The sequence below is a fragment of the Micromonospora sp. DT15 genome (assembly GCF_049841475.1).
GTDB lineage: Bacteria > Actinomycetota > Actinomycetes > Mycobacteriales > Micromonosporaceae > Micromonospora.
In genome coordinates, this window is record NZ_JBNCKJ010000002.1 from 111,409 (window position 1) to 167,016 (window position 55,608).

Below are 55,608 nucleotides of genomic sequence, written 5' to 3' on the forward strand. Positions count from 1 at the left end.
ACCGGGTGCAGCCCGCGCTGACCACCGCCATCGTCGACGAAGCCGACTCGATCATGATCGACGAGGCCCGGGTGCCGATGGTCCTGGCCGGCGCGGTGCCGGGCGAGCAGGACCCGGTGCACGCCGCCGCCGCGCTCGTTCGTGGCCTGCGCAAGGGCAAGCACTACACGGTCGCCGAGGACGGGCGCAGCGTGGCGTTCACCTCCGCCGGCCTGGCCGCCATGGAGGCCAAGCTCGGCATCGACCTGTACGACGAGGAGCACGTCGAGCAGCTCTCCGCTGTCAACGTGGCGCTGCACGCGCACGCCCTGCTGCACCGTGACGTGGACTACATCGTCCGGGACGGCTCCGTCGAGCTGGTCGACGAGATGCGCGGCCGGGTGGCCCAGCGCCGCCGCTGGCCGGACGGTCTCCAGGCCGCTGTCGAGGCCAAGGAGGGGCTGGACGCCACCGCCGAGGGCGAGGTGCTCGGCACCATCGCCATGCAGGCGTACATCGCGCTCTACCCGAAGGTGTGCGGGATGACCGCCACCGCGGTGCTCGTCGGCGACCAACTGCGGGAGTTCTTCAACCTCGAGGTCGCGGTGATCCCGCCGAACACCCCGTGCATCCGCGAGGACGAGCCGGACCGCATCTACGCCACCCGGGCGGAGAAGGACGAGGCGCTCGTCGACGAGATCCAGCGCGCGCACGCCAAGGGGCGGCCGGTGCTGATCGGCACCCTGGACGTCAAGGAGTCCGAGGGGCTCGCCGCCGGGCTGAACGCCGCCGGGGTGCCGTGCGTCGTGCTGAACGCCAAGAACGACGACGAAGAGGCCACGATCATCGCCGAGGCCGGCGCGTACGGCGCGGTCACCGTCTCCACCCAGATGGCCGGCCGTGGCGTCGACATCCGCCTCGGCGGCAGCGACCAGACCGACCAGGAGCGGGTCGCCGAGCTGGGCGGGCTCTACGTGATCGGCAGCGGCCGGCACGACAGCCGCCGGGTGGACGACCAGTTGCGTGGTCGGGCCGGCCGGCAGGGCGACCCGGGCGGCTCGGTCTTCTTCGTCAGCCTGGAGGACGACCTCGTCGTCCGGCACGCCGCCGACTCGGTGCCGGCGTCGCCGCGGATGAACGCCGACGGTCTGGTGACCGACGAGCAGGTCGACTACGCGGTGGAGCACGCCCAGCGGGTCGCCGAGGGCGTCAACCACGAGATCCACCGCAACACCTGGCGCTACAGCGTGGTCATCGAGCAGCAGCGCAAGGCCCTTGCCGCGCGCCGGGAGCGACTGCTGACCAGCGACGTGGCCGCGGTGATGCTGCTGGAGAAGGAGCCCGAGAAGGCCGGCGAGATGGACGAGGACCTGCTCGCCCGTGCCGCCCGGTCGATCGCGCTCTTCCACCTGGACCGGCTCTGGGCCGAGCACCTGGCCGAGCTGTCCGAGGTCCGCGAGGGCGTGCACCTGCGCGCGCTGGGCCGGCTCGACCCGCTGGACGAGTTCCACCGGGCCGCGGTGCCGGCGTTCAACGACCTGATCCCGGAGATCGAGGCCCGCACCATCGCCACCTTCACCGAGACCGAATTCGATGAGGACTGGCAGCCCGACGACGGCACCCTGGTCCGGCCCACCGCCACCTGGACGTACCTGGTGCACGACAACCCGTTCGGGTCCGAGCTCGACCGTCTGATCGCGTCGATCGGGCGGCGGCTCGGCGGCGGCTCGCGCTGACGTATCGACCGCGTCGGGGCCCCGACCGCGCCTCCGCGCGCGACCGGGGCCCCGATTTACGCCGTTTCGACCCAGGTTTCCCAGGGTAGTAGGGCTGGTCGGTCGAGTCGGGAGAGAGCAGACGATGACACAGGTGACGAAGCGTACCGGGCAAGCGCGAGACGGCACGGAGGCTGCGAACCGGTGAACCTCGACACGCGGGAACCGGTGGTGCACATCCTTGGTGTGCTGGAAGCAGCCGCACTGTTGCGGGAGCTGACTGCCGGGCTGATCGCCCTGACCGACTTTGATGAGGCGCTGCTGGCCCTGGTCCGCGTCACGCGGGACGCCGTCGCCGGAGTGCGCTGGTGCGGGTTCACCGCCCTGCGGGCCGGCGAGCCGGCCGGGGTGGCCGCCTCCGACGAAGGGCTGGCCGGGCTGGACGACCTGCGACACGGGCCGGACACGCCGGCGATGAGCGCGATCCATCTCCGCGAGATGATCCTCGCCGCTGACCTGACCGGTGAGCCCCGCTGGCCGGCCTGGACGGCGCACGCCCGCGACCTCGGCGTACGCGGGGTGATCTCCGCACCGGTCGACATCGACGACCAGGTCATCGGGGCGATCAACCTGTACGCCGCCGCGCCGGACCTGCTGACCCCGCAACACCAGTTGACCGCCATGCTGCTCGCCGAACACGCCGGTCTGCTGCTCGCCGCCGTCCGTGACCGCAACCGACAGCTCACCCTTGCCGGTGAACGGGACGCCTCACTCCTGCACGACGGGGTGGTGGGCCAGGCCGTCGGCGTCATCATGACGCAGCGTGGGTGCCCTCCGGCCGAGGCCCTCGACGTGCTGCGGACCGCCGCCTCGTCGCTGGACATCCCGCTGCGCGAGGTGGCCGAGCGCCTGGTCCGGACGGTCTCCCGCCAACGCGACAACTGACCCCGGCCGGCATCTCCACCGTGGCGCCGCCCGTGAGTCCTTGAACCCGGGTGTCGCAGTCGCGCGGACGCCCCGACTTCCGGGAGCCCGAGTTGATCAGCGCTGGTCCGGCGGCGGCTCCGGTGCCCGTTCTTTCTGCTGCCGGCGAGTCGGGCGGCATCGTTTCGTCGCGACCGCCCTCGGGTAGCACTCTGGTCAGGTGAGCTGCGCCGACCCGGGGGAGGACCGATGCAGAGCCGGCTGCGGGTGCAGGGGCACCCGATCCAACCAATGCTCGTGACGTTCCCGCTCGGGCTCTTCGTCAGCGCCACCGTCTTCGACCTCACCGACGTCGTCGGCGGGCCCGCGTTCCTCGGCGAGGTCGGCTACTGGACGGGCGTCGCCGCGCTCGTCGCCGCCGCACTGACCGCCGTGGCCGGCATGGTCGACCTGTGGGACGTGCCGGGCGACCGTACCCGCCGCACCGCTGTCGCCTTCAACCTGGTGAACGCGCTGATGGCAGCCATGTTCCTGCTCACCTGCCTGGTCCGGTCACAATCCCCGCAGCACGGCGCGTCGGTCCCGATCCTGGCCACCGAGCTGGTCGCGTTGGCCGTCGGCGCGGTCGGCGTGCACCTGGGCGCACGGCTGATGCGTCAGTTTGACAGCGGCCGTACCGAGACCGGCGGCCTGGACGCGCTCGCCGGCATCCGTACGGCTGGTCGGCCCACGATCCGCTGACACCTTCGCTCCCGAAGATCTCGCGCCTGCCACCTGGGCCCTGCATGGCACCGCTTACATGGCGCTTCGCCAGCTCGCGGGCTTTCCCCCGGGCAGACCTGGCCGAGCCGCACGACATGGGCCCCGAAGGCGCTCGGATCCTCCAGATCCGCGCTTGAGGAGCAGAGGCTCACGGGCACCCTCGCCCGGGCGGCGGCAATTGGGTTGCCGGCCGGGTGACCGGCCGCGAGGCTGACCGCCATGACCGCTGAGCGTGACGCCGAGGACTTGATCGCAGAGGCAGCCGCCGCGCCCGTCGATGGTTGGGGCTTCGACTGGCTGGCTGGCCGGGCCACCGAGGAGCGTCCACCCTGGGGGTACGCCAGGCTGGTCGCCGACCGGATGGCGCGGGCCGACGCGGCGCTGGACGTGGACACCGGCGGCGGGGAGGTGCTCGCCGAAGTGCCCCGTCCCCCACAATTGCTGACGGCGACCGAGGCGTGGCCGCCGAACGTGGAGGTCGCCCGCCGGACCCTGCGTCGGGTCGGCGCGTCGGTGGTCGCGGTCGCCCCAGACGGGCCGCTGCCGTTTCGCAACGCCTCGTTCGACCTGGTGGTCAGCCGGCATCCGGTGCGTACCGACTGGGTTCAGACGGCGCGGGTGCTGCGACCCGGCGGGACGTTCCTGTCCCAGCAGATCGGCGCCGGCACCATGCGGGAGCTGAGTGAGGCGATCCTCGGGCCGTTGCCACCGCCGACCCAGCGGCACCCCGAACACGCGGTCGCCGCCGCCGAGGCCGCTGGCCTGCGAGTTGTCGATCTGCGGCGGGCCACGCTGCGGGCGACGTTCGCCGACATCGGCGCGGTGGTCTGGTTCCTGCGCAAGGTGATCTGGACCGTGCCCGGGTTCACCGTCGACGGCTACCGCGCACCTCTGCGCGACCTCCACCACCGCATCGCCGAAGAGGGCCCTTTCGTCGCCCACGCCCAACGCTTCCTCATCGAAGCCACCCACCCCTGAACCACCCGTCCCCGCCCCGCCCCCGCCAGACCCCGCCCCCGCACGAGCCCCCGATACGCGTCGATCTTGCACTTTCTGCCCCGGCAAAAGCTGTCCAGAAGGGCAATCCGACCACCGAAACTGCAAGATCGACGGGGCGGGGCGGGGCGGGGTGAGGGCGGGTGGGGTGGGGTTAGTGGGGGTGGGTTTGGTGGTGGGCTGCCAGGACGTCGGCGCCGAAGTCGCTGGCGGGGCGGCGCAGCACGGTGTGCGCGTGGTTGCCGTCCGCTGTGGTGTTGTCGTACTCGATCAGCAGGTCGTCGCCCTGCACCCGGTAGTAGTGCCGCCGCCCGGGGTGGGTCGGGCCGGCCCAGGCGAAGTGCAACGGGCCGGAGTCCAGTCGGGTCGCTTCCCGGATGGCCAGCTCGGGCGGCAACCGGTCGAGGTAGAGGGCGACCACCTGGTCGAGCAGGGCGCGGCCGGTCGGTCCCAGCCGCTGCGCCGGTACGCCGAGGGGCTCCAGCGGCCCGTCGACCCGCCCACGGGTGGCGCTGATGATGTCCGCCGGCGCCTCGTCGGCGATGATCGCGGCGGCCCGCTCGGCGGGACCCAGCGCGTCGAGCAGGGCGCGGGCCAGGTCCTCTTCGACACCGAGTGGGCGGGAGACCGGCCGGCCGGCGTAGCGGACCGCGGCCGGGTTGGCGCCGAAAAAGATCGGCGCGGGGGAGACCTGACCGTCCACCACTGTCATGTTCACCGACAGGTGGTGCCCTTCGAGTCGCCACGCCCAACGGTCGTCGCGCGCGGGGTCACCGAACACGGCCACCCAGTAGTCGGCGCTGTGCCGCCCGCGCTGCCAGCCCTCGGCCCGGTCCAGCACCTCCTCCAGCGAGATGATCGCCATCGCCTGTGCGTACGCCGAGGGGCTGAGCGCGGTGGCCAGCAACCGGTGCGCGGCCTTGCGGGCGGTGACGTCGAGTTCGGCGAGGCAGACGCCCGGTCGGGGTCGGGGCCGGTATTCCAGCCAGCGTCGGGCCGCCTCGTCGTCGAACGAGTGCACGGCGCTCTCGCGGGCGGCGGGGTCGAGCGCGGTCAGCAGCGCGGTCGCGGACGCCCGCATCTGCTCCGGCAGGGGATCTTCCACCGACCCTGTATACCGGCCGGCCGTGCCGGTGTCAGCCGACGCGCAGCAGCTCTGTCATCTCCGGCAGGTCGAAGAAGCGCGCCGTCTCGATGGCCGACGGGTTGCCGTGTGCCGGATCCGCGCCGGCGGCGAGGAGTGCGCGGACCGCTTCGGCGCTGCTGCGGAAGACCGCCGCTGCCAACGCGGTCTGACCTCGGTCGTTGGCTCGGGTGTGGTCGGCACCGCGGCTGAGCAGGGCGGCCACCGTGTCCGGGTGGGAGTGGTACGCGGCCAGGATGAGCAGCGTGTCGCCCTTGTCGTTGGTGAGGTTGACCGGCAGGCCGGCGTCGATCTGCGCCGCCAGGTCGTCGGTGGCGCCGGCACGGGCCAGGTCGAACATCCGGTGCGCGAACGCCAGCGTCTCGGCGTCGAGGTTCTCGGTCACCGTTCCAGGTTAGTCACTTCGGTCCTGATAGGTTGCTCGGCCGGTGTGCAGGGTGAGGGGTCCGATGGGTGAGACGGTGTACGTGGGCAACGCGGGCGTCGACGGGGCCACCAACGCTGGTTGGTTGCTCGGGCACTTCGCGCCGCCGGGGGAGATCCGGCACAGCACCGACGTCGAGGTGAAGTGGGGCGTGCATCCGCCCGGGCAGGCCCGGGCGCGGTGGGCGACCGGCGAGGTGCGCACCACTCTGCTCGTACTCGTCGAGGGGTGTTTCCGGGTGGAGTTGCCGGACCGGACGGTACGGCTGGCCGCTCCGGGCGACTACGTGGTGTGGGCCCGTGGGGTGGACCATTCCTGGTTCGCCGAGCGCGCGTCGGTGGTGTTGACAGTGCGCTGGCCCTCGTTGCCGGGCTATCGCACGGACCCGCCGGTGCTGCGCTGATTCACCCGAGCGGATGACCTGCGTCCCATCAGACGGAATTACCTACTAAACCTATAGGCTTTGCCGTCTAGAGTACGAGAGCACCCCGCCGAACGACCCGCGAGGAACCGCCATGACGCACCACCGTCCGGAGCCCGACCTGCTCACCGTTGCCGCCGGGTGGGCCGACCCGGCCGACTGGCCGGTCGCGCTGCGCTTCGATCCCGCCGAGCGCTGGTACGCCCGCCTCGCCGTCGGCGACGATCACGAGGTGTGGGCGCTGAGCTGGCTGCCCGGGCAGGGCACCGACCTGCACGACCACGGCGGCTCCTCCGGGGCGTTCCGAGTGGTCAGCGGCGTGCTCACCGAGGAGACGGTCAGCGCCGGCCGACTGCGCCCCCGACTGTTGCCGGCCGGTGCAAGCCGCCGCTTCGGCCCCCGGCACGTGCACCAGGTGACCAACCGAGGCGTCGATCCGGCGGTCAGCGTGCACGTCTACCGGCCGGCGCTGCTGCGGATGACCCGCTACCACCTCCTCGACGGGCGGCTGCGGGTCGCCGAGGTCGCCGAGGCCGGCCGGTCCTGGTAGTCGCGCGCCCCGAGAACCCCCTGTCACCGGAAGGAATCCGAGAATGCAGACAACCGCCGAGCACTGTCCCGCCCCCGTGCCGCCACCGGGCTCCCGGGGCATCGACGAGATCCTGGCCGCCGCGCGGGCCCGGCTGCGCCGGCTGGACCCGGAGCGGGCGCACCTCGCGTACCGGAGCGGAGCGCTGCTCGTCGACATCCGCCCGGCGGCACAGCGGGCCGCGCACGGCGTGGTGCCGGGCTCTCTCATCGTCGAACGCAACGTGCTGGAGTGGCGCTTCGACCCACGCTGCGCGGCCCGGCTGCCGGAGGCCGTCGACTACGACGTGCCGGTGGTGATCCTCTGCCAGGAGGGCTACACCTCGTCGCTGGCCGCCGCCGCGTTGCAGGACGTCGGCCTGCACCGGGCCACCGATGTGGTCGGTGGGTTCGCGGCCTGGCGCATCGCCGGCCTACCGGCCCTCGGCCCGACCCCACTGCACCACCCTTCACCCCTCGCGTCCCCGGTCAACGCCGGGTGGGCGCGCCGCTGACCGTCACGCCACACCCGGCGTGGCGCGCGTACCGCCACTCAGGAGGCACCATGTCCGTCGTCGCCATCCCCACGCGCCGTCACCCCGGCGTGCGCCCGTCGGCCCGTCCGCGCACCAGCCCGACCCTGACCATCACCCTCGACCTCGTCCCCGGGCCGCTGAGCCCTCGACTGGCCCGGCTCGTGCAGCTGCTGGGTGAGCTGGCCGAATCGGGGGAGGGTCAACTGCGGGCCGTGGAGGAGCCCGCGTCGGGGCCGCGACCGGCCCCGCGCCCTGCCGCACCGGACCACGTCCGCATCCTGGCCGGCTCGCGGATGGTCCGCCAGGGTGACCGGGTCATCGCGCTGACCCGCATCGAGTACGAGCTGCTGCTGTTCCTGGCCGAGCGGCCCCGCCGGGTGTTCACCCGACTGCAACTGCTCTCCAGCGTCTGGGGCTACGAGCACGCGGTGGCCCGGACGGTGGACGTGCACGTCCGTCGGCTGCGCGCCAAGCTGGCCGGCTCGGAGGTGGTCACCACCGTCTACGGCGTCGGCTACCGGCTGGCCGACGAGGCCCTGATCAGCGTGGATCACAGCAGCTGAGCCCTGGTGCGGAGGCGACGTGACCGCCTGGTGAACCGGTCGGGGACCCCCGTAACGGGGCATGTCGACGACTCTGCTGTAATCATCAGGACTCGTACGCAGAGCGAGCATCCGGCTCCGATGCGTTCGTCAATTGTCACATTCATGCAACGTAGCCGCCTCTTGACCCTCGCCCAGGCGCCGGGAAGCATCGATGAAGCGGCGTCCCGGGCCGTGGGGAGATACCCGGACCAGCCCAAGGAGGACCATGTCGGTCAGCCCCGCCTCGTCGCGTGCCGGATGGCATACGTCCCAACCCGCGGTGCCCGGTCGACCTCCCGGCGGCCAGCGTCGCCCGGCGAACACCGCCGCGCCCGTGCTCACTGTGACGCTGTCCATCCCGCTGGCCTGTGAGGAGTCGCTGACCCCGGCGGCACGCCGGCTGTTGGAGGCCGCTCGCGAGATGCTGGAGCGGGGCGAAGGCGTGATCATCGGCTCGGTCCCGACCGAACGCCGCCCCGACCAGGCGCCCGCCAACCGGTCGCCGGCCCGCCCGATCAGCCCGACCATTCCCGCCCTGCACATCCTCGCCTCGTCGCGCTCGGTGCTGCGTGACGAGGAGCCGCTGCCGCTGACCCGGCTGGAGTTCGACCTGCTGCTGCACCTGGTCGCCCACCCGCGCCGGGTGTTCACCCGCCTGCAACTGCTCAACGCCGTCTGGGGCTACGAGCACGCCGGCGTGCGCACCGTCGACGTGCACGTGCGTCGGCTTCGCGGCAAGGTCGGCGTCGACGTCCCACTGGTCACCACCGTCTACGGCGTGGGTTACCGGCTGGCCGACGACGCCCGGGTCACCATCGACCGCAGCGGCTGACCGGCGACACCCACGTACCCGGCGCGGGGCAGGATGGTCCGGTGCGCATCCGCCCCATCTCGCCCGACCTGCTCGTCACCGAGCTGACCGGCCGGCTGGCCGACGCGGCGACCCGCGCCGCGAGCGCCGCCGCCGGGCCCGCGCGGCTGCGGGTGGCAGTGGACGGCGCCCCCGCCGCCGGCGCCGACGAACTGGCCGCGGCGCTGGTCGACCCGCTGCGCGCGCAGGGCCACCCGGTGCTGCACGTCCGCGCCACCGACTTCCTGCGCCCCGCGTCGCTGCGCTTCGAGCTGGGGCGCACCAACCCGGACTCCTTCTACGAGGCCTGGGTCGACGAGGCCGGGCTGCGCCGGGAGGTGCTCGACCCGGCCGCTGCGGGCGGCAGCGGCCGGCTGCTCCCGTCGCTCTGGGACGCCGACGCCGACCGGGCCAGCCGTGCCCGCTACGTCGACCTGGCACCCGGCGGTGTCGTCCTGGTCAGCGGCTCGCTGCTGCTCGGCGGCGGCCTGCCCTTCGACGTGACCGTCCACCTGGAGTTGTCCCCGGCGGCGCTTCGCCGACGCACCGAAGCGGCCCAGCAGTGGGCGCTGCCGGCCTTCGACCGGTACGCCGAGGAGGTCGTCCCGGCAAGCTTCGCCGACGTCGTGGTACGCGCCGACGACCCCCGCCGACCGGCGCTCGTGGAGCCCGGCGACGACGACTGACAACAACCGAGAATTTGTCGGTTTGCCCGGCTGGTCCGGCGGGTACTCGCCCGGCTCACAGAGCACGGGTGATCGCCCGCGCACCGAACGCGACCGTGACCGGGGCCCCGCGCCGCGGCACCCGGTTCACCTTGTGCCACAGGCCCAGGAAAGGCAGGCAGCGATGCTCGTCCACGACACGGTCGGTACCGCCCGGTCCCAGACGGAGATCGATCAGATCCGACAGTCGCTCCAGGCGCGCTACGACGAGCTGACCGCGGAGTACGACCAGGCGGTGCTCCAGAGCCAGGTGCTGCGGCTGGTGGAGGTCGGCGACACCGCCGGCGACGACCAGGCCGACAGCGGCACCAAGACGGCCGAGCGGGACACCGCCCAGTCCCTGTTGCGCACCATCCTCGACCGCCGCGCCCAGTACGAGCACGCCCTCGGCCGGCTCGAGGAGGGCACCTACGGCTGGTGCGAGGGCTGCTCGGCGGCGATCCCGGTGGAGCGGCTGGAGATCTTCCCGTCCGCCACCACCTGCGTGACGTGCAAGCAGACTCGCGAGCGGCGGGCGGCCTGAGCCACCCCAGCGGTTGCCGGTCGGTCCCGGACGCGGTGGACTTCAGCCATGGGTGACATCCTCGTGGGCACCGCTTCCTGGACCGACCGCACACTGCTGGACTCGGGGTGGTATCCGCAGACCGCCGACACCCCGGAGAAGCGGCTGGCCTACTACGCCAAGCAGTTCCCGCTGGTCGAAGTGGACGCCACCTACTACTCGCCGCCCGCCGAGGCGACCGCGCGGCTGTGGGCCGAACGCACCCCGGCCGGCTTCACCTTCAACGTCAAGGCGTTCAGCCTGCTGACCGGGCACCCCACCCGGGTCAGCGCGCTCTACAAGGACCTGCGCCCGGAGACCGACAAGAAGAACGTCTACCCCGACGACCTGCCCGCGCAGTCGTACGAGGAGGTGTGGACGCGTTTCCTGTCCGCGCTGGACCCGCTGGTCGAGGCCGACAAGCTGGGCGCGCTGCTGTTCCAGTTCCCACCCTGGTTCACCATCAAGCGGGCCAACAAGCAGTACCTGCTGGAGGTGGCGAAGCGCTGCGCGCCGCTGCGTCCGGTGTACGAGTTCCGGCACGCGTCCTGGTTCGACGGCGACAACGCCGACGAGACCCTGGCCTTTCTGCGCGAGCACAAACTGCCGTACGTCTGTGTGGACATGCCGCAGGGCCACCGTTCGTCGCTGCCCCCGGTGCTGGCCGCCACCGCGGACCTCGCGGTCATGCGCTTCCACGGGCACAGCGACAAGTGGACCAGCAAGGACATCCACGAGAAGTTCGGCTACCACTACTCCCAGCGCGAGTTGGCCGACTGGGCGCCGAAGCTGCGCGAGCTGGCCGACGAGGCAGGCCAGACCCACGTGCTCATGAACAACTGCTACCGCGACTACGCGCAGACCAACGCCGCGACCCTCGCGGCTCTCCTCGACGTCGACTGACCTCACCCGATCAGGGTGGGGACGACTCACCCCACCAGCCGGCAGGGTGGACGCGGTGGGTTCGGCCGTCCACGGGCGGCCGACGCCGGAGACGACACGGAGGTGACGGGGATGACGGTTCGAGTGGTGACGGATCGACGGCGTGGTGCCGTCCTGCACGTGGTCGGCACGGCCGACAACGCCCGGCGCGCACCACAGGGCAGCCCGGTGCGGGCCCGCCGTGGCCCGGTTGGGCCGCCGCGCCGCGCCGACGACCGACGGTGGGACACCACGGAACGGGGGTCGACCGATGGCTGACTCGATGATCTCGGCGTTCGAGTCCTCGCTGGACAAGACGAACCTCATTCTCAAGGACATCGAGAATGCGTACGGCTGGCCGAAGGAACGGCGCAACCAGTCGTACGCGGCCCTGCGCACGGTGCTGCACCTGCTGCGCGACCGGCTGCCGGTGGACGAGAGCGTGGAGTTCGCCCAACAGTTGCCGGTGTTGGTACGGGGCATCTACTTCGATGGCTGGGTGCCGTCCGACGTGCCGATCAAGCTCAACCGTGACGACTTCCTCTACGAGGTTCGGCAGGGCTTCCCGTACGACGCGGAGGGTGGCCCGGAGCGGGTGACGCAGGTGGTGCTGGACACGCTGCGCCGCCACGTCACCCAGGGTGAGTGGCAGGACGTGAAGGACACCATGCCCAAGGACCTCGCCACGATGATGCCGTGACGGTCTGACACACCGCGAGCCCGCCCGACTGTTGTCGGGCGGGCTCAGTCGTCCTCGGCGGGCACCCGCGACACCGGGTGCCCGGCCCGGCGGGCGAGCGCGGCGAACGCCATGGCGTCCACGATCGCGGCCCCGCCCGGATCGTTGTTGAAGTAGACGTACGCCGGCTCGTCGGCGCCGAAGGCGTCGGTCAGCCGACTCACCCAGGACCGCAGCGCGGCCCGACCGTAACGCGGCCACGGCCGTGCCCGCCCCTCGTGCAGCCGCAGGTAGCCGAAGTCGGTGGTGCGCCAGCGGGGGGCGACCGGGCGGCCCAGCCGATCCGCCCAGACCAGCGCTGCCCGACGCCGTTCGAGGACCGCACGGGTGGCGTCGGTCCACCAGGAGGGGTGCCGGGGCTCGACCGCGACGCGCACCTGCGTCGGGAACAGTCGCAACGTCGCGTCCAGCGCCTCCACGTCCGCCCGCAGGTTCGGTGGCAGTTGCAGCAGCACCGGGCCGAGCCGGTCACCGAGCGCGGTGGCGCGGCCGAGGAACCGGGCCACCGGCTCCTCCGGGTCACGCAGTCGCTTGATGTGGGTGAGGTAGCGGCTCATCTTCACCGCGACGCAGAAATCAGCCGGGGTGCGCGCCCGCCAGGCGGCGAAGGTGTCCCGCTCGGGCAACCGGTAGAAGGCGTTGTTGACCTCGACCGTGGCGAACCCGGCTGCGAAGTGCTCCAACCAGAGCCGCTGCGGCAGCCCCTGCGGATAGAAGCGCCCGCGCCAGTCCCGGTACTGCCAGCCGGACGTGCCCACCAGGATCACCCACCCATCCTGGCACTCTCCGCCGCCGCTCGCGAACTGCCCGTGTCGCCCCGGTTCGGCGTCTACGGTGAGGGTTAGAGAAGATCGCGCGTGGGGTACCACCCGCAACACGACGGACCCCGGCGTACGGCGGGGCGGCACACCCGAGGGAGTACCGATGGCACTCAACGATGACGACATGCAGACCACCGGCGGCGGCGGCGCGGAGGGTCCGGCCGACGGCGGCGCGACCCCCGGTCAGCACGACGGTGGCGCCGACGGCGGCGCGGAGGGTCCCGCCGATGGTGGTGCCACTCCGGGTCAGCACGACGGTGGCGCCGATGGCAGCGCGGAGGGTCCCGCCGATGGTGGTGCCACCCCGGGCCAGCAGGACGGTGGCGCTGACGGCAGCGCCCGGTAGCGGCTCGCAATGACCTACCTCGACCCGCCGGGCGGCCACCACGGTCGCCCGGCGGTTGCGTCCGCCGAGGCCACCGCGGCGCTGGCCCGATGCGTCTCGGTCGAACCGGCCAAGTTCGCCGCCGCGCACTGGGGGCACACCCCGCTGCTGTCCCGAGCCGCCGAACTGCCCGACACGGCCGGCTTCACCGACCTGCTCAGCCCCGCCGACGCCGACGAGTTGCTGAGCCGGCGCGGTCTGCGTACCCCGTTCCTGCGCGTCGCCAAGGACGGCCAGCTGGTCGCGGCTTCGCGCTGGACCGGCGGTGGCGGCGCGGGCGCCGAGATCGGCGACCAGGTGCTCGACGAGCGGGTCCTGGAGCAGTACGCGTCCGGGGCCACCCTCGTGTTGCAGGGGTTGCACCGGATCTGGCCGCCGCTCGTCGACTTCGCCCGCGACCTGGGCCTCGCGCTCAACCAGCCGTTGCAGATCAACGCCTACCTGACCCCGGCCGGCAGCCAGGGCTTCGCCACCCACTACGACACCCACGACGTGTTCGTGCTCCAGGTCGACGGCCGCAAGCACTGGCGGATCCACCGGCCGGTCCTGCCCGACCCGTTGGAGAAGCAGCCGTGGGGTGGACGCGCCGACGAGGTCGGCGCCACCGCGCAGGGTCCGGCCGCGCTGGACGTGGTGCTCGCCCCCGGTGACTCCCTCTACCTGCCCCGGGGGTGGCTGCACAGCGCGCAGGCACAGGACGCCAGCTCGCTGCACCTGACCGTGGGCATTCGCGCGCTCACCCGCTACGCCCTGGTCGAGGAGCTGCTGGCGCTGTCCGCCGAGGACCAGCGACTGCGGGCCAGCCTGCCGTTCGGCACCGACGTCGCGGACCCGGACGCCATCGAGCCGGAGCTGACCGAGACCGTGGAGGCGCTGCGGGACTGGCTGCTGCGCGCCGACCCGAGCGCCGTCGCCGCGCGGTTGCGCCAGCGCGCCTGGCCGGCCGCCCGCCCGGCGCCGATCCGACCGCTCGCCCAGGCCGACGCGCTGGCCACACTGGACGCCGACTCCCGGCTCACCCTGCGGCCGGGCCTGCGTTGGCAGCTTGTGCCGCACGGGTCGGACAGCGTGGCGCTGCGGCTCTTCGACCGCACCATCACCCTCCCGGCGACCTGCGAGCCGGCCGCCCGCGCCCTGCTCAGCGGAGTGGTCGCCCGGGTCGGCGACCTGCCCGGCCTGCCCGACGACGCCGACCGGGTCACCCTGGCCCGCCGCCTGCTCCGCGAGGCCGTCCTGATCCCGGCCTGACCGGTCGCATCGAGGGCCGGCGCAGCGCCCTGGGTACACCCTGTCCAGGGCGCTTCACGTCCCGAGGACCTGGTGCACGGCCAGTGACACCAGACGCGACGTCCTGTTGGATGTGGGGGACGGTGCCGCGGAGGGATTCGTCCATGGGTTCTGATGGTCGTCGCTCGGCCGGATGGGTCGTGGCCGGTGTGCCGATGTTGGCTGCGCTGGGAGGTCTTGCCGCTAACGCAGCTTCCGACCAGCAGCGTTGGCCCAGGGTCCTTGAGCTGGTGCGACAGAATCCGTGGTTGACCTTGGGCGTCATAACTCTGATGTGTGTGGGGTCCGAGGTGGTGTTGCTGTGGCCGCGCCGGAGATCCAAGAGCGTTGTCCCCGCCGAGACTGAGCAGCCGGGCCCGCGTCGTATGCCGAATCGGAATCCGCTGTTCACCGGTCGGGAACAGATACTGGACGACCTTCACCTGCGACTCGAATCATCTGTCGTCTGTCTGCACGGCATAGGTGGTTCCGGTAAGACAAGTCTGGCAGTCGAATATTCGCACAGATTCAAAGAGCGTTTTTCCGTGATTTGGTGGATAGCTGCCGAACAGCCTCCGCTCGTAACCGAACAGTTGGCGGCGTTGGCTGTCGAAGTGGGTGAAGCAACCGAAGGAACACCGGTCAAGGATGCTGCCGAGAAGGCTCGGGTCTGGCTGCGCGGCCACCGGGGCTGGTTGGTGGTGTTGGACAACATGCCGGGAACCGAGCTCGTTTCGCCGGTAATTCCCGATGGTGCCGGTCAAGTGCTGATCACCTCGCGAGCCAACTACTGGAATCAGCTAGGAGCGTTGATTCAAGTGGATGTATTTTCCCGGACAGAGTCGGTGTCCTTATTGACAGCGCAGCTGAGCGGGATCAGCCCGTCGGACGCGGACAGGGTCGCGAACGCGGTGGGCGATCTGCCCCTGGCGGTAGCGCAGGCGGCGGGTTTCATGGTGGCAACGGGCATGCGGCCCAGTGAGTACGTCGATGCGATCGAAGTGCATGCGATCGAGATTCTGGACCGCGGCAGGCCGGTCGGATATCAACTGTCGTTGGCCGCGGTGGTCGCGCTCTCCGTCGAACGGCTCAGTGTTGAGGACCCCGTAGGGGTCAGCATCCTGAATCTGTGTTCGTTCCTGGGGCCAGAGCCGATTCCCTTCACCTGGCTCACTCGTATGCCGCAGGAGGGAAGTCGAAGCGCCCTCGCCAAGGCCTCACCCGTCAAACTGAGGTCATCGGTGGGGCGGCTGGTGGAATTCGGCCTTGCGCGGCTCGACTCGGACGGGGGGTCGCTCGTGGTGCACCGCACGACGGCGGCAGTCGTGCGCGATCTGCTCACCGTACGGACGCGAAGCAGGCAGTGGCAGTTGGCCGGTGAATTGCTCGCCGCGAACCGATCCGACGACCCCTCTGAGTTGGCCCTCTGGCCCCTGTGGTCCATCCTGACGGCTCACGTTGGCCCGCATCTACGGCTGGCCCCCGCATCCGCCGACGCGGGCAGCCAGGATTATCGAAGAGTCGTTCTCGATGCCGCCCGGTATCTGGAGCTGTCCGGACAGGCCGCATCAGCGAATGAGCTCGCCCGCGCAGCTCGCGAGAGATGGACCCAATCGCTGGGCAGCGACGATCTGGATGTCCTGCGGGCAGCTCGGCGGCAGTCGGCGACGCTGCCCCCGGCGCATCCCGACGCGTTGGGCATCGAGACGGACACACTTGCCCGTTTGCAGCGCCTGCTCGGTCCGGACGATCCGGAGACCCTGTCTTCGGCTGGCAACTGCGCCAGGGCCATGGCCGACCTCGGGAGATACGAGGACGCACGGCAGTTGAACCGCGACACTCTCACTCGCCTGCGGCGGATCTTCGGTGACGATGATCCCAGGACTCTGCTGTCCGCCAACAATCTGGCTAATCGAATGTCTGAGCTTGGTGAACACGAAGCTGCGAGGGCTCTGCACCGCCAGATTCTGGACCGCCGGGAAGTGGTGCTTGGTCACGATCATCCGGACACCCTGATTACCACGACCCAACTCGCTCTCGACCTAGCGAATCTCGGAGAACTGGACGAGGCGAGGACGTCGTGCCGCCTGTCCCTTGCCGAGCTCAGCCGCAGGCTTGGTCCCGACCACCGCAGCACTCTGCAGGCGGCGGCCATCCTCGCTGAAATTCTGCGCCGGGAGGGGAGTCTCCACGAGGCGCGCGCTCTTGACGAGGAGACTCTCGAACGTCGCAGGCGGGTGTTGGGCACAGACCATCCCGAAACCTTGGCCCTGGCTCAGAGCCTTTTTCCGAACTCGTCCCACCAGGGCTGAGCCCGGAATGCCGGTGTCTAGCTGGTGCTGTCTCGCGCCCCGAGCGCCCTGTCCGGTCGTTGACTGCGGCCACCCGCGGGCTGTTCGTCGGATCAGCGGCCGAGGGCCAGCAGCAGCCCGGTGGCGACCACCCCCGCACCGAGGACCACTGTGATCGGCCGGGGGCCGAGCACCGCGTGCCGGCGGTCGGCCAGCACCCGCGCCGGCACCAGACCGACCAGCGGCCCGAGCAGGGTCACCACCAGCGCCAGCACCGGCAACCCGACCGCCAGGTCTCCGCCGTACCCGATGCCGAGCGCGCGGGCGCCGGCCCCCAGCGCGTACGCCAGCACGGCGCCGGCCACCCCGCAGAGCGCCAGCAGCGGGTTGACCGAGCCCGGCAGCTCGCCCGGCTGACCGGCCCGGTCGAGCAGGTCACGGGCCTTGGCGAGCAGCACCACCGGGTCGGTGGCCCCGACGCCGTTCGCCGGGGCGGGCGGGCCACCGAGACGGCGGGCACCGAGGCGCGAACGGACCTGCTGCCACAGGTGGGTCACCTCGGCGTCGACCCGTTCCTGCTGCTCACGGGCAGCGACCAGCTCCTCCTCGGCGCTCTGGAGCTGGTCGGCGGCCTCGGCGACGGCCCGCTCGGCGGCAACGCACTGCCGCTCGTGCCAGGTGTGCGCCTCGGCGCGCTGCTCGCGTACCCGCGCGCTGAGCTCGGCCAGCCGCCGTAGCTGCGCCGCGTACGTCTCGCTGGTCACCGGTTCGTTCATCGCGTCGGTCCATACGGGATGATCACCTGTCCGGTGCGGTGCACCGCCCGGTCGAAGAAGAGCCCCCGCCAGGGGCGGGGATACCAGTCCGGGCCGCCGGTGCCCGGATAGAGCGACGAGCCCAGCTCGCCGCCGTGCGCGTCCAGGGCCACCCAGGCGCCGATCTGGTCGGTACGGGCGGCCGGCCCACCGAGATCGGCGCGCATTCGGGCCACACCCCGCCACCAGGCCAGCACGTGCGTGCGTCGTTCCGGCCCGTCGTGCATGATCCGGCGCAGCTGCTCCAGGCCGGTCCGCCGGCCCGCGCGGGCGGCCAACGCGCCCGCTGCCGCGTCGACGGCGAACAGCAGCAGGTAGTGCGGAGTTCCCGGGCCGCCGAGCCCGTCGGCCGTCTCGGCCATCAGCTCCCCGACGGTCTCCTCGTCGTACCAGGCGGCGTCGTCGGCCAGGTCGTCGTAGAGGGCGCGGGCGATCGGGTCGGCGTCCGGGTCGAGGCAGGCGATGGAGAACCGGGCGGTGCCCGGCGGGTGCTGACGGGCCAGCGACCGGGCCGCCGCGTCGAGCACCGCGCACGCCTCGTCGACGCGGGTGCCGAGCACCGCGAGGTTGCGGCCCGGGGCGCGCGGCAGCCGCAGCGACGCCGAGCGGGACTGCACGTCGATGATCTCGCCGAGCAGGGCCACCGGGTTGCGCGGCGCGGTTCCGTCCGGCGGTACGGCGAGCGCCCGGAAGTCCGGGGCGTCCGCCAGCCGGGGGATCGCGTCGCCGTCGAAGAGCCGGGCCGGCGCCGCGTCGGGGGCGCGCATCCGCCACAGCCGGTGCTGCAACCCGCTCCAGGTCTCCCAGTCGCTGGCCGCCGGGACGCGGGCCACCTCGTTGCCCTCCACCATGCCCGACTCGGCGTTGATCACCGCGTGCCAGCGCGGCAGCGACTGCGCCGCGTCGTTGCGCTCGGCGAGGATGCGCAGCGCCTTGGGCAACGCGATGCGCAGGGCGAACTGGGCGACCAGCGCGGGCCGGCCCCACAGCGCCTCGATGCCCCGCACGTCCTGCGAGGCCAGGACCAGGTGGATGCCCTGGGACCGGCCGCGGCGGGCCAGGTCCTCCAACAGGTCGGCCGCCTCCCGGGCGACCACGTCCCGGCCGGCCAGCAACATCTGGAACTCGTCCACCACGGCGACGATGCGGGGCCAGTGCCCTGTCGGGTCGACCGCCCGCAGCTCCGCCAGCTTGGTCACCTCGTGTTTCTTGGCCGCGTCGGCGCGTCGGCGCAACTCCTCGGCGAGGAAGCGCAGCAGCGCCAGTCCGAACTCCCGGTCGGTGTTGACGTTGATGCCGACCAGCCGCATGTGCGGCAGCCAACTCGGGTCGCGCCGGCCCTGCGCGAACCGCGCGAAGGAGACCCCCTCCTTGAAGTCCAGCAGGTAGAACTCCAGCTCGGCGGGGGAGTAGCGGGCGGCGAGGGCGCCGATCCACGCGAAGATCAGGTTGGTCTTGCCGGTGCCGGACGGCCCGCCGATCAGCGCGTGCGGTGGGTAGTCGCCGAGCGTCAACCGTACCGGCCGGCCCTGTGGGCCCTCACCGATCGGCGCGGTCAGCCCGTCGGCGGAGTCCTCCCGCCACATCAGCTCGGGCGGGGGCAGCAGGTCGGTGAAGGGAGTCGGCGGCGGGCCCGCGTTCACCCGGGCGGCGACGTCCCGGCAGGTCTCGGTGACCAGCGCCGCCGGTGGCGGTGGGTCCAGCCGGACCGGCAGCCCGGCCGAGCCGCCGATCCGCGCGCCGGACACGCCGGCCACCACCCGGGTCACCGTCGGATCCTCCGGCAACGGCACACCGTGTACCACCAGGTGTACGCCGCAGGCGGCGCCGGCCCGCACCACCCGGTCCAGTTGCCCGCGCTCGTGCCGGTTCAGTTCCTCCCCGCCGAGCAGCACCGCCACCCGCCACGGTTCGGGTCGTCGGCCGGTCGCCGCAGCCAGTTCGCGCAGCGACGCGTACTCGCCGGCGAGGACCGTCTCGTTGATCCGTCGGATCTGCTCCACCAGGTCGTCGAGCAGCGGGCCCAGCCCGCCCGGGCCGACGAAGGTGAGCAGCCCTGCCGTGCCCAGCGGGGCGAACCCGGCCAGGCCGCCGCCGAGCTGGTCCGGGTCGTACCCGACCAGTCGTACCACCCCGGGGTCGGCACGGCCGACGGCCCGCAGCAGCAACGCGGACACCACCGCGTCGCAGCCGGCGCGGTCGTCCCCGGAGAGGTGCACGTGCCCGGCGTCGAGCAACGGCACCAGCGCGGGAACCGGGTCGACGCCGTCGATCCGGACCGTGCCGACCCGAAGCGCGCCGGGCGGCTCGGCCCGGCGGGCGGGCGTCGGCGTCCACCCGGCCCAGTCGGCCCCCGCGCAGCCGGGCGCCTCCTGCCGGGCCGCGTCGGCGGCCCGCCGGGCCAGCTCCGCGATCCGGGTGGAGTAGCGGGCGTCGATCTCGGCGATGCGGCGGTCCCGTTGGGCGCCCACCCGCTCCGGCACGGCCGCCGCGGCCCGCTGGACCCGGGCCAGTCGTTCCCGCCCGGCGGTCAGGTCGGCCTGGGCGGCGGACAGTCGGGTGCGGGTGGCGCCCAACGCCTCGGCGAGGGTGTCCCGGACCCGGCTGGCCAGCTGACCGCGCCGGTCAGCCATCGGAGCCCCGACGCGTCGGCGCGTCCCGCCAGGGGCTGCCCGAGCGTGGGGGCTGCCCAGCGGGGCGTGGCGGCGGCCCGTCCGAGCGCTGCGGCAGACCACCGGAGCGCTGCACCGCACCGCCGACGCGGGGAACTCCGCCCGTCGACCGCACGGTCCCGCCCGGCTGCTGCGTGCCCGCCGGTTGCCCCGCCCGCGCCGGTTGCCCGACGACGCCTCGCTGCCCCGAACCCGCCGGTTCTTTCGCGCCGCCGGCCGGCAGGTCCCGGCCCAGGCGGGCGAGCAGCAGCCCGGTCGCCACCCCGGCGGTCACCGCGGAGTCGGCGGCGTGCGGGGGTTCCCCCGAGGCGCGCGGCGGCGGCATCCGGCACACCCGGGTCAGCAACGTCTCCAGCACCGGCGGCGGCAACCCGGGCAGCAGGTCGCGGACACGTCCGTCCAACTCGCCGCGCAGCCGCCCGAGATCGGTGGCGCGAGGCGGGTGCCCGAGCAACTCGCCGGCCAGCTCACGCAGCAGCGGCGGCGCCAGCGCCGCCATGCCCAGCCCCACGTCGGCCGGGGCTCGGCGCAGCTCCTTGCGGAGCCGGTCCCGGTCGCCGGAGCGGACACCACCCACCACTCGGCGCAGCAACTCCTGGGAGTCGTCCACCTGCTCGTCGGGCTCGTCGTCGGTGCCCTCGCGCCCGCCGGTCAGCTCGGCCACCCGCACCGACCACCAGCGGCGCATTCGCACCTGCTCGGCCGGCTCCGGCGCTACCGCGGCGGGCCCGGACACCGGTGGCGTGTCGTGTCGGGGAGCGCGTTGCTGCTCAGGGCGGGGCGCCGGGGCGCCGTCCGCGCCGAGCCCGATCGCCGTCAGGTACGCCGACAGCTGTTCCTGGGCCACCCGCAGCGCGTAGCCGGCGCTCTCGGCGTGCTCGGTGGCGGCGGAGAGCTCGGGCACCCCCATCGGGTTGGCCGACTCCTGTCGTACCCAGCGCAGCCGCTCCGCGGCCAGGCCGAACTTCTCCAGCGCCTGCCCGAGCAGCGCCACCGGGAACTCCTCGGTGGCGGCACGGACCTGCCCGCCGACATCCTCGATGATGGACATGACGGCCTACAGAGTGGAGACGTAGAGCTGCGCCTGCTCCACCGCGACAAGTGTCGCGGCGAGACACTCCTCCAGCTCCTGGCTGGCCTGGGTCAGTGACGCCTGGGCCGCCTCCACAGTCTCGTGCCCGCTGCCCTCCAGCGCCCCGGCAAGGGTCTGCTGTGCCTCGGAGAGTTTCTCGCCGGCTGCCTGCACGGCTGTCTGCCCGTCTCCGATCTGTTGGAGGGCGACATCGATGGCAGCCTTCAGCTCGGCGACGCTCGCCACGGCGGAACCTCCTGGGGGCGGGGAGATCTCCATTAGAGCCTATCGCCGGTTCCGAAAGAACATCCGCCCTGTCGGTGTTCCTGCCCGCCTGTCCGGAAGGCCCTCGGAAGTGCCGGGAGTCCGATCTGTGGGAGTCCCAGTGCGAGAATTTCTCAGTTGCTGGTCGGGTTCTCGCGGAGCCAGCGCGGGCCGTACACCTCGGCGCCCAGCGCCGTCACCCGGCCGCGCAACTCCCGGTCTGCGGTGACCACCAGTCGCCGACGCCGCGGCGCGCCCTCCACCAGCTCGACCACCGTGTCGTCGCCGGAGCCGGCGGCGGAGACCACCCGCACACCCTCGGTGCCCGGTACGCCCCGCGCGGCCCCCTCGACCACCAGGACCACCTCCACCGGGGCGGTCAGCCGGGCCGGCAACCCGATGGTCGCCACCGGGGCGAGCGAGTCGCGCAACCGGGCAGCGGCCCCGGCGCGGTCACGCCACCACCCGTTCGGGCGCGAGCCCACCACGTTGGCGCCATCCACGATCAGCAGCGGGGTCTCATCCATCCGGTCAGCCTGCCACCACCGCCCGTCCCTGGCCCGACGCCACTCCCGGAATGCCGGTCCTTCGCCACCTGCGGCGTTTGTCGGGCCGCGCGCCGGGTAGCCCCTGCCGACCGTGCCGAGCCCTACTGCGGAGGACAGACATGATGGGACCCGGTGACATCGGCTCCGACCCGTGGGACGAATTCCTGGCCAGGTACTTCGGCCGGGGCGAGGGAGGGCGCCGACCGCCGCACCGGGTCGACATCACCCGACTGATGACGGCGGACGCCCGGGAGATGCTGGCCGACGCGGCCCGACGGGCCGCGCAACGGCAGAGCAGCGACCTGGACACCGACCACCTGCTCTGGGCGGCGCTGCAACGCGAACCGCTGCGTGACCTGGTACGCCGGGCCGGGGCCGACCCGGACACCCTGCTCAACGCCCTCGGCGGAAAGGGCGACGGCGCGCCACGCGGGGAGGTGCCGCCCAACCTCTCGTTGACCCCCGCCGCCAAGCGGGCGCTGCTCGACGCCCATCAGCTGTCCCGCGCGATGGGTGCCAACTACATCGGCCCCGAGCACATCCTGATGGCGCTGCCGCTCAACCCGGAGTCGCCGGCCGGGCGGATGCTGGCCGCCGGCCGGATCCAACCCGAGTCGTTGCAGGCCGCCAACGCCGAGCGCGGGCCGATGACCGGGCCGAAGCCGGACCGTGGCACCCCCACCCTGGACCAGTACGGGCAGGACCTCACCGACCTGGCCCGCAACGACCAGATCGACCCGGTGATCGGGCGGGCCGACGAGATCGAGCAGGCCGTGGAGATCCTGTCCCGGCGGACCAAGAACAACCCGGTGCTGATCGGCGAGGCGGGCGTCGGCAAGACCGCCATCGTCGAAGGGCTGGCCGAACGGATCTGCGACGGCGACGTACCGCAGACCCTGCTCGGCAAGCGGGTCGTCCAGCTCGACCTGGCCGGTCTGGTCGCCGGCACCCGTTACCGGGGCGACTTCGAGGAACGGCTGAAGAAGGTGATCGACGAGATCCGGGCGCACCGGGACGAGCTGATCATCTTCATGGACGAGATCCACACCCTGGTCGGGGCCGGTGGCGCCGGCAGCGAGGGCGGAATGGACGCGTCGAACATGCTCAAACCCGCCCTCGCCCGCGGCGAGCTGCGGGTGATCGGCGCGACGACGCTGGACGAGTACCGCAAGAGCATCGAGAAGGACGCCGCCCTGGCCCGGCGCTTCCAGCCGGTGCTGGTGCCCGAGCCCAGCGTCGACGACACCATCGCCATCCTGCGCGGGCTACGCGACCGGTACGAGGCCCACCACCAGGTGCGCTTCACCGACGAGGCGTTGGTCTCGGCCGCCGAGCTGTCCGACCGGTACGTCACCGACCGGTTCCTGCCGGACAAGGCGATCGACCTCATCGACCAGGCCGGCGCCCGGGTGCGGCTGCGGACCCGCACCCCCGCGTCCGACGTGCGCGAGCTGGAGCAGGAACTCGACGAGGTACGCCGGGACAAGGAACAGGCCGTCACCGACGAGCAGTACGAGCGGGCCTCCGCGCTGCGCGACCGGATCTCCGAGCTGGAGGAGGACATCCGACGCGCCAACGGCGAGGACGGCTCGTCCGGATCCCAGGTGCCTGAGGTGGGCCCCAAGGAGATCGCCGAGGTGGTCTCCCGGGCCACCGGCATCCCGGTCAGCCAGCTCACCGAGGAGGAACGCGACCGGCTGCTGCGCCTGGAGGGTCACCTGCACCAGAAGGTGGTCGGTCAGGACGACGCGGTCACCGCGGTCGCCGAGGCGGTGCGCCGCTCCCGGGCCGGGCTGGCCGACCCGGAGCGACCGATGGGCAGCTTCCTGTTCCTCGGCCCGACCGGTGTCGGCAAGACCGAGTTGGCGCGGGCCCTGGCCGAGGCGTTGTTCGGCGAGGCGGACCGGATGGTCCGGGTGGACATGAGCGAGTTCCAGGAGCGGCACACGGTCAGTCGGCTGGTCGGCGCGCCGCCCGGATACGTCGGCTACGAGGAGGCCGGCCAGCTCACCGAGGCGGTGCGTCGCCGCCCGTACGCGGTGGTGCTGCTCGACGAGATCGAGAAGGCCCACCCGGACGTCTTCAACATCCTGCTCCAGGTGCTCGACGACGGGCGGCTCACCGACAGTCAGGGTCGCACTGTGAACTTCAAGAACACCGTCCTGATCATGACGAGCAACCTCGGCTCCGAACTGATCACCGGCGCCCAGCGCTCGGTCGGCTTCGGCACCGGGGACGTGGGCAGCGAGCAGGAGAGCAACGAGCTGCGCGAGCGCCTCATGCGCCGCCTTCAGGAGAACTTCCGCCCGGAGTTCCTCAACCGCATCGACGAGGTCATCATCTTCCGCCGGCTCGAGGCCGAGCAGCTGCGCGACATCACCGCGCTGCTGTTGGAGGAGACCCGCCGCCGGATGCACGCCCAGGACCTCCAGGTGGAGTTCACCACCGCCGGCATCGACTGGCTCGCCGAGCACGGCTACCAGCCGGAGTTCGGCGCCCGCCCGCTGCGCCGGGTGATCCAGCGGGAGGTGGACAACCACCTGTCCCGGATGCTGCTGGAGTCGGCGATCTCGCCGGGGCAGAAGGTCACTGTGGACGTCCGCGACGGGGCGCTCACCTTCGACGTGACAGCGGGCGAGCGGGGGTACACCGCCGCCACGACCACACACCCGCGATGAGCGGGCCGGCGCGAAGGGACGAACAGGAGGACCCGCACCAGCCCGCGGAGTCCGCGAAACCCCGGGACGAGGACGACCATCCCGACCCGATCCTGGCGTCGCCCACCGCGAACCCCCGCCGGACGCGGGTGCCCGCGGAGGGCCTGCATCCGAAGACCGACCAGGACGACCCGGAGACGTCCGGGCCGCCGCCCGGAGAGGAGACCTGATGGTACGCGAAGCGCGGCTCGACCCCGAGGTGGAAGTGCTCTGGGAGGACTTCCACGCCGAGGTCAACGTCCCGTCGGAGCAGCTGCGGACCTGGCTGCTGACCCGGGGTTCGGGGGAGGAGTCGTTCAGCCCGAACCCGAACCTCGACCTGCCCCAGCCCGGCCGGGAGATCCTCAAGGTGCTCAACAAGCGCAAGGTGGACCTCACCCCGGAGGACATCGAGGTGATGCGGGAGGCGGTCGAGCGGATCCGCGAGCTGATGGACGCCAAACCGTCGCGCGGCAACGCCGACGACAACTGGCGGCACTCCCTGCTGGACCTGGGTCACGACCCGCTCGTCGAACGCTGAGCGAGGTTCACCCGCGACGGTGCCGTCCCGAACCCGGGACGGCACCGTCGCGGCGCGCTACTGGCCCTGGTCGGGCTCCAGGCTGGCGATCGTCAGACCCGCCGCGTCGGCGGCGGCGTCCCGGTCGCCCCGGGTCTGGTCCTCCCGGGTGAGCAGATTCGCGTACTCGGTCACGTCGGCCGGGTCGGGCACCGTCGGCAGGCGGCGCAGGAACGCCTCCACCGCACGGGTGGCGGCGGTGTGCGCGGCAGCCGCCTGGCGCAGCAGTTCGCGGTCGTCGGCGGGCGGGTAGAGGTCGGTCATGTCCGCCAGATACCCGGCCCACGGCGGTTCGCACCGCCAGCGGCCCGGAATACCGGCAGCTCAGCCCGGCCGTACCCCGGTGGGGTGCCGGACGCCGAACCCCGGGTTGCGGGGCAGCCAGGCCAGGTACGCCGGGTGCGGCGCCAACGAGTCGACGTACGCCGCCTTCGCCGTTTCCAGCACCAGCTCCGCGCCCTGGGCGGCGGGGGAGTCCGGATGCCAGCCGAGCAGCAGCCGCCAGCGCAGCGGCGTCCCGGCGAGTTGACGGGTGACCAGACCACTCACCGGACGGAACGTCGCCTGGCACAGGGCCACCGCCACGCCGGCCTCCACCAGGTCGACGCAGCCGCGGATGTCGGTCTCGTACACCTTGCGGGGGGTGAAGCCGGCGCGGGCGCAGGCGGCGGCGAAGCAGTCGGCGAAGCAGCCGTCACCCGGCGCGGCGACCCACTGTTCGTGGCGCAGGTCGGCCAGGCGGACCTCCTCCTGCGCCGCGAGGGGATGGGTCTCCGGCAGCAGCACCAGCACCGGGTCGACGGCCACCTCCTGCCAGCTCAACCCGAACCCGGCCGACGGACTGGCGTCGCCGCACACGCCGGCCAGTGCGAAGTCCAGCCGACCGCCGGCCACCAACTGCGCCAACTCGTCCACCGACCAGGACGCGTACGTGGTGATCTGGGCGGGCGGCTGCTCGGCCGCCAAGCGGTGCACCAGCCGACCCAGGATCGGGCTGTTGACCCCGCCGAACCGGTAGCACGGCGGCGTGTCGCCTGCCCCGGCCAGCCGAGCGGCCTCGTCCTGCAACCCCTTCATCGCCGGCAGCAGCACCCGGGCGCGGGCCAGCACCAGCTCACCGAGCGCGGTGGGTCGAGCCCCGCGCCGATCCCGGTCGAACAGCGGGCCGCCCAGCGTCCGTTCGATGCGTTGAAGCTGGGCGGTGAGCGCCGGCTGGGCCAGGCCGAGCGCCGAGGCCGCCTTCGTCACACTTCCCGTCTCCGCGATCGCGCAGACCACCCGCAGGTGACGCAGCTCCAGGTTCATAGGGTGACGGTAGGACCAGGCGTCTGCTGGCGGAATAGCCTGAGCGGATCGGTGATAATGAATGCACTGTCGGTGGTCGTCGGTCAGCGGTCGCGCGGCGGCTCCGGCAGGTCCGCCAGGTACGTCGGCCGCCGGGTCACCGCGTCGAGGACCTTGTCCACGACCCCGACCGCCGGCTCCACGATCCGGTTCCACGGAGGGGTGGCCGGCGTGCCCGGGTGCGGTCGGGTCGGCGCGGCCTCTTCGGCAATCTCCAACCGGTTGCCCAGCCGGATCAGCTCCTCCTCGGTCGCGACGGCGCGCAGCTCGGTGACCAGCGCGCCCACGCCCTCGACATGCCGGCGGACCCGCTCGGCGACCTCGGTCAGCGCCTCCTCCGTCAGCCCTTTCAGGGCGCTCAGCAGGGCCGCGTCGGCGCCGATCTCCGCATCGACCCGCTCGGTGGCCGCCGGCAGCGCCGCGCGGACCGCCGGCAGCAGGTACTGCTCCTCGGCGGACAGGTGCCGCGACAGCGCGGCGGTGAGCACCGCCAACCCCTCCTGCGGTGTGGTGTCCGGGCCGGAGAGCTGGTCCAGCAGCGCCAGCAGTTGCCGGTGCTCCCCGTCGACGATGTCGGCGATGCTACGACCGGCGGGTCGGTAGCCCTCCTCGGGTGCGGGCGCGGGCGGCAGCGGCGGCAGGGGAACAGCGGACATGGTGCCCTCCTCGACTGGCGGGCGGAAGCTCCGGCAGGACGTTCGGTCGTGGGCGGCGGTACCCGAACGCGGCCGACGCGAAACCGACCCGTCGATGCGTCCACCCGCGCCGGCCTGTCGAGCGGCCCGGGCTGGTATGAAGAGGCGATGACGAGCGACGCCGCCTCCGCCCTGCCCGACCCCACCGCAGAGGTCGTGGACCTCTGCCGCGACCTGCTGCGCATCGACACCACGAACACCGGTGACAACGACACCAGCGCCGGCGAGCGCCGCGCGGCCGAGTACGTGGCGGAGAAGCTCGCCGAGGTGGGCGTGGAGTCCGTCCTGCACGAGTCCACGCCGGGCCGGGCGAATGTGGTGGCCCGCATTCCGGGCACCGACCCGAGCCGGGGCGCGCTGCTGGTGCACGGCCACCTGGACGTGGTGCCCGCCGACGCCGACGAATGGTCGGTGGGCCCGTTCTCCGGCGAGCTGCGCGACGGCTATCTCTGGGGCCGGGGCGCCATCGACATGAAGGACTTCGACGCGATGGTGCTCGCCGTGGTGCGGCACTGGCAGCGCACCGGCGTACGCCCGCCGCGCGACATCGTGCTGGCCTACACCGCCGACGAGGAGGCCGGCGGCGAGTACGGCGCGCACTTCCTGGTGGACAACCACCGGGGCCTCTTCGACGGCTGCACCGAGGCGATCGGCGAGGTCGGCGGCTTCTCCTACTCGGTCAACGACAGCCAGCGGCTCTACCTCATCGAGACCGCCGAGAAGGGCATCGACTGGCTGCGGCTGCACGCCAAGGGCCGCCCCGGGCACGGCTCGATGATGCACGACGACAACGCCGTCACCGCGCTCGCCGAGGCGGTCGCCCGGATCGGCCGGCACCGCTTCCCGGTGGTCGTCACCGACACCGTGCGAGCCTTCCTCACCGAGGTCTCCGACCTGCTCGGCATCGAACTGGACCCGGACGACCCGGAGACGGCCATCGCGAAGCTCGGCCCCATCGCCAACATCATCGGCGCGACCATCCGCAACACGGCCAACCCGACCCGGTTGAGCGCCGGATACAAGGACAACGTCATCCCCGGCCGGGCCACCGCCACCATCGACTGCCGCAGCCTTCCCGGCCAGTCCGAGCTGCTGGAGCGGCAACTGCGCGAGCTGGTCGGCCCGGACATCGCGATCGAGTACATCCAGCGGCAGCCGGCGCTGGAGACCACCTTCGACGGTGACCTGGTCGAGGCCATGTCGGCGGCCCTGCGCGCGGAGGACCCGGGGGCGCGGCCCGTCCCGTACATGCTCTCCGGGGGCACCGACGCCAAGGCGTTCTCGCAGCTCGGCATCCGCTGCTTCGGGTTCGCGCCGCTCCAACTGCCCGCCGACCTGAACTTCTCCGCGTTGTTCCACGGCATCGACGAGCGCGTTCCGGTCGACGGACTACAGTTCGGCGTGCGGGTTCTCGACCGGTTCCTCCGCACCTGCTAGTCGTGTCCGGCGGTGTCTGCCGGCGCGCAACCTCCCCATCGTGAAGGGACTGCCCCACATGACCGACCAGCATGGTGAGCTGGACGCCGCTCTCGAGCGGGTGATCGAAGCGGCCCGCCACCACCTGGCCGCCGTACGCGCCGCCCAGGGCCGCGTCGACGACGACGACGTCTGGCAGGCGTACGTGGCTTTGAACAACGCCTCCTTCGCGTACGACGAGCGGCTGCTCGACGCCTTCGGCGAGGTGACGCCGTGGGATGTCGACTCGATCGACCCGGACGAGGCGGACGAGCGTTTCGGCGGCGGCGAGGGTGCCGAGGCCAGCGACCCGCACCCTCGGGTGATCTCGGTGCGTCAGCGTCGCGACTACCGGGTGCCGAGCGTCGCCGCGCTGCTGCGGGTGGCCGAGGCGGCCCGCCGCGAGGGCACCCCGGAGGACGACGAGCCGGCGCCGGTGGAGGGCGTCGGCGAGGCCGTGCTGGAGCTGCTGCAGAGTGGTGACGGCTCGCTCGGCGCGTTGGACGTCCCCGAGTTGGAGCCACTCGACGGGGTGGTCATGGTCAGCGAGGTGGGCACCCCGGTCGACCTGGAGTCGTTCGACGACGACGACGCGGTCGGCCCGTTCCAGCCGGCTGCCGACGACCGGCTGGTCGGTCGGCTCGACGAGCACCCGTTCCTGGAGCTCGACGACGACCACGACCACGCCGGGCACCAGCACTAGGCCGGGTGCCGCCCGGGGCCGGACTCCGGCCTCGGGCGGCACCGCCCGGTCGTCAGTACGACAGACCCGGCTGCGGCTGGTTGACCCGCCGCCGACGTAGCACCACCTGCCGCGTGCCGTCCCGGTACAGCCGCACCCGGGCCAACTCCCATCCGGAGAACTCCGCCTGGATCGCCAACTGCGCCGCTGCGGTCAACCGGTCGACGTTCGGCGGCAGCCGCAGTGGCGCGTATTCGTAGTCCATGCCCTCCATGCTGCCCAGCCCAGCGACCGTTTGCCACCCCCTCCAGGGTGACCAACAACGCCGCCCCACCGCCCTGCGCCCGCCCCGCGCCCGCCCAACCCCCTCGCCACGCCGATCGGTTACCCCCGCCTTCACGCCACCCCGTGCCGCCCAACACCCTCGCCACGCCGATCTTGCACTTCCTGTCGCGACAAAACAGTCACGTCGCACCATAACGGCAACAGAAACTGCAAGATCGACGCGCTGGACCCCCAAATCCGACCCGCCGCGCGCGTCTTCCCGCAGACTCCCGTCGATCATGGAGTTGTGGTGGGTAACAAAAGGCCCGTTATTAAGCTCAATCGGGCACCACAACTCCATGATCGACGGGCTGGCCAGGCCCGTCCTGGGGGTCGACCTGGGCAGCGCCCGGACGCTCACCCTGGCCGCGATCGCAATGTGCCGGACTCCAGATCGACCAGACGGGGCGGGGCGGGCTGGATCGACCAGAATGTCTTCGGGCAGCCGCCGGCGGGTCAGCCGGCGGGCCGCTAGGAGGAACGCGTGACGTCAGGGGAGCGTGGCCGGCTCGGTCGGTTCACCGATGCGGTGCTCGGCGGCGCGCGGGCCGCCCGGGACAAGGCCCGTGTGCTGCGCGACGAGTTCCGCACCAGCGACGAACCCGAACGCGCTCTCGTCGCGCCACTGCTGCCCGGGCAGGAGTTGCGCTATGTGGGGCTCGGCCCGGTTCGCGCCCCGCAGACCCACAAGGCCGGTCGGCAGCTCGCCGATGTGATGGCCGATGAGTTCGTCGACTCGCTCGATCCGAAGGTGCTGTTCGGGCTACTCAACATCGTCAACCCGGTGGTCTGGGTGGACGCGGTGCTGACGCCGGTCCGGCTGGCCGCGGGCGTGCTGCTGCTGCCGGGCAAGGCCGGCGCCATCGCCGCCGGTGTGCCGGAGGCAGCCGAACCGGAGCCGGCCCCACCACACCAGCGGGTGCAGCGGGATCCCATCCCGCTCACCGAGGAGCAGGAGGCGTTCCGGGCGTTGTTCCGACTGAGCCAGTACCGGCCGCTGGCCGAGCAGCTCGCCGAGATCGCCCATCGCCGCCGGTACGTCTTCAGCGGCGACCTCGCCACCCTCGCCGGCAGCCTGCTGCTCTTCCTGGAGCGCTACAGCGGCACCCCGCTGGCGGTGACCGACACCCACCTGCACCTGCTGCGAATGGGCCCCCGCCCGGACGCCGACCGGCCCGACCGACGGCAGCCGCGGGTGCTGTGGAGTATGCGACGCGACCGGGTGGCCCGGGTCGACTCGGAGCGCGGCGCGACCGGGCTCGTGCAGCTGACGTCCACGATCGTCTTCGACGACGGCTCGTGGATCCGGCTCACCCAGCCCGCGCTCCGCGACGAACAGGCGCGCTTCCTGACCGCGATCCAGGACCTCCCCGGGCAGCGCCCTCAGCCGTGACCCCGCCGGCGTGACCAGCAGTACGCTGGGTCGCAGGAATAGATCAAAGCGCAGCTTCGGCAGGCAAGGGGTAGGCGACTCCTGTCGCCACTTCGGACATCGCCCACAATCGGCGTCGTGTGGCCGGGTCGCAGGCACGGTCCGGGGCCCGGTGCGGTTTCGGGTTGCCCTTGAACTGCCCCGGACCGCCCGGTCCGTAGTATTCGCCGCCGACGGCTCGCGGATCGGTGGCCGCCCGGAGTACGGACAGTGCACCGGCCCGAGCAGGCTGGGTAAACAGCCACCCAAGCGTCGCGTTGTCCACGCGGAAGCCTGAGGATGCGTCACGAAAGAGGCTGGTGCGCGCTCCGCCCGGATGAGCCGCGAGGCTGATCGTCGATGAGTCGGCCGCGGCGAGTCGATGCTGCAGTTCGAACGCGAACAGTAAGTTCGCGAGTTTCGAGGCGTTGTAGGCAGTGGTTGGCCGGTACCCGTCGAGGCTTTTGGGGTCGAGGGCCGTGACGGAGCCTGCGGCGGCCGCCTTGCTGCTGACCGTGACGATCCGTCCGGCCGGTGATCGTTCAAGCATGTCGAGGAGCAGGCCGGTCAGCGCGAAGTGGCCGAGGTGGTTGACTCCCATCTGAGACTCGAAGCCGTCCTTCGTACGCTGTGCCGGCTGCCACCACACACCGGCGTTGTTGATCAGGATGTCGAGCCGCTCGAAGCGCTTGTGGAGGTCGCTTGCCGCTTGCCGCACGGCGTGGAGGCTGGCGAGTTCGAGTGCGAGGACGCTGCCTCTGCCGGGCAACGCACGCACGGCCTCCGCACCGCGTGCCGCGTCGCGAGCGCCGATCACCACGTGAGCTCCTTGTGCGCTCAGAGCTCTTGCCATTTCCAGGCCGATGCCGGCGGTGGCTCCGGTCACCAGCGCGGTGGTGCCGTCGAGCCGGGGTATGTCACGCGCACTCCACATGGCGTCTCCTACAATCGGAACGGTCGCCCCGTTTAACTATACGGAACGATCGCCCCGCTTGTCGACAGGCCGGAGAACCCCATGCGTGCCGATGCTCGCCGCAATCGCCAGAGCGTTTTGAATGCCGCCTACGAGATCCTGGCCACCGAGGGCCTGGGCGTGCCGATCGACGAGATCGCCCGCCGCGCAGGCGTCGGCGCCGGCACCGTGTATCGGCACTTCCCGACCAAGGAATCGCTCATCCAGGCCGTGGTGCTCGACCGCCTCCACGCCCTGACCGAGAAGGCCCGTTCTGGCATCGACTTCGCCGAGTTCTTCACCGTCATGGTGGACGCCGGCCTCACCAATCGCGCCATCGCGGATGCTCTGGCCGGCGGCGGCTACCACATACCCGCCGACGCTGACGCCGCCCTCACCGCAGCCTTCGCCGAACTCCTGCACGAGGCGCAGCAACGCGGAACCATCCGTCCGGACGTCACGGCCGACGACATCAACGCTCTCGTGACCGGCTGCGTCGCGACCGCGCGTCACCGCGGCTCCGCAATTCTCGTTCAGATCGTCATCGCCGGCCTGCGCGCCTGATGCACGAAGTCTCAGTCCCAGAGCGCCAAGATCGAGAGCGCACCTGATGATGTGGCCGGGGCAGGTCGCGCGACGACCGCTCAGACCTGACCCGGCGCGGGGCCAGCCCTGGCGCGGCCGGCCGGTCAGCCGTCGCGTTCGGGGTAGCCGACCGGCACCGCGGAGACGTCGTCCAGCGCGGTGGTGATCTCCTCGGGCAGGGTGATCCGCTCCACCGCGAGCGCGCCGAGCAACTGCCCGACCGTGCGCGCGCCGAGGATCGGCGCGGTCACGCCCGGCCGGTCCCGGATCCAGGCCAACGCCACCTCCAGCGGCGACACCCCCAGCCCACCGGCCGCCGTCGCCACCGCCTCCACGATGCTGGAGCAGCGCGGCTCCAGGTAGGTCGAGACGAACCGCTCGAAGTGCGGCGACGCGGCCCGGGAGTCGGCCGGACGGCCGTGCCGGTACTTGCCGGTGAGCACGCCCCGGCCCAGCGGCGACCAGGGCAGCACGCCGAGGCCGAGCGCGTCGCACGCGGGCAGCACCTCCCGCTCCACGCCCCGTTCCAGCAGCGAATACTCCACCTGGGACGCGACCACCGGCGCCCGCCCCGGCCAGGCGGTCTGCCAGGCGGCGGCCCGCGCGGTCTGCCAGCCGGAGAAGTTCGACACCCCGACGTAGCGGACCTTGCCGCTGGCCACCGCGTGATCCAGGGCGGCCAGGGTCTCTTCGAGGGGGGTGTCCGGGTCGTAGCCGTGCACCTGGAACAGGTCGACGTGGTCGGTGCCGAGCCGGCGCAGCGACGCGTCCAAGGTGCGCAGCAGGTGTCCCCGGGAGCCGTCCCGGCGTCGGCCACTGCCGGGGCGCAACCCCGCCTTGGTGGCGATCAGCAGATCCTCGCGGGGGACGAGGGAGCCCAGCAGTGAGCCGATCACCGACTCGGCGTCGCCGTCGCCGTACACGTCGGCGGTGTCGATCAGGTTGCCGCCCGCGTCGAGGTAACTCTTCAGCTGAGCGGCCGCATCGTCGGCGTCGGTGTCCCGGCCCCAGGTCATGGTGCCGAGCGCGAGCCGCGAAACCGCCAGCCCGCTTCGGCCGAGCGGTCGCTGTTGCATGGGTGAACCTTATTTCGAACCTGCCGCCACCGATATCCTCGCTCCCGTATCTCTGCCGGTTCTGCCGGTTCCGCCGCCCCGGGCTGCCCCGATGGAGGGGGGATCATAAGGTGTCGAGCCGGTGATCGAGTCCGTTATCGGCATTGCGTAACCTGGGGCGACCTGTGCCACGGATGGGGGAGGACCAGTGCGACTCGGGCTCAGTCTCGGATACCAGACGGCGTGGAGCACACCGGCCGACCACCTGGCGCTGGCCCAGGAGGCGGACCGGCTGGGCTATTCGGTGGTGTGGGCGGCGGAGGCGTACGGCTCCGACTCGCCCAGCATGCTCGCCTGGATGGCCGGCCAGACCGAACGGATCGACGTCGGCGCAGCGGTGATGCAGATCCCCGCCCGTACGCCGGCGGCCACCGCCATGACCGCCGCCACTATCGACGCGCTCTCCGGCGGCCGGTTCCGCCTCGGCCTGGGCGTCTCCGGCCCGCAGGTCTCCGAGGGGTGGCACGGTGTGCGCTTCGCCAAGCCGCTGGCCCGGACCCGCGAGTTCGTCGACATCGTCAAGCTGGCCATCGCCCGCAAGGAGGTGGAGTACGACGGCGAGCACTACACGCTGCCGCTGCCGGACGGCCCGGGCAAGGCCCTGCGACTGGGCTTCCACCCACCGCGCGAGCACATACCGATCTACCTGGCCGCGGTCGGCCCGAAGAACCTGGAGCTGGCCGGCGAGATCGCCGACGGCTGGCTGGCGGTGTTCTACGCTCCGGAGTTCGCCGAGGAGCAGCTCGCCTCGGTGCGCGCCGGGCGGGCCAAGGTCGGCAAGGAGATGGCCGGGTTCGACGTGGTGCCGTCGGTGCCCGTGGTGATCGGCGACGACGTGGCCTCCTGCGCCGAACTCGTCCGCTGGTACGCCGCGCTCTACGTGGGCGGTATGGGCAGCCGCCAGCAGAACTTCTACAACCAGCTCGCCACCCGGATGGGCTACGGCGACGCCGCCCGCGAGGTGCAGGACCTGTACCTGGCCAAGCGGCAGCGTGACGCTGCCGCCGCCGTGCCCATGGAGTTCATCGACCGCACCTCGCTGCTCGGTCCGAAGGAGCGCGTCGCCGAACGGATGCGGGAGTACGCGGCAGCCGGGGTCACCACGCTGTCGGTGACCCTTTTCGTGGCCGACCGGGACAGCGGTGTGCAGACTCTGCGTACCGTCGCCGAGGCTCTCGACCTCTCGGGAGTCGGCGAGTGACCTGGGTCGAGGCCATCGTCCTGGGCATCGTCCAGGGACTGACCGAGTTCCTTCCGGTCAGCTCGTCGGGGCATCTGCGGATCACCTCGGCGATCTTCTTCGACCGTGACGCCGGCGCGTCGTTCACCGCGGTCACCCAGCTCGGCACCGAAGCGGCAGTGCTGATCTACTTCGCCAAGGACATCTGGCGGATCACCCGGACCTGGCTGGTGGGCATCCGGGACAAGTCGGTCCGCTCCAGCCTCGACTACCGGATGGGCTGGTACGTCATCGTCGGCTCGATCCCGATCGGGCTGTTCGGTTTCCTGTTCAAGGACCAGATCAAGACCGCCGGGCGCAACCTGTGGGTGGTGGCGACCACGCTGATCGTGTTCGCGTTCGTGCTGGCGTTCGCCGAGTACTGGGGGCGGCAGACCCGCACCCTGGAGAACTTCCGGATGAAGGACGGCATCGTGATGGGCTTCGCCCAGGCGATGGCGCTGGTCCCCGGTGTGTCCCGCTCCGGCGGCACGCTGACCGCCGGCCTGCTGCTCAACCTGACCCGGGAGGCGGCGGCACGGTATTCGTTCCTGCTGGCCATCCCGGCGGTGGTGATGTCCGGGGTGTTCAGCCTCGGGGACGTCTTCGAACCGTCCGCCCCGGGCACGTCAGTGCCGACCGTGGCCCAGACGATCGTGGCCACCCTGATCGCGTTCGGCATCGGCTACGCGGCCATCGCCTGGCTGCTGCGCTACGTCGCCCACCACACCCTGTACGTCTTCGTGCTGTACCGGGTCGCGCTGGGCACCCTGGTCCTGGCCCTGCTGCTGACCGGCACGATCGACGCCACCTGACCGGTCTGCCGACGGCCCTCGTCTCCGCCCGCGGGTGGGGACGAGGGCCGCAGTCGTGAGGTCGCCGCCCGCGACGGCCCGGCCCGGGGGTCAGGTCATAGGGTGGTCCCGTGGCGACCCTTCTGCTTCTGCGACACGGCCGTACCACGGCGAACGCCGATGGCGGCCTGGCCGGTCGGCAACCGGTCGAGTTGGACGACACCGGGCGCGCGCAGGCCACCGCGGTCGGCGAGCGCCTGCGGGCGGTGCCGTTGGCCGCCGTGGTGACCAGCCCGCTCATCCGCTGCCGGCAGACCCTGGAGCTGGCGCTCCCGCAGGCCGCCCCGATCGTCGAGGACGGGCTGATCGAGTGCGACTACGGCAGTTGGGAGGGGCAGCCGCTGAAGAAACTCGCCAAGGAGCCGCTCTGGCCGGTGGTCCAGCAGCACCCCAGCGCCGCGGTCTTCCCGGGTGGCGAGGCGATGGCGGCGATGGCGGCCCGTGCCGTGGCGGCGGTGCGTTCCTGGGACGCGCGGGTCACCGCCGAGCACGGGCCCGAGGCGGTCTGGTTGGCGTGCAGCCACGGCGATGTGATCAAGGCCATCGTGGCGGACGCGCTCGGCGTACACCTGGATGCCTTTCAGCGGATCGTGGCCGACCCGGCGTCGGTGACGGCGATCCGGTTCACGCCGCTGCGTCCGTTTCTGGTGCGACTCAACGACACCGGTGGCGACCTGGCGGCGCTGGTGCCGCCGCCGGCCAAGCGGCGTCGGCGCGCGAACCGCGTGGCCGACTCGGACGCGGCCGTCGGTGGCGGAGCGGGTGCGTCGCGGTGAGGCCCGTCACGACACCGCCCCCGGCCGGGGCGTCCGCGCAGGCCGAAATGGCCGCCACGCCCGGGTGTAACCCCTGCTACACCGGGCGCGCCGTCGCTGTGGCGATTCGCGTCGGTGGGGTGCGCGATGCCAGGGCGGGCCGGATAGGGTCGTGGGTATGACCCACCAGGTGCACGCCTTCGAACCGCCGGAGCGGTTCGTCGCCGGGACTGTCGGGCCGCCGGGGGAGCGCACGTTCTTCCTGCAGGCCCGCGGCGGCGGCAGGCTGGTCAGCGTCGCGCTGGAGAAGGTCCAGGTGTCCCTGCTCGCCGAAAAGCTTGAGGAGTTGCTCACCGAGGCGCAGCGTCGCTTCGGGGTGGACCTGCCCGAGCTGGCGCCGGTGATCGGCGACAACGAGCCGCTGGACACTCCGGTCGACGAGGAGTTCCGGGTCGGGACGCTCGGGCTGGCCTTCGACGTGGACACCGCCACCGTGGTGATCGAGGCGATCGCGGCGGGCGAGGTGGAGCCCGAGGTCGAGCTCGGCGACGAGGACGACGACGACGACGAGGACGACGACGAGGACGAAGAGCCGGACGAGGACCTGGATCGGCTCCGGGTCCGGCTCACTCCCCAGGCGACCCGCCAGTTCATCGAGCGGGCCCGGCGAGTGGTCAACGCGGGCCGGCCACCGTGCCCGCTCTGCGGCCAACCGTTGGACCCCGCCGGGCACCTCTGCCCGCGGCACAACGGTTATCACCGGTGACCTCGTCCGGCCTCCAGCCTCGCCAGGACGGCGACGCCGCGCTGCGGCTGCTGCGTGACGGCGTCCTCGACCTGGAAGGTCGGCTGGTCGACGCGTCGAACACGACGCTGCGCGGCATCCTGACCCTGGACGGGTTGACCGCCCGGTGCGTCTACAAGCCGGTCCGTGGCGAGCGCCCCCTCTGGGACTTCCCCGACGGCACCCTGGCCGGCCGGGAGGTCTCGGCGTACCTGGTCTCCCGAGCCACCGGATGGGACCTGGTGCCGCCGACGGTGCTGCGCGACGGCCCGTTCGGCCCCGGCTCCTGCCAGCTGTGGATCGACGAGCCGGAGGACGCCGAACCACTTGTCGGTTTCCTGCCCGCCGGGGAGTTGCCGCCACGCTGGATCCCGATCGCCGCGGCCCGGGACGACGACGGCGCCGCGTACGCCTTGGCCCACGCCGACGACCCACGGCTGGCCCGGCTCGCGGTGCTCGACGCGGTGCTCAACAACGCCGACCGTAAGGGCGGTCACGTGCTCGTCGGTGCCGACGACCGGATCTACGGTGTGGACCACGGGGTGAGCTTCCACGTGGAGGACAAGCTGCGCACCGTGCTCTGGGGTTGGGCTGGTAAGCGCCTGCCCGCGGACGCCGTGGAGATGCTCGACGCGCTGGCCGGTCAGGTCGCCGGTGCGCTCGGCGCGGAGTTGGCCGACCATCTGACGATCAGCGAGGTGGCCGAGGTGGCCGCCCGGGTCGACCGGCTGCGCGAGACCGGCTGCTTCCCGCAGCCTCCCGAGGACTGGCCGGCGATGCCCTGGCCGCCCATGTGACCCGCTGTCATCTTGATCACCTGTGGGGCGCTCCGGCGTTGCCGGCGGGCTGGCTAGGCTGATCCCATGGAGTCTTGGGCGGGACACGAGGTGCCACGGCTGCCGGGCAAGGGCGAGCCACTGGCGTTGTACGACTCGGCGCGGCAGGGTGTCCACCCCAGTGAGCCGGCCGACGCGGGCAGCATGTACGTCTGCGGCATCACCCCGTACGACGCCACCCATCTCGGCCACGCCGCCACCATGATCACGTTCGACCTGGTGCAGCGGATGTGGCGTGACGCCGGCCGCCCGGTGCGCTACGTGCAGAACGTCACCGACATCGACGACCCGCTGCTGGAGCGGGCCGCCCGCGACGGCGAGGACTGGGTGGTCCTGGCGATGCGCGAGACGGCGCTGTTCCGGGAGGACATGGAGGCGCTGCGGATCATCCCGCCGGCGCACTACGTGGGTGCCGTCGAGTCGATCCCGGACATCGCCGACAAGGTCGAGGTGCTGCTCAAGGACGGTGCCGCGTACCGGCTCGACGACGGCACCGGCGACGTCTACTTCGACATCTCCGCCACGCCCCGCTTCGGCTACGAGTCGAACCTGACCCGCGAGCAGATGCTGGAGATCTTCCCCGAGCGCGGTGGCGACCCCGACCGGGCCGGCAAGCGGGACCCACTGGACCCGCTGCTGTGGCGCGGCGCCCGCGAGGGCGAGCCGTCCTGGCCGGGCGGGGAGCTGGGCCCGGGCCGCCCCGGCTGGCACATCGAGTGCGCCGTCATCGCGCTCAACCTGCTCGGTGACCGGATCGACGTGCAGGGCGGCGGCAACGACCTGCTGTTCCCGCACCACGAGGCCTCCGCCGCGCACGCCGAGCGGCTCACCGGCCAGGCGCCGTTCGCCGAGCACTACGTCCACGCCGGCATGATCGGTCTGGACGGCGAGAAGATGTCCAAGTCCCGCGGCAACCTGGTCTTCGTGTCCCGGCTGCGCGCGGACAAGGTCGACCCGATGGCGATCCGGCTGGCGTTGATCTCCGGGCACTACCGCAGCGACCGCACCTGGACCGACGACCTGCTCACCGCCGCGCACGAGCGCCTGGACCGTTGGCGGCGGGCCGCCGCCGCGCCCGCCGGGCCGTCCGGGGCCGAGCTGCTGGCCGAGGTACGCGCACGCCTCGCCGACGACCTGGACACCCCCGGAGCCCTGGCCGCAGCCGACCGCTGGGCCGAGGCGACCCTCGCCGGTGCCACCGACGACCCCGAAGCGCCCGCTCTCTTCGCGACCACCGTCGACGCCCTCCTGGGCATCCGCCTCTAGCCCTTCGCAAGCCGGGCCCCGCCCCGCTCGCGTCGATCATGGAGTTGTGGTGGGCGATAAGCGGTGCTGTGCCCCTTACGCGAGGCACCACAACTCCATGATCGACGGAGGCTCTGTCGGCCGGGTCACGGAATGAACGCCACCTCGGGGAAGGACCGGCTCGGGCCGTTCAGTAGGTGGCCGCCCCGGTGCCGCAGGTGCAGGTCGAAGAACGCCAGCGGGTACGCCTGCCCGATGCGGACCGCGCGGGCGGGGTCGAGCGTGCCGACCCAACGCACGAGTTCCTCGTCGCTCATGCCGATGATTTTCGCCAGTTGCGGCACGAGCCACTGGTTGTCGCCGTAGGACGAGTGGATCGCTTCGGCGGCCTGGACGTTGAGTCGCCATCCCCGTAGGTGCGTGAAGAACTCGGCGACGGCGGGCTCCGCGGCCTGGGTGTACTCCGCCGTCATCAGCATGAACGGCCGGTACAGGTCGGTGGTGGGCATCGGCTGCGACACCATCGGGGCGTCCAGGCTCAGCCCCGCCCGGACCCGCCGGTCGGTGCCCATGGTCAGGGCCGTCGCGGTGCCGCCCTTCGACCAGCCGAACATGCCGATCCGACTCAGGTCGAGGGCGGCGCCCAGCCCGGTCGGCAGTGGCGCGTGGTCGACGTCGGGGTTGCCCCCGGCGGCGAGGTCGGAGATCTGATCGAGGACGAATCGGACGTCCCTGGTGTAGGTCCACGGGGTGGAATCGACGTCTTCCTCCTGGACGGTGACCCGGCCGTCGGGGAATTCGCTGAACCCGTCGTACGTGTGGTCCACAGTGACCACCGCGTACCCGTGGCTGGCGAGTTCCTGCACCACGATGGTGGTGTCCGAACGGTGGCTGCCGGCACCGTGCGAGTACAGCACCACCGGCAACCGCCGGCCCGGGTGCCGCACCGGGGCGCCCTCGTGCCCGGCCGTCAACGGCGCCAGCGCGGCGTGGGGGTCGAAGCCCGCGGATTCCAGCAGCACGCGCATCGAGGCGGCCGTCATCCACGGGGAACGCGGGTAGCGCCGCTCGTTCCGGGCGGGGTACCAGACGCTGACCATCAGTTCCCGATACCGCCCCGGCCCCGCCAGCGGTTCCGGCCGCGACCGGTCGACCAGATGCAGTGGCACCACACCCACGCGGTACGGCCCGGTCGGCCGGGGGAGAGTGAGCCGGGCCGGGCCCGCGTCGGCGGTTGCCGCCGTGGCGCGGCCAGCGATGCCCAACGGTACGCCGGCCCCGACGGCCAGCGCGGCTCCGACAAGGCCACGGCGCGTGATCCCCCGTGCAGCAACAGGTTTCACGGTTGGCATTGATCCTCCCCTGGGTTGCTCGACGCCGGAACGGGCCGCCCGACCATCGATATACCCGCAGTATATATACCGAGTGTATAGATGCAACGACGGCGACGAGTTTCGACAACGGGTGAGCTCTCAGAGGCAGCCCTGGCGCGCGCCAATAGCCCCGATCTTGCAGTTTCTGTCCCAGTGAAAGGTGCAGAACAGGCAAAAGCACGACCGAAAGCGCAAGATCGCCGGGCCGGCCGGACCGGGCAGGGCCAGGGCTGGGCTGGGCGGGGCGGGGCGGGGCGGGGCGGGGCGGGGCGGGGCGGGGCTGGCTAGCCCAGGACCAGGCCGGGGTCGGGTTCCGGGTCGGGGGTCGGGCCGGGGATCTTGTACTCCTCGGTGAGGGTGGTCATCGGGCCGGGCCAGGTCGCCTGGGAGACCTCGATCGGCTTGCGGTGCGCGTCGTACGCGACGTGCAGCAGGTGCAGCACCGGGGTGTCCGGCCGGATCTGGAGGGTTTCGGCCTCCTCCCGGCTCGGCTGGCGGGCGCTGATCGTGTCGGTGGCCGAGACGTACCGTCGTCCGGTGGCTTCCTCGGCCTCCTGGTAGAGCGGCCGGCCGAACGCCTCGGCGCGCTCCAGCGAGGTTCCGGCGGTGTCGCGGGGCAGGAACCAGGAGGCGCCCACCTCGACGGGGGAGTCGTCGGTGCGGACGAGGTGCCGGCGGCAGAGCAGGTTGGTGCCGTCGGAGACGCCGAAGGCGTCGGCCACCTCGGCGGGGGCGGGGGCGTGTCCCACGGAGACGAGCTGTTGACGGTACCGGGCGGCCAGGTCGGTGTGGTAGCCGCGGAAGCCGCCGTACCGGCCTCGGGAGAGGCGGTTGAGGCGGCGGCGGGTGCCCCGGACGTACGTACCGGAGCCGGGTTTGGTGATCAGGATGCCCTCGACCCGCAGTTGGTCGACGGCGCGTTGCACGGTCTGCTTGGCGACGCCGAACATCTCGGCGATGGCCGGGATGGACGGCAGCCGCTCGCCCGGCCCCCAGTCCCCGCGCCGGACCTGGGCCTTGAGCTGCGCGGCGATCTGTCGGTGCGGGAACTCGGCGGCCCCGGGATTGATCTGCACACCCGCCTCCTTGATCACATCTAGGTTCCTAGGATGCCCTAGGGGGTGTGACGGCGCTACCCCGGACACGCGAAAACGGGCCCCCGGACCACAAAAGGTCCGAAGGCCCGCAGCGAAAACAGTGCTACCAGGAGCCGGCGGTGGGGCCGGCCGAACCGCCCCGGCGGCGCAGGTACTTCTCGAACTCCTGGGCGATCTCGTCGCCGGTCAACGGGGTGATGCCCTCGTCGCCGACCCGCTCTTCCAGCTCGCGGACGTACTCGCCCAGCTCGGCGTCCTGCTCGGCGGCACTGCGCACCCGCTGCTCCCACTCGGCGGACTCCTCGGCCAGGTCGGCCATCGGCACCGGCAGGTCGACGACCTCCTCGACCCGGTGCAGCAGGGCGAGGGTGGCCTTCGGGCAGGGCGGGTTGTTGGCGTAGTGCGGCACGTGCACCCAGAACGAGACGGCGTCCACCTCGGCGCGGGTGCAGGCGTCGTGCAGCACGCCGACGATGCCGGTCGGCCCGTCGTACCGGGTGGGGGTGAGCTGGTAACGCTCGGCGGCCTGCGCGTCGGAGGCGCTGCCACTGATCGGCAGCGGCCGGGTGTACGGCACGTCGGCCAGCAACGCGCCGAGCAGCACCACCCGTTCCACCTCCAGGCTGTGGCAGATCTCCAGCACCTGCTCGCAGAACGTCCGCCAGCGCATGCTCGGCTCGATGCCGCGGATCAGCACCACGTCACGGTCGGTGCCCTCCGGGCTGGCCACCATGAACCGGGTCGTCGGCCACTCCACCCGCCGGGTCTCCCCGTCGGCCATGGTGATGGTGGGCCGGCTGACCTGGAAGTCGTAGAAGTCCTCTGGATCCAGCTCGGCGATCTGCCGGGCGTTCCAGACCTGCTCCAGGTGCTCGACCGCGGCGGTGGACGCGTCGGCGGCGTCATTCCAGCCCTCGAACGCGGCGATCGCCACCGGGGACCGCAGCACCGGCAGTCCGTCGAACTCGGTCACGCCGTCACCTCACCCTGCTCGTCGCGGCTGGCGCCGGGACCGCGCCCGGTCGTCATACCGTGTGGCACGGTGGCGTCCCTGTTGTCCTTCACGTCCGCCAGCCTACGTGCAGGGCGAGGGTGCGGCCCGTCGGCCGCGCCGGTCGGCCGCTCCGGCAGCAGGTCATACCCGAACGAACCAGACAGCGTGATTCCCGTGACACAATAGGGGATCGCACGATGATGGTCGTGGAGTCCGGTCGAATCGCACTAACCTGAACGGGTGCGGACTTCATTGATGGATGTGCTGGCTGATCGCATTCTCATCGCCGACGGCGCGATGGGCACGATGCTTCAGGCCGCGGACCTCACGCTCGACGACTTCGACGGGCTCGAGGGGTGCAACGAGATCCTCAACGTCACCCGCCCGGACGTGGTGCGCGGGGTGCACGACGCCTACCTGGCCGTCGGCGCCGACTGCGTGGAGACCAACACCTTCGGGGCCAACCTCGCCAACCTCGCCGAGTACGACATTCCGCACCGCATCCGCGAGCTGTCCGAGGCGGGCGCCCGGATCGCCCGGGAGGCCGCCGACGCGGCCAGCACCCCGGAGCGGCCCCGTTTCGTGCTCGGCTCGATCGGGCCGGGCACCAAGCTGCCCACCCTCGGGCACGCCGCCTACTCGACCCTGCGCGACGCCTACCAGGAGAACGCCGCGGGTCTGATCGTCGGTGGCGCCGACGCGTTGATCATCGAGACCTGTCAGGACCTGCTCCAGGTCAAGGCGGCGGTGGTCGGGTCGAAGCGGGCGATGGCCGAGCTGGGCCAGACGGTGCCGATCATCTGTCACGTGGCGGTGGAGACCACCGGCACCATGCTGGTCGGCAGCGAGATCGGGGCGGCCCTCGCCGCGATCGAGCCGCTCGGCGTGGACCTGATCGGGCTCAACTGCTCGACCGGCCCGGCCGAGATGAGCGAGCACCTGCGCTACCTGTCGCAGCACTCCCGCATCCCGCTGTCGGTGATGCCGAACGCCGGCCTGCCGGTGCTGACCGCCGACGGGGCGTACTTCCCGCTGACTCCCGTGGAGCTGGCCGAGGCCCTGGAGCGGTTCATCACCGAGTACGGCGTGGGGCTGATCGGTGGCTGCTGCGGCACCACCCCGGAGCACATCCGGGTGCTGGCCGAGCGGCTGCAGGGCGTCACCGCCCCGGCCCGTGAGCCGCGGCACGAGGCGGGCGTCTCCTCGGTCTACCACCCGGTGCCGTTCGCCCAGGACGCCTCGGTGCTGATGGTGGGGGAGCGGACCAACGCCAACGGCTCGAAGGCGTTCCGCGAGGCGATGCTCGCCGGCGACTGGCGGGCCTGTGTGGAGATCGCCCGCAGTCAGGCACGGGACGGCTCCCACCTGCTCGACCTATGCGTGGACTACGTTGGCCGCGACGGCACGCAGGACATGCGGGAGCTGGCCGGTCGGTTCGCCACCGCGTCCACCCTGCCGATCATGTTGGACTCCACCGAGCCGAACGTGGTGGAGGCCGGCTTGGAGATGCTCGGCGGCCGCTGCGTGGTCAACTCGGTGAACTTCGAGGACGGCGACGGCCCCGAGTCCCGGTACGCGCGCGTGATGCCGATCGTCCGGGAGCACGGCGCGTCGGTGGTGGCGCTGCTCATCGACGAGGAGGGTCAGGCCCGTACCCAGGAGTGGAAGGTCCGGGTCGCGGCGCGGTTGATCGACGACCTGACCGACCGGTGGGGCATGGACCGCGCCGACATCCTGATCGACGCGCTGACCTTCCCGATCGCCACCGGGCAGGAGGAGACCCGCCGCGACGGCATCGAGACGATCGAGGCGATCCGGGAGATCTCCCGCCGCTACCCGGGTGTCAACTTCACCCTGGGCATCTCGAACATCTCCTTCGGGCTGAACCCGGCGGCCCGGCAGGTGCTCAACTCGGTGTTCCTGCACGAGTGTGTGCAGGCCGGCCTGACCTCGGCGATCGTGCACGCCAGCAAGATCCTGCCGATGTCGAAGATTCCCGATGAGCAGCGCGAGGTCGCCCTGGACCTGGTGTACGACCGGCGACGCGAGGGGTACGACCCGGTGCAGCGTTTCCTCGAGCTCTTCGAGGGCGTCGACGTGACCAGCGCCCGCGCCAGTCGCGCCCAGGAATTGGCGGCGCTGCCGCTCGACGAGCGGCTCAAGCGGCGGATCATCGACGGTGAGCGCAACGGCCTGGAGGCCGACCTGGACGAGGCGATGGCCGGCGGCCGCTCCCCACTGTCGATCATCAACGACATCCTGCTGGACGGCATGAAGGTGGTCGGCGAGCTGTTCGGCTCCGGCCAGATGCAGCTGCCGTTCGTGCTCCAGTCCGCCGAGGTGATGAAGACGGCGGTCGCCTACCTGGAACCGCACATGGAGACCGCGGAGGACGGCGGCAAGGGCCGCATCGTGCTCGCCACCGTGCGCGGCGACGTGCACGACATCGGCAAGAACCTGGTCGACATCATCCTGTCCAACAACGGCTACGAGGTGGTGAACATCGGCATCAAGCAGCCGATCAGCGCCATCCTCGACGCAGCAGAGCAGCACCGCGCCGACGCGATCGGCATGTCCGGGCTGCTGGTTAAGAGCACCGTCATCATGAAGGAGAACCTGGCCGAGATGGCCACGCGCGGGGTCGCGGAACGCTGGCCGGTCCTGCTGGGTGGGGCGGCGCTGACCCGCGCGTACGTCGAGGACGACCTGCGGTCGACGTTCCCCGGGCAGGTGCACTACGCGCGGGACGCGTTCGAGGGTCTGTCCCTGATGGACCGGGTGATGACGGCCAAGCGCGGCGGCGCCCCGGTGATCGACCCGGAGCGGGAGGCGGCTCTCGCCGCCCGGCGGGCGCGCCGGGAACGGCAGCGCTCGATGGTCACCACGTCGCTGCCGGAGCTGCACGACTCCTCGGTCCGCTCCGACGTGGCCGCCGACGTGTCGGTGCCCACCCCGCCGTTCTTCGGCACCCGGGTCGTCAAGGGCGTGCCGATGGCCGACTATGCGGCGCTGCTCGACGAGCGGGCCACCTTCTCCGGGCAGTGGGGGTTGCGCGGCGCCCGGGGTGGCAGCGGACCCTCCTACGAGGAGCTGGTCGAGACCGAGGGCCGGCCTCGGCTGCGGTACTGGCTGGACCGGCTGATCGCCGACCAGGTCCTTGAGGCAGCCGTGGTGTACGGCTACTTCCCCGCGTACTCCGAGGGCAATGACCTGGTGGTGCTCGACGAGAACGGGCACGCGGAGCGCGCCCGGTTCTCCTTCCCGCGGCAGCGGCAGGAGCGGCGGCTCTGCCTGGCGGACTTCTTCCGGCCCCAGGGCGACCAGCTCGATGTGGTCGCGTTGCAACTGGTAACCGTCGGCCAGCCGGTCAGCGAGTACGCGGCGAAGCTGTTCGCCCGCAACGAGTACCGCGACTACCTGGAGGTGCACGGCCTCTCCGTGCAGCTCACCGAGGCCCTCGCCGAATACTGGCACCAGCGCATCCGCGCCGAGATGACCCTGCCCGACGGCCGCCCGCTGGGGCACGACGACCCGGCGGACCTGGCCGGCATCCTGCACAACGACTACCGGGGCTGCCGGTACGCGTTCGGCTACCCGGCCTGCCCCGACCTGGAAGACCGGGCGAAGATCATGGATCTGCTCGGCGCGGACCGGATCGGGGTCGAGCTGTCCGAGGAGTTCCAGCTCATGCCGGAGCAGGCCACCGACGCGATCGTGGTCCACCACCCGGAGGCCAACTACTTCAACGCCAAGTAACGGGCGCAGGGGTCGCTGACCTGCGATTGCGGCATTCCCGAGGGTCGCTGAACCATGATCATGCCGTCTTCAGGCCGTCGAGGCTTCCGGAACGTCCTCGGCTGCCTGGTCCTCACCGAAGGCCGCATCGATGGCCCTGCGCGTGCGGTCCTCGCTGGTCGGCAGGAGATGCGCGTGGGTCCGCAGAGTGAAGCCCGGTCGACGCAGGCTGGCGCTCCCTCAGTCGGATTGCTCTGTTGGGCGTAGCGGAAAGCAAGCCGTCTGATGATGGTCTCGCCCTTACCTGCTGGCAGCCAGCTGGCTTCCGTGTGCGATTCGCTCTCTTCCCACTCGGGGATGTCGGCGGGGTCGTCGCTTCCGATGCCCAGCGACACGTCGCTATGGCGGGCGCGGAAGTAGAAGCGCTCACCGTTCGGCAGGGTGCCCTCCACCTGCACTGGGGCTGCCGTGCAGGTCAGATGCGCCTCCCAGCCCTCAGTCCGGAGGGTGGCGATGAGCTGGAGCCAGGATGCCACGTGCTCCTGGTGCCGCCGTTGGCGCGCGGTCTCCGGATCCATGACGTTCATGCTGCTGCACCGGGACCTGGCTTCGTACATGGGGGAGCGCGGGCAACTCGGCGGCCAGGGCCTCACCGAGCCGCTCGGTCAGGCGAGCTGGTTTGGTGTAACCGTGGCCTCCCAGGTGGTCAGGCAGAACGGGTGGCCCGCCGGGTCGGCGTAGACGTAACACTGTTCGCTGTTGGGCTGGAACTCGTACTTTGTTGCTCCGGCAGCGAGCACGCGGGCCTCGGCGGCGTCTCGGTCCACGACCATGAAGTCGAGATGCATCATGATCGACGAGGTGGGGTCGGGCCAGGTGGGTGGCGTGTATCCGGGCACAGTCTGGAAGTTGATCCGCCCGGCCGGGCTCAGCACGCATGCCCAGCCGTCCCCGGCGTGTGTCAGGGTTCCGCCGGTGATGCTGGCGTAGAACTGCGCCAAGGCGACGGCGTCCGGGCAGTCCAGGGTGACCGCGCTGAGCCTGATCTCGTCGGACATGTCTCCTCCTGTGGCCCGTGCCGGCCGTTGCTAGGAGCGCCCGCACCGATACGACGACCAGCACGACGGCGCGCTCGACAAACTGAACGACGTAACCTAACGCACACGGTGGCGAGCACGCTGATCTAGGCCCGACCCGCACTCTCGGCTGTTTTCCGTACGTCTTCAAGGTGGCCCGAGACGGGGCCGAACGCGCCGCCGCCTGAGCGCGTGGCGGGACCCCTCCCTTAGGGCCAAGATCATGCCGTTGCCAGGTCTGGGCTTGTCCCACCCTCACGCCACAGGCAGGATTCAATACGTGGGAGCGGTCGGTAGCCCGTGGTGGCAGACAGCCAAGACGCCCAAGCAGGGTTTCATCCTCGGGGGCTTCTGGTCTTTCCTTGCTGTGGCGTACTGGGTGTTCGCCATCGGCGAGCCGATCAGTTGGTCCGCGTTCATCGCCGTGCTGGCAGCACTGCTTGGCGTTGGCTACCTGGTGACAGCCGTGCTGCTGCGTCGGCGTCAGCGCTCAGATCACTAGTTACCAAGAGCTACGCCGTAGCGGGTGGCCTACTCCGGGGATACGGGGCCGACTCCCGCGCTTGCCGAACTGGGCCGCGACGCCGACCTGTTCATTGTCGAGGCGACGGACCACGACGGCGAGACCAGCCGTCCCAGCCGGAACCTCATGACCTCCACCGAGGCCGGACTGTGGGCACACCGGGCGGGCGCCCGTCGCCTGATGCTCGCCCACTTCTGGCCAGGCAATGACCGGGCAGCCGCAGTGGTGGCGGCGCAGGCGGAGTTCGAGGACGCCGTGCTGGCGGCTCAGGAAGGGCTCACAGTGATGCTGGGGACCTCAGCCAACTGACCGCCTCAGACCTTCGTGTTCGCCACGATCCGGTCAAGGACGAGGCGGCCCATCTGGTACATGACGGGGTTGGTCTCGACGTAGTACCAGATGGCACCGAGAGCCTGTTGGAAGCTCCATGCCTTGCTGCGCTCCCACTCCAGCTCGTCGCAACCCAACTTGTCACGGAACACCGCTCGGGACGCATCGTCGAAGAAGTACCAGCCACACATGGCATCAAGGGCGGGATCGGCCGGCGCGAAGTCGCCGGTGTCGAGCACACCCACCAGCCGGCCGTCGGCCACCAGGACGTTCAGCGGCTGCAGGTCGCCATGGGACATGACGTCGGCCGACGTGCGCGGCAGTTCCCGGAAGTGACTCCACAGACGCCGAAGCGTCGGGACGTCGAGCAGGCCCTCGCTCTTTCCGAAACATACCTCGACCCACTCGTCGTGGTCGGGTAGGTCGCCACCACGGTTGTCGCCCTGGAACCGGCGGCCCTGGGTGTCGGTGGCCCGAAGCGCGCTGATCAGGTAGGCCAGGTCACGGGCGAGTTCCACGGACCCGTCGATGTCAACGGGGGCGATGCTTCCCGGTACCCACGACTGCATCGACCACGGCAGGGGGTAGTCCTTTCCGGGGTTGCCGATCGCGATCGGCCGGGGAGCCGGAAACGGGCTGTGTTCGGCGAAGCGTCGGGAGGCCTCGGCCTCCCGCTGGAGGAGCTCGGCGGCCACGGTGACATCGCGTGGCCGCAGCAGGAACCGGGCCGCCACGTCGTCGCCGATGCGGAAGATGGCGTTCACGGTGCCGTTCGACGCGACGCGCCGGACCGGTGCCGTCTCCCACCGAGGGAACTGATTCGCGATCAACTCGCGGACGACGTCATCGGTGATGGCTAACTCATCGTCGTGCATGGACATGCGGAAGATCTCCGATTCTGGTCGGGCGGGACGGCACACAGTTGGTCAGCCCGGATGTCGAGAACGCTGACGTGGCTCCGTCTCAGGGAGGATGCGGCAACGGCGACCGCACCAGACCAGGGAGATCCAGCATGGCGATCCAGCGGATGGACAACGTCCTCATTGTTGTCGACGATCTTGACGCGGTCATCGCGTTTTTCGTCGAGCTCGGCATGGAGTTGGAGGGTCGGGGGCCGGTGGAGGGGCGGTGGGTGGAGCGTGTGATCGGGATCGACGACGTCCGGCAGGAGGTGGCGATGCTGCGGACCCCGGACGGCCACGGCAAGGTGGAGTTGGCGATGTTCCACCGACCGGCGGCGATCACCGCGGAACCGAGGAACGCGCCGGCGAACACGCTCGGCATTCGACGCATCATGTTCGCCGTCAACGACATCGACGACGTGATCGCCCGCCTGCGCGGCCACGGCGCGGAACTCGTGGGGGTGTTGGAGCGGTACGAGGACGCCTATCGGCTCTGCTACGTCCGCGGCCCGGAGGGCATCCTCGTCGGCCTGGCCGAACAGCTCGGCTGAGACTCGACGCAGCCGTGCTGCCGGGAAGCCCCAGCCCAACCCAGCGTCGCGGCTCGGACGGTTTGGGGGAGCACTACGGCACCCCGCCGCTGGCAGTCGGGTGCGACAGGCGGTGCCGGGGGTGGCGCACGAGCCATGAAGAAATCCGCAGCGCACAGACACGGCCTGATGCCGAAGCGGGTGCGTTCGAGGTAGGCGATGGCTGAACGGCGGATCGGCTCGCGGCCCTTCACCGCTGCATCTCCGACCTGGCCGTGTGCATTCCGAGAATACGGACGTGATCGGCCGATCCGTCAGGAAAATCGGATGCTTGCCTGGCTGGCCAGCCCATCCGTCGTATTCCGAATTGCTCCAGCTCGGCAGTTCTTACCGGACGCGCGCGTTTCGAGCGGGTCGCACAACTCGATGAGATGACATGTGATCACCGAGCTCCTCGGCGTGATCCCACCTTGTGGTCGCCTTTCGGAACGCGCTTGGCCTGCCCAGCATTCGAGATCGACTCCTCGTAGGGCCTGGATGGACTGTGTTGGACGAACCATCGGAGCGATCTTCAAAGGGTTCGGATCCGGTCCGCACGACCCTGCCCGTCACCTAGCGGACGACCCTTGAACAAACTTTGTGGGAAGCTTGAATCTGCTGATGGGAGCAGGTGCGAACAGCGAGGGCTCATGGTCGTGCAATTCAGGCTGCTGGGCGACATCGAGGCCTTCATCGACGGCAATGCGGTTGAGCTGGGGCATGTCCGTCAGCGATGTGTGCTGGCAGTTCTGCTGGTCGAGGCGAACAAGGTTGTTCACGTCGACCAGTTGCTCGACCGGGTGTGGGTGGACCGGCCGCCGCAACGCGCACACGGCGCGCTCTACAGCTACCTCTCCCGGTTACGGCGCTGTCTGCGCAGCGCCGAGGACGTCGCCATCGTCCGGCAACAGGGCGGTTACCTGCTCAAGGTCGATCCCATGATGGTTGATCTGCACCGTTTCCAGGAGTTGGTCTCCCGCGTCCGGCTCGCCGCAGACGACGACGACGCGCTGCGGCAGTTCGACGAGGCGATCGGGCTATGGCGCGGTGAGCCGTTCGCGCGCCTGGACACCCCCTGGTTCAACGCCCTGCGTACCGCTCTGCGTCAGGCACGGCTGGCCGCCGAGCGCGACCGTACCGACATCGCCTTGCGTCGCGGTCAGCATTCGGCGTTGTTGTCCGAGCTGTCGCGTGAACTGGCCGAACAACCATTGGACGAGCGTCTCGCCGGCCAGCTCATGCTGGCGTTGTCCCGTTCCGGTCGACAGGCGGAAGCTCTCGACCAGTACCAGCAGATCCGGCAACGCCTGGCCGACGTGCTGGGCATCGACCCGGGGCGTGACCTGCAGGAGCTGTTTCTACGGGTCCTCCACGGCGAACGTGACGCCGCCTCGGCCGTGGTGCGGGCACCTGCGGAGCCGGCCACGGCTCATCCGCCCCGACAACTGCCACCGCCGCCGGCGCACTTCGCCGGCCGGGCTCGTGAGCTGGCGGCGCTGACCCGCGCCGTGGACCGCCAGCCTGAGAGCGGGCCGACCATCATGACTGTCACGGGGATGGGTGGGATCGGAAAGACCTGGCTCGCGTTGCGGTGGGGCCACGACAACCTGGACTGGTTTCCCGACGGACAGTTGGCTGTCAACCTGCGCGGCTTCGAGCCCTCCGCGGAGGCGATGCCACCGGCGGTAGCGCTACGCGGCTTCCTCGACGCCCTCGGCGTGCCGCCCGATTCGGTGCCGCTGGATCTGGACGCGCAGGTCGGTTTGTACCGCAAGATGGTCGCCGGTCGGCGAATGCTGATCGTGCTCGACAACGCCCGCGACGCCGAGCAGGTCCGTCCGTTGCTGCCCGGTGCCACGGGCTGCGTGGTGGTGGTGACCAGCCGCCAGCAGTTGTCCGGCTTGGTGGCGGTCGAGGGGGCTCATCCGGTCACGCTCGATCTCCTCAGCACCGCTGACGCCCGGGAGTTGCTGGCACGTCGACTCAGCGGCAGCAGGGTGGAGGCTGAACCGCAGCCAGTGAACGACATCGTCGAGCGGTGTTCCGGGTTGCCGCTGGCGTTGGCGATCGTGGCGGCCCGCGCGGCGACCCAGCCCGGGTTTTCGCTCGCCGCGCTCGGCCGGGAACTGGCCGAACTGCAGGGCGGCCTTGACGGCTTCTCGGGCAGCGGGGACCCAGCCAGCGATCTACGGTCGGTGTTCTCCTGGTCGTACCGCGCGCTCGGCGAGCCGGCGGCGCGGCTGTTCCGCCTGCTGGGGCTGCACCCCGGGCCGGACACTTCGGTGCGGGCCGCCGCCAGCCTCGCCGCCGTGCCGGAACGGCAGGTACGTGGCATCCTCGCTGAACTGAACCGGGCGCAGCTTCTGGTGGAGTGGGTGCCGGGCAGGTACACCTGCCACGACCTGCTGCGCGCGTACGCGGCGGAACTGGTCGAGTTGGAGCCTGCGGAGGTCCGGCGCGACGCCCTGCACCGGATTGTGGGCCACTACCTCCACAGCGCTCAGTGCGCCGACCGGCGGCTGTCCCCGTTGCGCAATCCGATCGAGCCGCCGCCAGTCCAGGTGGGCGTTCAGCCGGAGGAGCCAGCGGACAACGCCGAGGCCTTGTTCTGGTTCACCGAGGAGTACGCCGTGCTCAGGCAGGTGGTCGAGCTTGCCGCCAGGCACGGGCTCGACCGGTACGTCTGGCAGCTCGCCGGGGCACTGACCACCTTCCTGGGTCGCCGGGGGCACTGGGAGGACCTCATCGCCGTGCAGAACTGCGCGTTGACTGTCGCCCAGCGCAATGGTGACCGGGCGGCGCAGGCACAGGCACACCAGGACATCGTCCCCGCCTACTCGGAGACCGGCCGGCTCGACCTGGCCCGGGCCCACCTGGAACGCGCACTGATGTTGCTGGACGAACTCGCCGACCGGGTCGGCCAGGCGCACACGCTGTTGACCCTGAGCTGGGTCAGCGAGAAGGAAGGCGATCAGGCGGCAGCGTTGCGCCATGACCGGCGGGCGCTGAGGCTGTTCCGCGACAGCGGGCATCAGGCAGGTGCGGCTCGCGCTCTCAACGCGCTCGGGTGGGATCACGCAATGCTCGGGGAGTATCAGGAGACGGTCCGTTACTGCCAGCAGGCTGTCGTCCTGCAACGTCAGCTCGGGGACCGGACCGGCGAGGCGAACAGTTGGGACACGCTCGGCTATGCCCAACACCATCTCGGTCGGTACCAGCGGGCGGCCCGGTGTTACCGCCGGGCGCTGGAGCTCAACCGGGAACTGGGACACCGCTACAACGAGGCAGAGGCCCTACGGCACCTGGGTGACACCCAGCAGGCCCTCGGCTACCCGGAGGCCGCCAACCTCTGCTGGCTGCGGGCCCTGGAGATCCTCACAGCGATCGGGCATCCGGAGGTCGAACAGGTCCGCGACAAGCTCGCCGCACGCCAGGGCGCGCTTGCAGAGACTCGCCCGGGGTCGGCTGGCTTCGTGGGGCCACCAGCCGACCCGACCGCGCTGACCAAACCTCGCTGAGCCGAGGGCCGCCCGCCAGAGCTGACGAACCCCAACCTCCAGAACGCGGAACCCGCAGCGCCGCACGCGGCGCTGCGGGTTTGCAGCCTCAGCGGTTGACACGATCCCAGGTCAATCCACGGGAACGACTACTCTTCGTTGCTCGGCCAACAACTCGGTCGGTATGCCGGGCCCGGCTGTCGGCCCGTCGGAGGCACCAGTCGCGGTCACCTGTCCGTCGGCGAGCACCACTGTCCGGTCGGCGGCCCGAACTGTCGAACTCCGGTGCGCGATCATCAGCACCGTGCATGAACGCGAGATGTTCCGCACCAACTCCGCCAACCCCGCCTCGTTGGCCGCGTCCAGATGTGCGGTCGGCTCATCGAGCAGCAGCAACCGAGGTCGAGGCAGCAACGCGCGAGCGATTGACACCCGCTGGCGTTCCCCACCGGAGAGCATGCTGCCGTGCTCACCCACCTCGGTGTCGAGCCCGTCAGGCAGTCGGTCCACCACTTCGTCGAGGTTGGTCACCCGGAGCACCTCGGCCAGTTCATCCTCGCCCGCGCCGGGGTGGGCGTACGTGAGGTTGTCACGGAGAGTGCCGGCGAGCAGCGGACACTCCTGCTGGACATACCCGATCGCCGATCGCAGTTCGTCAACGGGCATCGAGGCGATGTCCCGACCGTCGAGCAGGATCGTTCCCCAAGACGCCTCGTAGAAGCGTTCGACCAGGGCGAAGATGGTGGTCTTGCCCGCGCCGGACGTGCCGACAAGGGCCACACTGGTATGCCGCGCGACGTCGAACGACACGCCCCGCAACACCTCCCGCCCCGGTCCGTAGGAGAAGTGGACATCGCGCAGTTCCAGGGCCGGCGTCTCTGGCCCGGCAATCGAAGCGGGCGACCCGTTCCCGTCGTCGGCGCCGTTTCGCTCGGCGTAGGTGGTCTGCTCAAGGTCGAGCCCCATGGTCTCGTGGATGCGTTGCAGAGCTGCCATTCCCTTCTGCACTGCGCTTCCCCCTGCGAAGACGGCGACCAACGGGACGAGCAGGAACGACACGTACAGGAGGAAGGCCACGAACTGACCGATGTCCAGGTGGCCGGAGGCGACCCGAGCACCACCGAGACCGAGTACGAGAAGGAACGAGCCGTTGGCGCTCAGGGACACGGCCGGAACGATCATCGCGTCCAGCCGAGCCACCCGGATGCCCGCGTCATACGCCTCCTGGGCTCGTCCACCGATCCGTTCGGCCTCCCGATCCTCGGCCCTGGCGGCGCGGACCGTCCGCATCGCCGCCAAAGCCCGCTCAAGATCGGCGAGAAGCAGACCGATCCGCCCCTGCGCATGTTCCGACCAGCGCCTGATCCCGATCATCACGAACGCGAGGATCGACCCGCCCAGGGCCACCGACGCGACCGCGAAGACGAACAGGAACCAGTCGAGCCAGAGCATCAGCGCGACCGCACCTGTCAGTGACGCCACGCCGATGACCGCGTTGACGATCCCGTTGGCCACCACTGCCCGTAGGAGGGTGGTGTCGGTACCGACCCGGGACAGGAGGTCCCCGAGGCGGAGTTGGTCGTACTCCCGCATCGGCAGCCGCAGCAGCCGGTCGGTCAGACCGAGCCGCAGCCGTAGCACCAGCGCTTCGCCGCCCCGTTGCAACAGGAAACTCTGCACACCGGAGATCACCGCGGCGGCGAGGAAGAGGAAGACCAACCAGATCGCGAGTGACGCGACCGGTTGGCCGAGCAGCATCGCGTTGATCGTGCGCATGGCCAGCAGCGGCTGGACCAGGGCGAGACCGGCCGACACGAGGCCGAGGACGGCCGCCACCAGCAGTACCGGCCGTTGTGGGCGGAGCAGGCCGAGCAGCTCACGCAGCGGCACCGCGACGGGATCTGTCGGAGGCACCGGGCCGGCCTCCAAAGGGTTTCGGCGGACATCGGTACGCACGGTGGGACTCCTCGGGTTTGACGAATGGACAGGGGGGCGGGCGGCGCGTCCGGGACCTCAGG

General features: G+C 71.3%; 56 protein-coding genes (2 of these 56 cut by a window edge). 35 read left to right on the forward strand and 21 right to left on the reverse strand.

The genetic code is table 11. The annotated features are described in order from the left end of the window. The 4 genes from secA2 to ACLQ3F_RS04600 all read left to right on the forward strand — a co-directional run. On the forward strand, positions 1–1,715 hold the 3' portion of the coding sequence (gene secA2 / locus ACLQ3F_RS04585) for an accessory Sec system translocase SecA2 (protein ID WP_357204195.1). It extends 577 nt beyond the left edge of the window; only the last 1,715 of its 2,292 coding nucleotides appear in the window; its start codon lies beyond the left edge, outside the window; its stop codon occupies positions 1,713–1,715. Between the two features lie 183 nt (positions 1,716–1,898). Beyond that, positions 1,899–2,639, forward strand: a complete 741-nt coding sequence (locus ACLQ3F_RS04590) for a GAF and ANTAR domain-containing protein (RefSeq protein WP_425846411.1) — start codon at positions 1,899–1,901, stop codon at positions 2,637–2,639. Between the two features lie 228 nt (positions 2,640–2,867). After that, positions 2,868–3,359, forward strand: a complete 492-nt coding sequence (locus ACLQ3F_RS04595; RefSeq protein ID WP_425846413.1) for a DUF2231 domain-containing protein — start codon at positions 2,868–2,870, stop codon at positions 3,357–3,359. 240 nt (positions 3,360–3,599) lie between these two features. Then, positions 3,600–4,358, forward strand: a complete 759-nt coding sequence (locus ACLQ3F_RS04600; RefSeq protein ID WP_425846414.1) for a class I SAM-dependent methyltransferase — start codon at positions 3,600–3,602, stop codon at positions 4,356–4,358. A 172-nt stretch (positions 4,359–4,530) separates the two neighbouring features. Here the strand turns inward: ACLQ3F_RS04600 and ACLQ3F_RS04605 are convergent, their stop codons facing one another. Continuing rightward, a complete protein-coding gene (locus tag ACLQ3F_RS04605; protein WP_425846415.1) occupies positions 4,531–5,481 on the reverse strand; it encodes a DUF3500 domain-containing protein in 951 nt (316 codons plus the stop codon). Positions 5,482–5,512: 31 nt separating this feature from the next. After that, a complete protein-coding gene (locus ACLQ3F_RS04610) occupies positions 5,513–5,905 on the reverse strand; it encodes an ankyrin repeat domain-containing protein (RefSeq protein WP_357204205.1) in 393 nt (130 codons plus the stop codon). 64 nt (positions 5,906–5,969) lie between these two features. Between ACLQ3F_RS04610 and ACLQ3F_RS04615 the strand changes: the two genes are divergently transcribed. The 10 genes from ACLQ3F_RS04615 to ACLQ3F_RS04660 all read left to right on the forward strand — a co-directional run bounded on the left by ACLQ3F_RS04615 (position 5,970) and on the right by ACLQ3F_RS04660 (position 11,789). After that, complete coding sequence (locus ACLQ3F_RS04615) at positions 5,970–6,347, forward strand: signal peptidase I (protein WP_357204206.1); 378 nt, start codon at positions 5,970–5,972, stop codon at positions 6,345–6,347. A 112-nt stretch (positions 6,348–6,459) separates the two neighbouring features. Further along, positions 6,460–6,915 (forward strand): cysteine dioxygenase, encoded by a 456-nt coding sequence (locus tag ACLQ3F_RS04620; protein WP_425846419.1) that lies wholly within the window; start codon positions 6,460–6,462, stop codon positions 6,913–6,915. A 43-nt stretch (positions 6,916–6,958) separates the two neighbouring features. Next, positions 6,959–7,447 carry a rhodanese-like domain-containing protein gene (locus ACLQ3F_RS04625; protein WP_357258136.1) on the forward strand — a complete coding sequence of 163 codons (489 nt, stop codon included), beginning with the start codon at positions 6,959–6,961 and terminating at the stop codon, positions 7,445–7,447. Between the two features lie 50 nt (positions 7,448–7,497). After that, positions 7,498–8,031: a winged helix-turn-helix domain-containing protein gene (locus ACLQ3F_RS04630; protein ID WP_357204212.1), complete on the forward strand. Its 534-nt coding sequence runs from the start codon at positions 7,498–7,500 to the stop codon at positions 8,029–8,031. A gap of 247 nt (positions 8,032–8,278) precedes the next feature. Continuing rightward, positions 8,279–8,884 (forward strand): winged helix-turn-helix domain-containing protein, encoded by a 606-nt coding sequence (locus ACLQ3F_RS04635; protein ID WP_355007887.1) that lies wholly within the window; start codon positions 8,279–8,281, stop codon positions 8,882–8,884. A gap of 41 nt (positions 8,885–8,925) precedes the next feature. Beyond that, positions 8,926–9,588: a uridine kinase gene (locus ACLQ3F_RS04640; protein WP_357258138.1), complete on the forward strand. Its 663-nt coding sequence runs from the start codon at positions 8,926–8,928 to the stop codon at positions 9,586–9,588. Positions 9,589–9,751: 163 nt separating this feature from the next. Continuing rightward, positions 9,752–10,150: a TraR/DksA family transcriptional regulator gene (locus tag ACLQ3F_RS04645; RefSeq protein WP_124823205.1), complete on the forward strand. Its 399-nt coding sequence runs from the start codon at positions 9,752–9,754 to the stop codon at positions 10,148–10,150. A 48-nt stretch (positions 10,151–10,198) separates the two neighbouring features. Next, a complete protein-coding gene (locus tag ACLQ3F_RS04650) occupies positions 10,199–11,071 on the forward strand; it encodes a DUF72 domain-containing protein (RefSeq protein WP_425846425.1) in 873 nt (290 codons plus the stop codon). 111 nt (positions 11,072–11,182) lie between these two features. Then, positions 11,183–11,368 (forward strand): hypothetical protein, encoded by a 186-nt coding sequence (locus ACLQ3F_RS04655; RefSeq protein ID WP_112676583.1) that lies wholly within the window; start codon positions 11,183–11,185, stop codon positions 11,366–11,368. Continuing rightward, positions 11,361–11,789 carry a DUF2267 domain-containing protein gene (locus ACLQ3F_RS04660; RefSeq protein WP_347661067.1) on the forward strand — a complete coding sequence of 143 codons (429 nt, stop codon included), beginning with the start codon at positions 11,361–11,363 and terminating at the stop codon, positions 11,787–11,789. The genes ACLQ3F_RS04655 and ACLQ3F_RS04660 overlap by 8 nt, the downstream gene beginning before the upstream one ends. A gap of 44 nt (positions 11,790–11,833) precedes the next feature. Here ACLQ3F_RS04660 and ACLQ3F_RS04665 read toward each other — a convergent pair whose 3' ends face one another. After that, positions 11,834–12,595: a DUF72 domain-containing protein gene (locus ACLQ3F_RS04665; protein WP_425846428.1), complete on the reverse strand. Its 762-nt coding sequence runs from the start codon at positions 12,593–12,595 to the stop codon at positions 11,834–11,836. A gap of 157 nt (positions 12,596–12,752) precedes the next feature. Here ACLQ3F_RS04665 and ACLQ3F_RS04670 point away from each other — a divergent pair, with 157 nt between their 5' ends. The 3 genes from ACLQ3F_RS04670 (at position 12,753) to fxsT (ending at position 16,612) form a co-directional block, all read left to right on the forward strand. Next, positions 12,753–12,995 (forward strand): hypothetical protein, encoded by a 243-nt coding sequence (locus tag ACLQ3F_RS04670; RefSeq protein ID WP_355103103.1) that lies wholly within the window; start codon positions 12,753–12,755, stop codon positions 12,993–12,995. A 9-nt stretch (positions 12,996–13,004) separates the two neighbouring features. Continuing rightward, complete coding sequence (locus tag ACLQ3F_RS04675; RefSeq protein WP_425846431.1) at positions 13,005–14,282, forward strand: cupin domain-containing protein; 1,278 nt, start codon at positions 13,005–13,007, stop codon at positions 14,280–14,282. 287 nt (positions 14,283–14,569) lie between these two features. After that, a complete protein-coding gene (gene fxsT / locus ACLQ3F_RS04680; RefSeq protein ID WP_425846434.1) occupies positions 14,570–16,612 on the forward strand; it encodes an FxSxx-COOH system tetratricopeptide repeat protein in 2,043 nt (680 codons plus the stop codon). A 92-nt stretch (positions 16,613–16,704) separates the two neighbouring features. Here the strand turns inward: fxsT and ACLQ3F_RS04685 are convergent, their stop codons facing one another. The 5 genes from ACLQ3F_RS04685 to ACLQ3F_RS04705 all read right to left on the reverse strand — a co-directional run bounded on the left by ACLQ3F_RS04685 (position 16,705) and on the right by ACLQ3F_RS04705 (position 21,941). Then, positions 16,705–17,367, reverse strand: coding sequence for a hypothetical protein (locus ACLQ3F_RS04685; RefSeq protein ID WP_425846437.1), 663 nt, complete (start codon positions 17,365–17,367; stop codon positions 16,705–16,707). After that, on the reverse strand, positions 17,364–20,039 hold the full coding sequence (locus tag ACLQ3F_RS04690; protein WP_425846439.1) for an FtsK/SpoIIIE domain-containing protein: 2,676 nt from the start codon (positions 20,037–20,039) through the stop codon (positions 17,364–17,366). The genes ACLQ3F_RS04685 and ACLQ3F_RS04690 overlap by 4 nt, the downstream gene beginning before the upstream one ends. Next, positions 20,032–21,129 (reverse strand): hypothetical protein, encoded by a 1,098-nt coding sequence (locus ACLQ3F_RS04695; protein ID WP_425846441.1) that lies wholly within the window; start codon positions 21,127–21,129, stop codon positions 20,032–20,034. The genes ACLQ3F_RS04690 and ACLQ3F_RS04695 overlap by 8 nt, the downstream gene beginning before the upstream one ends. A 6-nt stretch (positions 21,130–21,135) precedes the next feature. After that, positions 21,136–21,396, reverse strand: coding sequence for a hypothetical protein (locus tag ACLQ3F_RS04700; RefSeq protein ID WP_030332749.1), 261 nt, complete (start codon positions 21,394–21,396; stop codon positions 21,136–21,138). Positions 21,397–21,548: 152 nt separating this feature from the next. Next, the gene (locus ACLQ3F_RS04705; protein WP_355007896.1) at positions 21,549–21,941 is read right to left on the reverse strand and encodes a hypothetical protein; all 393 of its coding nucleotides are present in this window, start codon (positions 21,939–21,941) and stop codon (positions 21,549–21,551) included. A gap of 140 nt (positions 21,942–22,081) precedes the next feature. Between ACLQ3F_RS04705 and ACLQ3F_RS04710 the strand changes: the two genes are divergently transcribed. Genes ACLQ3F_RS04710 through ACLQ3F_RS04720 form a run of 3 tightly spaced genes read left to right on the forward strand, consistent with a single transcriptional unit; the run spans position 22,082 to position 25,199 of the window. Further along, positions 22,082–24,640, forward strand: coding sequence for an ATP-dependent Clp protease ATP-binding subunit (locus tag ACLQ3F_RS04710; RefSeq protein ID WP_355007897.1), 2,559 nt, complete (start codon positions 22,082–22,084; stop codon positions 24,638–24,640). Continuing rightward, entirely contained in the window at positions 24,637–24,849 is a 213-nt protein-coding gene (locus ACLQ3F_RS04715) for a hypothetical protein (protein ID WP_357208051.1), read from the forward strand. Before ACLQ3F_RS04710 ends, ACLQ3F_RS04715 begins: the two co-directional genes overlap by 4 nt. Further along, positions 24,849–25,199, forward strand: a complete 351-nt coding sequence (locus tag ACLQ3F_RS04720; protein ID WP_141909299.1) for a DUF3140 domain-containing protein — start codon at positions 24,849–24,851, stop codon at positions 25,197–25,199. Before ACLQ3F_RS04715 ends, ACLQ3F_RS04720 begins: the two co-directional genes overlap by 1 nt. A 57-nt stretch (positions 25,200–25,256) precedes the next feature. Here the strand turns inward: ACLQ3F_RS04720 and ACLQ3F_RS04725 are convergent, their stop codons facing one another. From ACLQ3F_RS04725 to ACLQ3F_RS04735, 3 genes are all read right to left on the reverse strand, one after another. Continuing rightward, positions 25,257–25,502, reverse strand: coding sequence for a hypothetical protein (locus tag ACLQ3F_RS04725; protein WP_210818733.1), 246 nt, complete (start codon positions 25,500–25,502; stop codon positions 25,257–25,259). A 60-nt stretch (positions 25,503–25,562) separates the two neighbouring features. Next, positions 25,563–26,543: a LysR family transcriptional regulator gene (locus tag ACLQ3F_RS04730; protein WP_357208156.1), complete on the reverse strand. Its 981-nt coding sequence runs from the start codon at positions 26,541–26,543 to the stop codon at positions 25,563–25,565. An 83-nt stretch (positions 26,544–26,626) separates the two neighbouring features. Next, positions 26,627–27,238 (reverse strand): hemerythrin domain-containing protein, encoded by a 612-nt coding sequence (locus tag ACLQ3F_RS04735; protein WP_425846447.1) that lies wholly within the window; start codon positions 27,236–27,238, stop codon positions 26,627–26,629. Between the two features lie 147 nt (positions 27,239–27,385). On the opposite strand from ACLQ3F_RS04735, the gene ACLQ3F_RS04740 reads away from it, so the two are divergent. Both ACLQ3F_RS04740 and ACLQ3F_RS04745 read left to right on the forward strand, forming a co-directional pair. After that, positions 27,386–28,714, forward strand: coding sequence for a M20/M25/M40 family metallo-hydrolase (locus ACLQ3F_RS04740; protein ID WP_425846448.1), 1,329 nt, complete (start codon positions 27,386–27,388; stop codon positions 28,712–28,714). 58 nt (positions 28,715–28,772) lie between these two features. Next, positions 28,773–29,435, forward strand: a complete 663-nt coding sequence (locus tag ACLQ3F_RS04745; protein WP_091408864.1) for a hypothetical protein — start codon at positions 28,773–28,775, stop codon at positions 29,433–29,435. A 52-nt stretch (positions 29,436–29,487) separates the two neighbouring features. Here ACLQ3F_RS04745 and ACLQ3F_RS04750 read toward each other — a convergent pair whose 3' ends face one another. After that, positions 29,488–29,679, reverse strand: coding sequence for a DUF5703 family protein (locus tag ACLQ3F_RS04750; protein WP_013734349.1), 192 nt, complete (start codon positions 29,677–29,679; stop codon positions 29,488–29,490). A 543-nt stretch (positions 29,680–30,222) separates the two neighbouring features. Between ACLQ3F_RS04750 and ACLQ3F_RS04755 the strand changes: the two genes are divergently transcribed. Next, complete coding sequence (locus tag ACLQ3F_RS04755; protein WP_425846450.1) at positions 30,223–31,131, forward strand: hypothetical protein; 909 nt, start codon at positions 30,223–30,225, stop codon at positions 31,129–31,131. Positions 31,132–31,174: 43 nt separating this feature from the next. Here the strand turns inward: ACLQ3F_RS04755 and ACLQ3F_RS04760 are convergent, their stop codons facing one another. Continuing rightward, positions 31,175–32,083, reverse strand: coding sequence for an oxidoreductase (locus ACLQ3F_RS04760; protein WP_425846452.1), 909 nt, complete (start codon positions 32,081–32,083; stop codon positions 31,175–31,177). 81 nt (positions 32,084–32,164) lie between these two features. Here ACLQ3F_RS04760 and ACLQ3F_RS04765 point away from each other — a divergent pair, with 81 nt between their 5' ends. Then, positions 32,165–32,665: a TetR/AcrR family transcriptional regulator gene (locus ACLQ3F_RS04765; protein ID WP_425846454.1), complete on the forward strand. Its 501-nt coding sequence runs from the start codon at positions 32,165–32,167 to the stop codon at positions 32,663–32,665. 125 nt (positions 32,666–32,790) lie between these two features. On the opposite strand, the gene ACLQ3F_RS04770 is transcribed toward ACLQ3F_RS04765, so the two are convergent. Next, positions 32,791–33,762 (reverse strand): aldo/keto reductase, encoded by a 972-nt coding sequence (locus tag ACLQ3F_RS04770; RefSeq protein ID WP_091408467.1) that lies wholly within the window; start codon positions 33,760–33,762, stop codon positions 32,791–32,793. Positions 33,763–33,949: 187 nt separating this feature from the next. Between ACLQ3F_RS04770 and ACLQ3F_RS04775 the strand changes: the two genes are divergently transcribed. The 6 genes from ACLQ3F_RS04775 to mshC all read left to right on the forward strand — a co-directional run bounded on the left by ACLQ3F_RS04775 (position 33,950) and on the right by mshC (position 39,515). Then, complete coding sequence (locus tag ACLQ3F_RS04775; RefSeq protein WP_425846456.1) at positions 33,950–35,002, forward strand: LLM class F420-dependent oxidoreductase; 1,053 nt, start codon at positions 33,950–33,952, stop codon at positions 35,000–35,002. Beyond that, entirely contained in the window at positions 34,999–35,835 is an 837-nt protein-coding gene (locus tag ACLQ3F_RS04780) for an undecaprenyl-diphosphate phosphatase (RefSeq protein ID WP_387353539.1), read from the forward strand. Before ACLQ3F_RS04775 ends, ACLQ3F_RS04780 begins: the two co-directional genes overlap by 4 nt. 110 nt (positions 35,836–35,945) lie before the next feature. Beyond that, on the forward strand, positions 35,946–36,650 hold the full coding sequence (locus ACLQ3F_RS04785) for an MSMEG_4193 family putative phosphomutase (protein ID WP_425846458.1): 705 nt from the start codon (positions 35,946–35,948) through the stop codon (positions 36,648–36,650). A 157-nt stretch (positions 36,651–36,807) separates the two neighbouring features. Continuing rightward, the gene (locus ACLQ3F_RS04790) at positions 36,808–37,395 is read left to right on the forward strand and encodes a DUF3090 domain-containing protein (protein WP_425846460.1); all 588 of its coding nucleotides are present in this window, start codon (positions 36,808–36,810) and stop codon (positions 37,393–37,395) included. After that, positions 37,392–38,210: an SCO1664 family protein gene (locus ACLQ3F_RS04795; protein ID WP_112587406.1), complete on the forward strand. Its 819-nt coding sequence runs from the start codon at positions 37,392–37,394 to the stop codon at positions 38,208–38,210. The genes ACLQ3F_RS04790 and ACLQ3F_RS04795 overlap by 4 nt, the downstream gene beginning before the upstream one ends. A gap of 66 nt (positions 38,211–38,276) precedes the next feature. Beyond that, entirely contained in the window at positions 38,277–39,515 is a 1,239-nt protein-coding gene (mshC, locus tag ACLQ3F_RS04800; RefSeq protein WP_425846463.1) for a cysteine--1-D-myo-inosityl 2-amino-2-deoxy-alpha-D-glucopyranoside ligase, read from the forward strand. A 125-nt stretch (positions 39,516–39,640) separates the two neighbouring features. On the opposite strand, the gene ACLQ3F_RS04805 is transcribed toward mshC, so the two are convergent. From ACLQ3F_RS04805 to ACLQ3F_RS04815, 3 genes are all read right to left on the reverse strand, one after another. Further along, complete coding sequence (locus ACLQ3F_RS04805) at positions 39,641–40,846, reverse strand: alpha/beta hydrolase family protein (protein WP_425846465.1); 1,206 nt, start codon at positions 40,844–40,846, stop codon at positions 39,641–39,643. A gap of 305 nt (positions 40,847–41,151) precedes the next feature. Next, on the reverse strand, positions 41,152–41,943 hold the full coding sequence (locus tag ACLQ3F_RS04810) for a GntR family transcriptional regulator (RefSeq protein ID WP_425846467.1): 792 nt from the start codon (positions 41,941–41,943) through the stop codon (positions 41,152–41,154). 124 nt (positions 41,944–42,067) lie between these two features. Continuing rightward, the gene (locus tag ACLQ3F_RS04815) at positions 42,068–42,937 is read right to left on the reverse strand and encodes a PAC2 family protein (protein ID WP_030332815.1); all 870 of its coding nucleotides are present in this window, start codon (positions 42,935–42,937) and stop codon (positions 42,068–42,070) included. Positions 42,938–43,213: 276 nt separating this feature from the next. Between ACLQ3F_RS04815 and metH the strand changes: the two genes are divergently transcribed. Next, positions 43,214–46,714, forward strand: coding sequence for a methionine synthase (gene metH, locus ACLQ3F_RS04820; protein WP_425847376.1), 3,501 nt, complete (start codon positions 43,214–43,216; stop codon positions 46,712–46,714). 644 nt (positions 46,715–47,358) lie between these two features. On the opposite strand, the gene ACLQ3F_RS04825 is transcribed toward metH, so the two are convergent. Further along, positions 47,359–47,751 (reverse strand): VOC family protein, encoded by a 393-nt coding sequence (locus tag ACLQ3F_RS04825; protein WP_425846470.1) that lies wholly within the window; start codon positions 47,749–47,751, stop codon positions 47,359–47,361. A 298-nt stretch (positions 47,752–48,049) separates the two neighbouring features. On the opposite strand from ACLQ3F_RS04825, the gene ACLQ3F_RS04830 reads away from it, so the two are divergent. Both ACLQ3F_RS04830 and ACLQ3F_RS04835 read left to right on the forward strand, forming a co-directional pair. Further along, positions 48,050–48,271 carry a hypothetical protein gene (locus tag ACLQ3F_RS04830; RefSeq protein WP_425846472.1) on the forward strand — a complete coding sequence of 74 codons (222 nt, stop codon included), beginning with the start codon at positions 48,050–48,052 and terminating at the stop codon, positions 48,269–48,271. A gap of 24 nt (positions 48,272–48,295) precedes the next feature. Continuing rightward, the gene (locus ACLQ3F_RS04835; protein ID WP_425846475.1) at positions 48,296–48,601 is read left to right on the forward strand and encodes an MBL fold metallo-hydrolase; all 306 of its coding nucleotides are present in this window, start codon (positions 48,296–48,298) and stop codon (positions 48,599–48,601) included. Between the two features lie 5 nt (positions 48,602–48,606). Here ACLQ3F_RS04835 and ACLQ3F_RS04840 read toward each other — a convergent pair whose 3' ends face one another. After that, a complete protein-coding gene (locus ACLQ3F_RS04840) occupies positions 48,607–49,503 on the reverse strand; it encodes an aminoglycoside phosphotransferase family protein (RefSeq protein ID WP_425846478.1) in 897 nt (298 codons plus the stop codon). A 131-nt stretch (positions 49,504–49,634) separates the two neighbouring features. On the opposite strand from ACLQ3F_RS04840, the gene ACLQ3F_RS04845 reads away from it, so the two are divergent. Both ACLQ3F_RS04845 and ACLQ3F_RS04850 read left to right on the forward strand, forming a co-directional pair. After that, positions 49,635–50,075, forward strand: coding sequence for a VOC family protein (locus tag ACLQ3F_RS04845; protein ID WP_425846481.1), 441 nt, complete (start codon positions 49,635–49,637; stop codon positions 50,073–50,075). A 668-nt stretch (positions 50,076–50,743) separates the two neighbouring features. Beyond that, positions 50,744–53,611, forward strand: coding sequence for a BTAD domain-containing putative transcriptional regulator (locus ACLQ3F_RS04850; RefSeq protein ID WP_425846484.1), 2,868 nt, complete (start codon positions 50,744–50,746; stop codon positions 53,609–53,611). 111 nt (positions 53,612–53,722) lie between these two features. On the opposite strand, the gene ACLQ3F_RS04855 is transcribed toward ACLQ3F_RS04850, so the two are convergent. Together ACLQ3F_RS04855 and ACLQ3F_RS04860 are read right to left on the reverse strand one after the other, a co-directional pair. After that, entirely contained in the window at positions 53,723–55,546 is a 1,824-nt protein-coding gene (locus ACLQ3F_RS04855) for an ABC transporter ATP-binding protein (protein WP_425846487.1), read from the reverse strand. A gap of 57 nt (positions 55,547–55,603) precedes the next feature. After that, positions 55,604–55,608: the final stretch of a CPBP family glutamic-type intramembrane protease gene (locus ACLQ3F_RS04860; protein WP_425846490.1), read on the reverse strand. 1,588 nt of this gene lie beyond the right edge of the window; only the last 5 of its 1,593 coding nucleotides appear in the window; its start codon lies beyond the right edge, outside the window; it ends in the stop codon at positions 55,604–55,606.

Excerpts from the sequence above, each read along its gene's own strand:
- ACLQ3F_RS04705 (WP_355007896.1), bottom strand. The coding sequence starts at position 21,941 with ATGGATGAGACCCCGCTGCTGATCGTGGATGGCGCCAACGTGGTGGGC.
- ACLQ3F_RS04645 (WP_124823205.1), top strand. The coding sequence starts at position 9,752 with ATGCTCGTCCACGACACGGTCGGTACCGCCCGGTCCCAGACGGAGATC.
- ACLQ3F_RS04625 (WP_357258136.1), top strand. The coding sequence starts at position 6,959 with ATGCAGACAACCGCCGAGCACTGTCCCGCCCCCGTGCCGCCACCGGGC.
- ACLQ3F_RS04845 (WP_425846481.1), top strand. The coding sequence starts at position 49,635 with ATGGCGATCCAGCGGATGGACAACGTCCTCATTGTTGTCGACGATCTT.
- ACLQ3F_RS04710 (WP_355007897.1), top strand. The coding sequence starts at position 22,082 with ATGATGGGACCCGGTGACATCGGCTCCGACCCGTGGGACGAATTCCTG.
- ACLQ3F_RS04735 (WP_425846447.1), bottom strand. The coding sequence starts at position 27,238 with ATGTCCGCTGTTCCCCTGCCGCCGCTGCCGCCCGCGCCCGCACCCGAG.
- ACLQ3F_RS04695 (WP_425846441.1), bottom strand. The coding sequence starts at position 21,129 with ATGTCCATCATCGAGGATGTCGGCGGGCAGGTCCGTGCCGCCACCGAG.
- metH (WP_425847376.1), top strand. The coding sequence starts at position 43,214 with ATGGATGTGCTGGCTGATCGCATTCTCATCGCCGACGGCGCGATGGGC.
- ACLQ3F_RS04790 (WP_425846460.1), top strand. The coding sequence starts at position 36,808 with ATGACCCACCAGGTGCACGCCTTCGAACCGCCGGAGCGGTTCGTCGCC.
- ACLQ3F_RS04615 (WP_357204206.1), top strand. The coding sequence starts at position 5,970 with ATGGGTGAGACGGTGTACGTGGGCAACGCGGGCGTCGACGGGGCCACC.
- ACLQ3F_RS04660 (WP_347661067.1), top strand. The coding sequence starts at position 11,361 with ATGGCTGACTCGATGATCTCGGCGTTCGAGTCCTCGCTGGACAAGACG.
- ACLQ3F_RS04760 (WP_425846452.1), bottom strand. The coding sequence starts at position 32,083 with ATGTGGAGTGCGCGTGACATACCCCGGCTCGACGGCACCACCGCGCTG.
- ACLQ3F_RS04730 (WP_357208156.1), bottom strand. The coding sequence starts at position 26,543 with ATGAACCTGGAGCTGCGTCACCTGCGGGTGGTCTGCGCGATCGCGGAG.
- ACLQ3F_RS04715 (WP_357208051.1), top strand. The coding sequence starts at position 24,637 with ATGAGCGGGCCGGCGCGAAGGGACGAACAGGAGGACCCGCACCAGCCC.
- ACLQ3F_RS04750 (WP_013734349.1), bottom strand. The coding sequence starts at position 29,679 with ATGGACTACGAATACGCGCCACTGCGGCTGCCGCCGAACGTCGACCGG.
- ACLQ3F_RS04600 (WP_425846414.1), top strand. The coding sequence starts at position 3,600 with ATGACCGCTGAGCGTGACGCCGAGGACTTGATCGCAGAGGCAGCCGCC.
- ACLQ3F_RS04825 (WP_425846470.1), bottom strand. The coding sequence starts at position 47,751 with ATGTCCGACGAGATCAGGCTCAGCGCGGTCACCCTGGACTGCCCGGAC.
- ACLQ3F_RS04630 (WP_357204212.1), top strand. The coding sequence starts at position 7,498 with ATGTCCGTCGTCGCCATCCCCACGCGCCGTCACCCCGGCGTGCGCCCG.
- mshC (WP_425846463.1), top strand. The coding sequence starts at position 38,277 with ATGGAGTCTTGGGCGGGACACGAGGTGCCACGGCTGCCGGGCAAGGGC.
- ACLQ3F_RS04670 (WP_355103103.1), top strand. The coding sequence starts at position 12,753 with ATGGCACTCAACGATGACGACATGCAGACCACCGGCGGCGGCGGCGCG.
- ACLQ3F_RS04685 (WP_425846437.1), bottom strand. The coding sequence starts at position 17,367 with ATGAACGAACCGGTGACCAGCGAGACGTACGCGGCGCAGCTACGGCGG.
- ACLQ3F_RS04740 (WP_425846448.1), top strand. The coding sequence starts at position 27,386 with ATGACGAGCGACGCCGCCTCCGCCCTGCCCGACCCCACCGCAGAGGTC.
- ACLQ3F_RS04770 (WP_091408467.1), bottom strand. The coding sequence starts at position 33,762 with ATGCAACAGCGACCGCTCGGCCGAAGCGGGCTGGCGGTTTCGCGGCTC.
- ACLQ3F_RS04595 (WP_425846413.1), top strand. The coding sequence starts at position 2,868 with ATGCAGAGCCGGCTGCGGGTGCAGGGGCACCCGATCCAACCAATGCTC.
- ACLQ3F_RS04720 (WP_141909299.1), top strand. The coding sequence starts at position 24,849 with ATGGTACGCGAAGCGCGGCTCGACCCCGAGGTGGAAGTGCTCTGGGAG.
- ACLQ3F_RS04805 (WP_425846465.1), bottom strand. The coding sequence starts at position 40,846 with ATGCCAACCGTGAAACCTGTTGCTGCACGGGGGATCACGCGCCGTGGC.
- ACLQ3F_RS04690 (WP_425846439.1), bottom strand. The coding sequence starts at position 20,039 with ATGGCTGACCGGCGCGGTCAGCTGGCCAGCCGGGTCCGGGACACCCTC.
- ACLQ3F_RS04850 (WP_425846484.1), top strand. The coding sequence starts at position 50,744 with ATGGTCGTGCAATTCAGGCTGCTGGGCGACATCGAGGCCTTCATCGAC.
- ACLQ3F_RS04635 (WP_355007887.1), top strand. The coding sequence starts at position 8,279 with ATGTCGGTCAGCCCCGCCTCGTCGCGTGCCGGATGGCATACGTCCCAA.
- ACLQ3F_RS04620 (WP_425846419.1), top strand. The coding sequence starts at position 6,460 with ATGACGCACCACCGTCCGGAGCCCGACCTGCTCACCGTTGCCGCCGGG.
- ACLQ3F_RS04650 (WP_425846425.1), top strand. The coding sequence starts at position 10,199 with ATGGGTGACATCCTCGTGGGCACCGCTTCCTGGACCGACCGCACACTG.
- ACLQ3F_RS04725 (WP_210818733.1), bottom strand. The coding sequence starts at position 25,502 with ATGACCGACCTCTACCCGCCCGCCGACGACCGCGAACTGCTGCGCCAG.
- ACLQ3F_RS04675 (WP_425846431.1), top strand. The coding sequence starts at position 13,005 with ATGACCTACCTCGACCCGCCGGGCGGCCACCACGGTCGCCCGGCGGTT.
- ACLQ3F_RS04655 (WP_112676583.1), top strand. The coding sequence starts at position 11,183 with ATGACGGTTCGAGTGGTGACGGATCGACGGCGTGGTGCCGTCCTGCAC.
- ACLQ3F_RS04745 (WP_091408864.1), top strand. The coding sequence starts at position 28,773 with ATGACCGACCAGCATGGTGAGCTGGACGCCGCTCTCGAGCGGGTGATC.
- ACLQ3F_RS04840 (WP_425846478.1), bottom strand. The coding sequence starts at position 49,503 with ATGTCCATGCACGACGATGAGTTAGCCATCACCGATGACGTCGTCCGC.
- ACLQ3F_RS04765 (WP_425846454.1), top strand. The coding sequence starts at position 32,165 with ATGCGTGCCGATGCTCGCCGCAATCGCCAGAGCGTTTTGAATGCCGCC.